Origin of the sequence: Actinomadura gamaensis (assembly GCF_042652125.1) — a bacterium.
In the GTDB taxonomy this organism is placed as follows: Bacteria; Actinomycetota; Actinomycetes; order Streptosporangiales; family Streptosporangiaceae; genus Spirillospora; species Spirillospora gamaensis.
Window position 1 is genome coordinate 198352 of sequence record NZ_JBHSIT010000013.1, and the last position, 56555, is coordinate 254906.

The 56555-nt window shown below is 72.9% G+C and carries 51 protein-coding genes (2 of these 51 only partly in view); 36 read left to right on the forward strand and 15 right to left on the reverse strand.

Annotated features, from left to right (window positions below; genetic code table 11):
• The 7 genes from kdpB to ACFPCY_RS36185 all read left to right on the forward strand — a co-directional run.
• Positions 1-1862, forward strand: the 3' portion of a protein-coding gene (gene kdpB, locus ACFPCY_RS36155; RefSeq protein WP_378263043.1) for a potassium-transporting ATPase subunit KdpB. It extends 352 nt beyond the left edge of the window; only the last 1862 of its 2214 coding nucleotides appear in the window; the start codon falls outside the window, past its left edge; the stop codon is at positions 1860-1862.
• A 1-nt stretch (position 1863) separates the two neighbouring features.
• Positions 1864-2781 carry a potassium-transporting ATPase subunit C gene (locus ACFPCY_RS36160; protein ID WP_378263045.1) on the forward strand — a complete coding sequence of 306 codons (918 nt, stop codon included), beginning with the start codon at positions 1864-1866 and terminating at the stop codon, positions 2779-2781.
• 19 nt (positions 2782-2800) lie between these two features.
• On the forward strand, positions 2801-5566 hold the full coding sequence (locus tag ACFPCY_RS36165; protein ID WP_378263047.1) for an ATP-binding protein: 2766 nt from the start codon (positions 2801-2803) through the stop codon (positions 5564-5566).
• Entirely contained in the window at positions 5563-6240 is a 678-nt protein-coding gene (locus ACFPCY_RS36170; protein WP_378263049.1) for a response regulator, read from the forward strand. The genes ACFPCY_RS36165 and ACFPCY_RS36170 overlap by 4 nt, the downstream gene beginning before the upstream one ends.
• 103 nt (positions 6241-6343) lie before the next feature.
• On the forward strand, positions 6344-6682 hold the full coding sequence (locus ACFPCY_RS36175) for an SdpI family protein (RefSeq protein ID WP_378263051.1): 339 nt from the start codon (positions 6344-6346) through the stop codon (positions 6680-6682).
• A gap of 106 nt (positions 6683-6788) precedes the next feature.
• The gene (locus ACFPCY_RS36180; protein ID WP_378263053.1) at positions 6789-8348 is read left to right on the forward strand and encodes a Na+/H+ antiporter; all 1560 of its coding nucleotides are present in this window, start codon (positions 6789-6791) and stop codon (positions 8346-8348) included.
• Positions 8349-8455: 107 nt separating this feature from the next.
• Positions 8456-10495, forward strand: a complete 2040-nt coding sequence (locus ACFPCY_RS36185) for an APC family permease (protein ID WP_378263055.1) — start codon at positions 8456-8458, stop codon at positions 10493-10495.
• Positions 10496-10576: 81 nt separating this feature from the next.
• On the opposite strand, the gene ACFPCY_RS36190 is transcribed toward ACFPCY_RS36185, so the two are convergent.
• Both ACFPCY_RS36190 and ACFPCY_RS36195 read right to left on the reverse strand, forming a co-directional pair.
• Positions 10577-11548, reverse strand: coding sequence for a L,D-transpeptidase (locus tag ACFPCY_RS36190; protein ID WP_378263057.1), 972 nt, complete (start codon positions 11546-11548; stop codon positions 10577-10579).
• 123 nt (positions 11549-11671) lie between these two features.
• Positions 11672-12433: a VC0807 family protein gene (locus ACFPCY_RS36195; protein ID WP_378263059.1), complete on the reverse strand. Its 762-nt coding sequence runs from the start codon at positions 12431-12433 to the stop codon at positions 11672-11674.
• Between the two features lie 35 nt (positions 12434-12468).
• Between ACFPCY_RS36195 and ACFPCY_RS36200 the strand changes: the two genes are divergently transcribed.
• From ACFPCY_RS36200 to ACFPCY_RS36225, 6 genes are all read left to right on the forward strand, one after another.
• Positions 12469-13320: a PaaX family transcriptional regulator C-terminal domain-containing protein gene (locus ACFPCY_RS36200; protein WP_378263061.1), complete on the forward strand. Its 852-nt coding sequence runs from the start codon at positions 12469-12471 to the stop codon at positions 13318-13320.
• A 34-nt stretch (positions 13321-13354) separates the two neighbouring features.
• Entirely contained in the window at positions 13355-16102 is a 2748-nt protein-coding gene (locus ACFPCY_RS36205) for a sensor histidine kinase (protein ID WP_378263063.1), read from the forward strand.
• Positions 16099-16833, forward strand: a complete 735-nt coding sequence (locus ACFPCY_RS36210) for a response regulator (RefSeq protein ID WP_378263065.1) — start codon at positions 16099-16101, stop codon at positions 16831-16833. Before ACFPCY_RS36205 ends, ACFPCY_RS36210 begins: the two co-directional genes overlap by 4 nt.
• Positions 16834-16944: 111 nt before the next feature.
• Positions 16945-19023 (forward strand): APC family permease, encoded by a 2079-nt coding sequence (locus ACFPCY_RS36215; RefSeq protein WP_378263067.1) that lies wholly within the window; start codon positions 16945-16947, stop codon positions 19021-19023.
• Between the two features lie 10 nt (positions 19024-19033).
• On the forward strand, positions 19034-19444 hold the full coding sequence (locus tag ACFPCY_RS36220) for an OB-fold nucleic acid binding domain-containing protein (protein WP_465251248.1): 411 nt from the start codon (positions 19034-19036) through the stop codon (positions 19442-19444).
• A gap of 1 nt (position 19445) precedes the next feature.
• Positions 19446-20192, forward strand: coding sequence for a DUF3159 domain-containing protein (locus tag ACFPCY_RS36225; protein ID WP_378263069.1), 747 nt, complete (start codon positions 19446-19448; stop codon positions 20190-20192).
• A gap of 168 nt (positions 20193-20360) precedes the next feature.
• On the opposite strand, the gene ACFPCY_RS36230 is transcribed toward ACFPCY_RS36225, so the two are convergent.
• Complete coding sequence (locus ACFPCY_RS36230; protein WP_378263071.1) at positions 20361-20699, reverse strand: hypothetical protein; 339 nt, start codon at positions 20697-20699, stop codon at positions 20361-20363.
• A 358-nt stretch (positions 20700-21057) separates the two neighbouring features.
• Between ACFPCY_RS36230 and ACFPCY_RS36235 the strand changes: the two genes are divergently transcribed.
• Together ACFPCY_RS36235 and ACFPCY_RS36240 are read left to right on the forward strand one after the other, a co-directional pair.
• Complete coding sequence (locus ACFPCY_RS36235) at positions 21058-23025, forward strand: serine/threonine-protein kinase (RefSeq protein WP_378263073.1); 1968 nt, start codon at positions 21058-21060, stop codon at positions 23023-23025.
• Entirely contained in the window at positions 23025-24539 is a 1515-nt protein-coding gene (locus ACFPCY_RS36240) for a hypothetical protein (protein WP_378263075.1), read from the forward strand. Before ACFPCY_RS36235 ends, ACFPCY_RS36240 begins: the two co-directional genes overlap by 1 nt.
• A gap of 150 nt (positions 24540-24689) precedes the next feature.
• Here ACFPCY_RS36240 and ACFPCY_RS36245 read toward each other — a convergent pair whose 3' ends face one another.
• Both ACFPCY_RS36245 and ACFPCY_RS36250 read right to left on the reverse strand, forming a co-directional pair.
• A complete protein-coding gene (locus ACFPCY_RS36245) occupies positions 24690-25349 on the reverse strand; it encodes a potassium channel family protein (RefSeq protein WP_378263077.1) in 660 nt (219 codons plus the stop codon).
• Positions 25349-26014: a potassium channel family protein gene (locus ACFPCY_RS36250; protein WP_378263079.1), complete on the reverse strand. Its 666-nt coding sequence runs from the start codon at positions 26012-26014 to the stop codon at positions 25349-25351. The genes ACFPCY_RS36245 and ACFPCY_RS36250 overlap by 1 nt, the downstream gene beginning before the upstream one ends.
• A gap of 166 nt (positions 26015-26180) precedes the next feature.
• Here ACFPCY_RS36250 and ACFPCY_RS36255 point away from each other — a divergent pair, with 166 nt between their 5' ends.
• From ACFPCY_RS36255 to ACFPCY_RS36285, 7 genes are all read left to right on the forward strand, one after another.
• On the forward strand, positions 26181-28241 hold the full coding sequence (locus ACFPCY_RS36255; RefSeq protein ID WP_378263081.1) for an APC family permease: 2061 nt from the start codon (positions 26181-26183) through the stop codon (positions 28239-28241).
• On the forward strand, positions 28231-29586 hold the full coding sequence (locus ACFPCY_RS36260) for a class I SAM-dependent RNA methyltransferase (protein WP_378263083.1): 1356 nt from the start codon (positions 28231-28233) through the stop codon (positions 29584-29586). The genes ACFPCY_RS36255 and ACFPCY_RS36260 overlap by 11 nt, the downstream gene beginning before the upstream one ends.
• Positions 29587-29832: 246 nt before the next feature.
• Entirely contained in the window at positions 29833-30054 is a 222-nt protein-coding gene (locus ACFPCY_RS36265) for a hypothetical protein (protein ID WP_378263085.1), read from the forward strand.
• Positions 30055-30056: 2 nt separating this feature from the next.
• Entirely contained in the window at positions 30057-30596 is a 540-nt protein-coding gene (locus ACFPCY_RS36270) for a DUF6879 family protein (RefSeq protein WP_378263087.1), read from the forward strand.
• A gap of 9 nt (positions 30597-30605) precedes the next feature.
• Entirely contained in the window at positions 30606-31454 is an 849-nt protein-coding gene (locus ACFPCY_RS36275; RefSeq protein ID WP_378263089.1) for a helix-turn-helix domain-containing protein, read from the forward strand.
• A gap of 124 nt (positions 31455-31578) precedes the next feature.
• A complete protein-coding gene (locus ACFPCY_RS36280) occupies positions 31579-31833 on the forward strand; it encodes a hypothetical protein (RefSeq protein WP_378263091.1) in 255 nt (84 codons plus the stop codon).
• Positions 31834-32052: 219 nt separating this feature from the next.
• Complete coding sequence (locus ACFPCY_RS36285) at positions 32053-32301, forward strand: hypothetical protein (protein WP_378263093.1); 249 nt, start codon at positions 32053-32055, stop codon at positions 32299-32301.
• A 171-nt stretch (positions 32302-32472) separates the two neighbouring features.
• Here the strand turns inward: ACFPCY_RS36285 and ACFPCY_RS36290 are convergent, their stop codons facing one another.
• Positions 32473-32850 (reverse strand): hypothetical protein, encoded by a 378-nt coding sequence (locus ACFPCY_RS36290; RefSeq protein WP_378263095.1) that lies wholly within the window; start codon positions 32848-32850, stop codon positions 32473-32475.
• A gap of 214 nt (positions 32851-33064) precedes the next feature.
• Between ACFPCY_RS36290 and ACFPCY_RS36295 the strand changes: the two genes are divergently transcribed.
• From ACFPCY_RS36295 to ACFPCY_RS36315, 5 genes are all read left to right on the forward strand, one after another.
• A complete protein-coding gene (locus ACFPCY_RS36295) occupies positions 33065-33790 on the forward strand; it encodes a helix-turn-helix domain-containing protein (protein WP_378263097.1) in 726 nt (241 codons plus the stop codon).
• A gap of 831 nt (positions 33791-34621) precedes the next feature.
• Entirely contained in the window at positions 34622-34951 is a 330-nt protein-coding gene (locus tag ACFPCY_RS36300; RefSeq protein ID WP_378263099.1) for a type II toxin-antitoxin system RelE/ParE family toxin, read from the forward strand.
• Positions 34952-34981: 30 nt separating this feature from the next.
• Complete coding sequence (locus ACFPCY_RS36305) at positions 34982-36076, forward strand: HigA family addiction module antitoxin (protein ID WP_378263102.1); 1095 nt, start codon at positions 34982-34984, stop codon at positions 36074-36076.
• A gap of 142 nt (positions 36077-36218) precedes the next feature.
• A complete protein-coding gene (locus tag ACFPCY_RS36310) occupies positions 36219-37139 on the forward strand; it encodes an NADP-dependent oxidoreductase (protein ID WP_378263104.1) in 921 nt (306 codons plus the stop codon).
• A 69-nt stretch (positions 37140-37208) separates the two neighbouring features.
• Entirely contained in the window at positions 37209-37628 is a 420-nt protein-coding gene (locus tag ACFPCY_RS36315; protein ID WP_378263106.1) for a helix-turn-helix domain-containing protein, read from the forward strand.
• Here the strand turns inward: ACFPCY_RS36315 and ACFPCY_RS36320 are convergent.
• Complete coding sequence (locus ACFPCY_RS36320) at positions 37600-38847, reverse strand: serine hydrolase domain-containing protein (protein WP_378263108.1); 1248 nt, start codon at positions 38845-38847, stop codon at positions 37600-37602. The two genes, ACFPCY_RS36315 and ACFPCY_RS36320, sit on opposite strands and share 29 nt — an antisense overlap.
• Entirely contained in the window at positions 38844-39116 is a 273-nt protein-coding gene (locus ACFPCY_RS36325; protein ID WP_378263110.1) for a hypothetical protein, read from the reverse strand. Before ACFPCY_RS36325 ends, ACFPCY_RS36320 begins: the two co-directional genes overlap by 4 nt.
• Before the next feature lie 84 nt (positions 39117-39200).
• Between ACFPCY_RS36325 and ACFPCY_RS36330 the strand changes: the two genes are divergently transcribed.
• Positions 39201-39653, forward strand: a complete 453-nt coding sequence (locus ACFPCY_RS36330; RefSeq protein WP_378263162.1) for a MarR family winged helix-turn-helix transcriptional regulator — start codon at positions 39201-39203, stop codon at positions 39651-39653.
• On the opposite strand, the gene ACFPCY_RS36335 is transcribed toward ACFPCY_RS36330, so the two are convergent.
• Entirely contained in the window at positions 39643-40059 is a 417-nt protein-coding gene (locus ACFPCY_RS36335; protein WP_378263112.1) for an organic hydroperoxide resistance protein, read from the reverse strand. The genes ACFPCY_RS36330 and ACFPCY_RS36335 overlap by 11 nt on opposite strands.
• 87 nt (positions 40060-40146) lie before the next feature.
• On the opposite strand from ACFPCY_RS36335, the gene ACFPCY_RS36340 reads away from it, so the two are divergent.
• Positions 40147-40602: a MarR family winged helix-turn-helix transcriptional regulator gene (locus ACFPCY_RS36340; protein WP_378263115.1), complete on the forward strand. Its 456-nt coding sequence runs from the start codon at positions 40147-40149 to the stop codon at positions 40600-40602.
• Positions 40603-40866: 264 nt separating this feature from the next.
• Here ACFPCY_RS36340 and ACFPCY_RS36345 read toward each other — a convergent pair whose 3' ends face one another.
• Positions 40867-41178, reverse strand: coding sequence for a hypothetical protein (locus ACFPCY_RS36345; RefSeq protein ID WP_378263117.1), 312 nt, complete (start codon positions 41176-41178; stop codon positions 40867-40869).
• 186 nt (positions 41179-41364) lie between these two features.
• Here ACFPCY_RS36345 and ACFPCY_RS36350 point away from each other — a divergent pair, with 186 nt between their 5' ends.
• From ACFPCY_RS36350 to ACFPCY_RS36365, 4 genes are all read left to right on the forward strand, one after another.
• Positions 41365-41766: a helix-turn-helix domain-containing protein gene (locus ACFPCY_RS36350; protein ID WP_378263119.1), complete on the forward strand. Its 402-nt coding sequence runs from the start codon at positions 41365-41367 to the stop codon at positions 41764-41766.
• Positions 41767-41910: 144 nt separating this feature from the next.
• Positions 41911-42147, forward strand: coding sequence for a hypothetical protein (locus tag ACFPCY_RS36355; RefSeq protein WP_378263121.1), 237 nt, complete (start codon positions 41911-41913; stop codon positions 42145-42147).
• Positions 42148-42266: 119 nt separating this feature from the next.
• Positions 42267-43619 (forward strand): hypothetical protein, encoded by a 1353-nt coding sequence (locus tag ACFPCY_RS36360; protein ID WP_378263123.1) that lies wholly within the window; start codon positions 42267-42269, stop codon positions 43617-43619.
• Between the two features lie 76 nt (positions 43620-43695).
• Positions 43696-44622 (forward strand): LLM class F420-dependent oxidoreductase, encoded by a 927-nt coding sequence (locus ACFPCY_RS36365; RefSeq protein WP_378263126.1) that lies wholly within the window; start codon positions 43696-43698, stop codon positions 44620-44622.
• A 144-nt stretch (positions 44623-44766) separates the two neighbouring features.
• Here ACFPCY_RS36365 and ACFPCY_RS36370 read toward each other — a convergent pair whose 3' ends face one another.
• A complete protein-coding gene (locus ACFPCY_RS36370) occupies positions 44767-46485 on the reverse strand; it encodes an MFS transporter (protein WP_378263128.1) in 1719 nt (572 codons plus the stop codon).
• Positions 46486-46760: 275 nt separating this feature from the next.
• On the reverse strand, positions 46761-47627 hold the full coding sequence (locus tag ACFPCY_RS36375) for a TIGR02452 family protein (RefSeq protein ID WP_378263130.1): 867 nt from the start codon (positions 47625-47627) through the stop codon (positions 46761-46763).
• A gap of 118 nt (positions 47628-47745) precedes the next feature.
• On the opposite strand from ACFPCY_RS36375, the gene ACFPCY_RS36380 reads away from it, so the two are divergent.
• From ACFPCY_RS36380 to ACFPCY_RS36390, 3 genes are read left to right on the forward strand one after another with little or no spacing between them, the layout of a single operon-like run.
• Entirely contained in the window at positions 47746-49086 is a 1341-nt protein-coding gene (locus ACFPCY_RS36380) for a DUF3152 domain-containing protein (protein WP_378263132.1), read from the forward strand.
• Between the two features lie 49 nt (positions 49087-49135).
• On the forward strand, positions 49136-50698 hold the full coding sequence (locus tag ACFPCY_RS36385; protein ID WP_378263134.1) for a 3' terminal RNA ribose 2'-O-methyltransferase Hen1: 1563 nt from the start codon (positions 49136-49138) through the stop codon (positions 50696-50698).
• The gene (locus ACFPCY_RS36390; protein WP_378263136.1) at positions 50695-53226 is read left to right on the forward strand and encodes a polynucleotide kinase-phosphatase; all 2532 of its coding nucleotides are present in this window, start codon (positions 50695-50697) and stop codon (positions 53224-53226) included. Before ACFPCY_RS36385 ends, ACFPCY_RS36390 begins: the two co-directional genes overlap by 4 nt.
• A gap of 167 nt (positions 53227-53393) precedes the next feature.
• On the opposite strand, the gene ACFPCY_RS36395 is transcribed toward ACFPCY_RS36390, so the two are convergent.
• The 3 genes in view from ACFPCY_RS36395 to ACFPCY_RS36405 are tightly spaced (at most 50 nt apart) and all read right to left on the reverse strand, a layout consistent with a single transcriptional unit that may run on beyond the window.
• On the reverse strand, positions 53394-53639 hold the full coding sequence (locus ACFPCY_RS36395; protein ID WP_378263138.1) for a TFIIB-type zinc ribbon-containing protein: 246 nt from the start codon (positions 53637-53639) through the stop codon (positions 53394-53396).
• Between the two features lie 50 nt (positions 53640-53689).
• A complete protein-coding gene (locus ACFPCY_RS36400; protein WP_378263140.1) occupies positions 53690-54517 on the reverse strand; it encodes a phosphotransferase family protein in 828 nt (275 codons plus the stop codon).
• Positions 54518-54527: 10 nt separating this feature from the next.
• A protein-coding gene (locus ACFPCY_RS36405) for a PQQ-dependent sugar dehydrogenase (RefSeq protein WP_378263142.1) crosses the window boundary here: on the reverse strand, positions 54528-56555 show its 3' portion. 666 nt of this gene lie beyond the right edge of the window; 2028 of the gene's 2694 nt are visible here — the last part of the coding sequence; its start codon lies beyond the right edge, outside the window; its stop codon occupies positions 54528-54530.

Below are 56555 nucleotides of genomic sequence, written 5' to 3' on the forward strand. Positions count from 1 at the left end.
TCGCGCGCCGCGTGCTCGACTGGGAGCCGGGCCGGACCGACCTGCGCGAGGAGGAGGTCGGCGCGCCGCAGCTCCGGCAGGGCGACGTCGTGGTGGTCGAGGCCGGGCAGATCATCCCCGGGGACGGCGACGTCGTCGAGGGCATCGCCTCGGTGGACGAGTCGGCGATCACCGGCGAGTCCGCGCCGGTGATCCGCGAGTCCGGCGGCGACCGGTCCGCGGTGACCGGCGGCACCAAGGTGCTGTCGGACCGGATCGTCGTGCGGATCACCCAGAAGCCCGGCGAGTCGTTCATCGACAAGATGATCGCCCTGGTGGAGGGCGCGAACCGGCAGAAGACGCCGAACGAGATCGCGCTGAACATCCTGCTCGCGGCGCTGACCGTCATCTTCGTCATGGCCGTCGCGACGCTCCAGCCGATGGCGGTCTTCTCGAAGGCGAACAACCCGGGCGTCGCCGACTCGCTCTCGCTGGACTCCCACGGCGTCACCGGGGTCGTCCTGGTGTCGCTGCTGGTCTGCCTGATCCCGACGACGATCGGCGCGCTGCTGAGCGCGATCGGCATCGCGGGGATGGACCGGCTCGTCCAGCGCAACGTCCTGGCGATGAGCGGGCGCGCCGTCGAGGCGGCGGGCGACGTCAACACGCTGCTGCTCGACAAGACCGGCACGATCACGCTGGGCAACCGGCAGGCGTCGGAGTTCGTCCCCGTCGCGGGCGTGACCGAGGACGAGCTGGCGGGCGCCGCGCAGCTCTCCAGCCTCGCCGACGAGACTCCCGAGGGCCGCTCGGTCGTCGTCCTCGCCAAGGAGCGGTACGGCCTGCGCGAGCGGACGTCCGGCGAGCTGGCCCACGCCGAATGGGTGCCCTTCACCGCCCAGACCCGGATGTCCGGGGTGGATCTGGACGGCCGGCACCTGCGCAAGGGCGCGGCGAGCGCGGTCGCGGACTGGGTGCGCGAGCAGGGCGGCGAGGTCCCGGCCGAGCTGGGACGGATCGTGGACGGCATCTCGGCGTCCGGCGGCACCCCGCTGGTCGTCGGCGAGTCGACCGGCGGCGCCCCGGACGGCGGCACCCCGGACGGCGCCTTGGACGGCGGCCCGCTGGACGGCGGCACGGCCCGCGTGCTCGGCGTCATCCACCTCAAGGACGTCGTCAAGGCCGGCATGCGCGAGCGGTTCGACGAGATGCGCCGGATGGGCATCCGGACCGTCATGATCACCGGCGACAACCCGCTGACCGCCAAGGCGATCGCGGAGGAGGCGGGCGTCGACGACTTCCTCGCCGAGGCCAAGCCCGAGGACAAACTCGCCTTGATCAGGAAGGAGCAGGACGGCGGGCGGCTGGTCGCGATGACCGGCGACGGCACCAACGACGCGCCCGCGCTCGCCCAGGCCGACGTCGGCGTGGCCATGAACACCGGGACCTCGGCCGCCAAGGAGGCCGGGAACATGGTGGACCTGGACTCCGACCCGACCAAGCTCATCGAGATCGTCGAGATCGGCAAGCAGCTGCTCATCACCCGCGGCGCGCTGACGACGTTCTCGATCGCCAACGACATCGCCAAGTACTTCGCCATCATCCCGGCGATGTTCGTGGCGCTGTTCCCGGGCCTGGACGCGCTGAACGTCATGCGGCTGCACAGCCCGCAGAGCGCGATCCTGTCCGCGGTGGTCTTCAACGCGCTGGTCATCATCGCGCTGATCCCGCTGGCCCTGCGCGGCGTGGCCTACCGGCCGAGCAGCGCGTCCAAGCTGCTCAGCCGCAACCTCTACCTGTACGGCGTCGGCGGGATCATCGCGCCCTTCGCCGGCATCAAGGTCATCGACCTCATCATCCAGTTCCTTCCGGGGATGTCCTGACATGCGTATTCCAAGCTGGATCCGGCAGCACCTCGCCGCCGTCCGCGCCCTGCTCGTCCTGACGGTGGTGCTCGGCGTCGCCTACCCGCTCGCGGTCTGGGCCGTCGCCCAGCTCCCGGGCCTGCGGGCGCACGCCGAGGGCTCCTACGTCTCGGCCGGCGGCCGGAAGGTCGGCAGCTCGCTGATCGGGCAGTCGTTCACCGACAAGCAGGGCGTTCCGATCGCGAAGTACTTCCAGAGCCGTCCGTCGGCCGCCGGGGACGGCTACGACCCGACCGCGTCCGGCGCGAGCAACCTCGGCCCGGAGAGCATCGTGGACACCCTGCCCGACCCGAAGCTGGTCGCGGTGGGCAAGACCGACGGCAACGCCAAGACGAGCCTGCTGACCACCGTCTGCGCGCGCAGCGCGGCCGTCGGGAAGCTGGACGGCGTGGACGGCGGCCGTCCGTTCTGCACCAAGGACAGCGCCGTCGGCGCGGTGCTCGCCGTGTTCGGCGACCGCGACCGGCAGGGCCGGGTCCCGCACCCGACCCGCGTCGTCAGCGTGAACGAGGAGGCGGGCGTCGTGAAGGCGCCGTTCGTCGCCACCTACGGCGGCGTGAAGGTCGAGCTGGCGAAGTACGGCGAGGACTACTCCAAGGGCCTGATCGTCCCGGTCCGGGGCGACGCTCCGGCGCGGCCCGCCGTCCCGGCCGACGCGGTCACCGCGTCCGGTTCCGGCCTCGACCCGCACATCTCGCCCGCCTACGCGAAAATCCAGGTCAAGCGGGTCGCCGAGGCCCGGCACGCCGACCCGGCCGCGGTGGCGGGGCTCGTCGCCAAGCACACGACGGGCCGCGACCTCGGCTTCCTCGGCGAGCCGCGGGTGAACGTGCTGGACCTGAACCTCGCGCTCGACCGGCAGTACCCGGTCCGGTAGAGCGCGGACGGGAGTGTCGATGGGGCGGGGTCGCCTGCGCGTCTACCTGGGCGCGGCGCCGGGCGTCGGCAAGACGTTCGCGATGCTGTCGGAGGGCCGGCGGCGGCGGGAACGCGGCACCGACGTGGTGGTCGGGTACGTCGAGACGCACGGCCGGCCCCGCACCGCCGAGCTGCTCGACGGGCTGGAGGTCGTCCCGCGGAAGGCCGTGGAGTACCGGGGGACGAGCTTCACCGAGCTCGACGTCGAGGCCGTCATCGCGCGCCGGCCGCAGGTGGCGCTGGTGGACGAGCTGGCCCACACGAACGTGCCGGGCTCGCGCAACGCCAAGCGCTGGCAGGACGTCCGGGAGATCCTGGACGCCGGGATCGACGTCGTCTCGACCGTGAACGTCCAGCACCTCGACTCGGTCAACGACGTCGTGGAGCAGATCACCGGCGTCCCGCAGCGGGAGACGGTGCCGGACGAGGTGGTGCGCCGCGCCGACCAGGTCGAGCTGGTCGACATGGCCCCGGACGCGCTGCGCCGCCGGATGGCGCACGGCAACATCTACGCGCCGGAGAAGGTCGACGCGGCGCTCGGCAACTACTTCCGCATCGGCAACCTGACCGCGCTGCGCGAGCTGGCGCTGCTGTGGCTCGCCGACAAGGTGGACGAGCAGCTCGACCGGTACCGGGCCGACCACGAGATCCGCCGGACGTGGGAGGCCCGCGAACGCGTGGTCGTGGCCCTGACCGGCGGGCCGGAGGGCGACACGCTCGTCCGCCGGGCGGCGCGCATCGCCGCGCGGACCCGCGGCTCGGACCTGCTCGCCGTGCACGTCGCGCGCAGCGACGGCCTGACCGACGCCGACCCCGCCACGCTCGCCCGGCAGCGGACGCTGGTGGAGAGCCTCGGCGGCAGCTACCACCAGGTCGTCGGCTCGAACGTGCCGGACGCGCTGCTCGACTTCGCGCGCGGCGTGAACGCGACGCAGCTGGTGCTCGGCGCGTCCCGGCGGGGCCGCGTCGCGCAGCTGTTCTCGCGGGGCGTCGGCGTCACGACGACCGCGCAGTCCGGGCCGATCGACGTGCACCTCGTCACGCACGAGGAGGCCAACCAGGGCCGCCGGTGGAAGGCGCTGCGCGGCTCGTGGGGCGTCCCGGCGCGGCGGCGGCGGGCCGGGTTCGCGCTCGCGGCCGTGCTGTTCCCGCTGCTGACGGTCGTCCTGGACCGGCTCCGCGCGGAGTTCTCGCTGACCAGCGACATCCTGCTGTTCCAGGCCGCGGTGGTCGGGGTCGCGCTGTTCGGCGGGTTCTGGCCCGCGCTGTTCGCGGCGGTCGGCGGGTCGCTGCTGCTGAACTACTACTTCACGCCGCCGCTCCACGAGTTCACGATCAGCGAGCCGGAGAACTTCCTGCAGCTCGTCGTGTACGTGATCGTCGGGCTGACGGTCTCGACCGTCGTGGACCTCACCGCCCGCCGGGGCCGGGAGGCCGCCGCCGCCCGCGCGGACGCCGAGGTGCTGTCCACGCTGGCGGGCGACATCCTGCGCGGCGGGGGCGACGGCGTCCGGCCGCTCGCGGCCATCCTGGAACGGCTCCGGGAGACTTTCGGTCTCACCTCGGTGACCCTGCTGGAGCGGTCGGGCGAGGACGACGGCCTCGCCGACCCGCGGAGCTGGACGATCGTCGCGACGGTCGGCGGCGCGCCGTGCACCACGCCGGACGAGGGCGAGTCGGACGTCCTGCTGGACGACGGGTCGCTCGCGCTGGTCCTGCGCGGCCGGACGCTGCCCGCCGAGGACCGCCGCGTCGTGGAGGCGTTCGCCGCGCAGGCCGCGGTCGCGCTGCGGCAGCGGCGGCTCGCCGAGACCGCCGAGCAGGTCCGCCCGCTGGAGGCCGCCGACCGGATGCGGACGGCGCTGCTGAACGCGGTCAGCCACGACCTGCGCACGCCGCTGGCGTCGGCGAAGGCCGCCGTCGAGTCGCTGCGCAGCCCGGACGTCGACTGGTCGGCCGAGGACCGGGACGAGCTGGCCGGCACCGCCGCCGAGTCGCTGGACCGGCTCGACCGGCTGGTCGCGAACCTGCTCGACATGAGCCGGCTGCAGGCGGGCTCGCTCGGGATGTCGCCGCAGCCGGTCGCCGCCGAGGACGCCGTCCCGCGCGCCCTCGCCTACGTCGGGCCGGACGTCCCGGTGGACATCGCCGTCCCGCCCGGCGTCCCCGAGGTGCTCGCCGACCCGGCCCTGCTGGAGCGCGTCCTGGTGAACCTGGTGTCCAACGCCGTCCGGCACAACCCGCCGGGGCACCGGGTGCTGGTCACCGCCAGCGCCCTCGGCGACCGCGTCGAGCTGCGCGTGATCGACCGGGGTCCCGGCATCCCGGCCGAGGACCGCGACCGCGTGTTCGAGCCGTTCCAGCGGCTCGGCGACCGCGACAACCACACCGGCGTCGGGCTCGGCCTCGCGCTCTCGCGCGGGCTCGCCGAGGCGATGGGCGGCTCGATCACGATCGAGGAGACGCCCGGAGGCGGCCTGACCATGGTCCTCACCCTGCCCGCCGCCCGAGCGCGCGGCGAGCGGCCGGACGCCGGGCAGGCGCACGCCGAGCGAGCGCGCGGCGGCCGGGAGGCGGCGCCCGACCCTTCGGCGCCCGACCCTTCGGCGTCCGATTCTGCGGCGTCCGATTCTTCGGCGTCCGATTCTTCGGCCGCCGACCCGCTGATGCTCGACCGGGTCGCGGCGTTCCGCGACCGCCGCGGCGACGGCGGGGATCCGTCGAACGAACGGGGGCAACGATGACGCGCGTCCTGGTGGTGGACGACTCGCCGCAGATCCTGGCGACGCTCCGGCTGAACCTGCGCGCCAGGCACTACGACGTGACCGTGGCGTCCGGCGGCGGGCAGGCCCTCACCCGGGCCGCGGACTGGCATCCCGACCTGGTCATCCTGGACCTCGGCCTGCCCGACCTGGACGGCGTGGAGGTCATCCGCGGGCTGCGCGGCTGGAGCCGCGTCCCGATCATCGTGCTGTCCGGGCGCGCCGGGTCCAAGGACAAGGTGGACGCGCTGGACGCCGGCGCCGACGACTACGTCACCAAGCCCTTCGGCGTGGACGAGCTGCTCGCCCGCATCCGCGCCATCACCCGCCGCGCCCCGCTGGACGAGGAGCACCCGTCCGTCGCCCTCGGCCGCCACACGATCGACCTCGCCCGCAAGACCGTCACCGCCGCCGGCGGCTCCCGGACGCACCTCACCCCGACCGAGTGGGGCATCCTCGAACTGCTCGTCCGCAACCCCGGCAAGCTCGTCCCGCAGCGCCAGCTCCTCGCCGAGGTGTGGGGGCCGAACCACGTCAAGGAGACCCACTACCTGCGCGTCTACCTGGCGTCCCTGCGCCGCAAGCTGGAGGCGGACCCGTCCCGTCCCCGCCATCTGATCACCGAGCCCGGCATGGGCTACCGCTTCGAGCCGTGATCGGCCCGAGCTCCCGTGAGGTCCGAACCGTGGCAGAGTGGAACGCCGAGGTGGAACCGATGCCCGAACCGCGCGGCCGCGCGCCGCGGGCCGGAGGAGAACGATGATCGTCGAGGGTGTCGTGCTGGCCCTGGCCGGGCTGGCGGTGCTCGTGAGCGGTCTGGCGGCGTCGTCCGGACGCCTGCGCCGCAACGCGTTCGTCGGCATCCGGACGCGCACGTCCCTGTCGAGCGACGAGGCCTGGGAGATCGTGCACCGCGCGGGCGGCCCGTGGCTCACCGCGAGCGGCCTGGCCCTGGTGATCGGCGGCGGGGTCGCGGCCCTGGCGCGGTCCGGAACGGTCCAGATGACCGCGATCGTCGTGGGCGCGGTCCTGTGCACCGCGCTCGCGCTCGCCGGGATGCGGGCAGGCCAGGCGGCCTACCGCGACCGCGTTCGATGAGGGCGTGAACAGGCGGTTCGCTGGTACGGTCCCTTAGGGGGTGCCGGGAAGTCTGGTCGGCGATGTGTTCGGCATGTCCGCCGCCAGGGACCGGAGGCTTCCCCCAATGCGCAGCGTCGAGATCGTCCTGGGGCTGGTCGTGCTCGCCACCGTCGTGGCGGTCAGCGCCCGGCGGCTGCGCGTGCCCGCGCCGTCCCTGCTGGTGGTGGCGGGGATCCTCGTCGGGCTGGTGCCGGGGGTGCCCGCCGTCCGGGTGCCGCCGGAGATCGTGAGCCTGGTCGTCCTGCCGCCGCTGGTGTACGCGGCGGGCGAGGAGATGTCCTGGCGGATGCTGCGCGCGGTGTGGCGGCCGGTCGCGCTGCTCGCGGTGGGGCTCGTGCTCGCCTCGGCCGCCGCCGTCGGGGCCGTCGCGGCGGCCGTCACCGGGATGTCCTGGACGATGGCGCTGCTGCTCGGGACCGTCCTCGCCAGCACCGATCCGGTCGCGGTCGCCGCGCTCGGACGGCGGCTGTCGCTGCCGGCGCGGGTGCAGACGCTCGTCCAGGCCGAGAGCCTGTTCAACGACGCGACGTCGCTGCTGCTCTACAAGCTCGCCGTCGCGGCGGCGGTCGCCGGGTCGTTCTCCGCGGGACGCGCCGTGGGCGAGTTCGCGCTGCTCGCGGGCGGTGGCGCGGCGGCCGGGGCGGTCGCCGCGACGGTCGTCGCCCTGATCCGCCGGCGCACCGAGGACCCCGTCCTGGAGACCGTGATCGCGCTGCTCACCCCGTACGCCGCGTACGTGCTCGCCGAGTCCGCGCACGCCTCGGGCGTGACGGCCGTGGTCGTCGCGGCCGTGATGCTCGGCCGCCGGGCCCCGGCGCTCACCAACGCCGGGATCCGGCTCCAGCTCGGCGCGGTCTGGGGCACGGTGATCTTCCTGCTGGAGTCGGTCGTGTTCAGCCTGATCGGGCTGGAGCTGCCGACGCTCGTCCGGGAGCTGCACCGGTCGGCCGAGTCGTACCTGGTGCCCGCGCTGCTGGTCGTCGCGACGCTGGTGGCCGTCCGGGTCGCGTGGGTGTTCCCGCTGTCGGCGCTCCAGGCGTGGCGCGGCGGGCGGCGCCCGTCCTGGGAGGTGCCGGCCGTGGTGTCCTGGGCGGGCGCGCGCGGCGTGGTGCCGCTGGCCGCCGCCCTCGCGATCCCGCTGACGACGGACGCGGGCGGGCCGCTCGGCAGCCGCGACCTGGTCGTGGTGCTCGCCACCTGCGTCATCGCGATCTCGCTGGTCGTGCAGGGGTTCACGCTCGCGCCGCTGGTCCGGGCGGCGCGGCTGGTCGTCCCGGAGTCGCACGGGCGGCGCGAGTTCGCCCTGGCGCGGCTGCGGCTCGCCCAGGCCGCCCGCGCCCGGCTGGAGGAGCTGGCCGACCTGGAGGCCGCGCCGCAGGTGGTGATCGAGCGGCTGCGGGTCGGCGTCCAGGACCGGATCGAGCGCGGCGAGCTGCGGCTGGACGGCGACGCCGAGATCGACGGCGTCCTCGCCGACTACCGGCGGCTCCGCCGGGACCTGATCGCCGCCGAGACCGCCGAGCTGCACCGGCTGCACGACGGCGGCGAGATCGGGGAGGGCACCCTGCGCGAGGTGCAGCGCCTGCTCGACCTGGAGGACACCGCGCTCGACCGCCCGATCTGACCGGGCGCGCCCCCGCCGGGGGCGGATCGGCGGGGCGGATGAGGGTAGCCCGCGGGCGTGCTGGATACTTCCCCGGTTGACCGAACGCGTGACGGGGGTGCGGACGGATGGCCGGGATGGACGCCGGAGCCGAGGCGGCAGGGGCCGGGTCGGCGGGGGCTGAGGCGGCAGGGGCCGCGGCTGCCGGGGCCGGGACGGTCGAGGAGGAGGCGGCGGCGCCGTCGCGCGGCTGGCGCGGCTGGCTGCTGGACGGCCTGACCGAGCACAGCGCCCGCCACCCCGGCCCGCACGGCACGCTCCCCGAGGAGCACGAGGGCCACTCGTGGTGGCGGGTCATGTGCCTGACCGGCGTGGACTACTTCTCCACGCTCGGCTACCAGCCCGGCATCGCGGCGCTGGCCGCCGGGCTGCTGTCCCCGCTGGCGACGATCGTGCTGGTCGCGCTGACCCTGCTCGGCGCGCTGCCGGTGTACCGGCGGGTCGCGGCCGAGTCGCCGCACGGCGAGGGCTCGATCGCCATGCTGGAGCGGCTGCTGCCGTGGTGGGCCGGGAAGGTCTTCGTGCTGGTGCTGCTCGGCTTCGCCTGCACCGACTTCATGATCACGATGACGCTGTCCGCGGCGGACGCCGCGGCGCACGCGGTGGCGAACCCGCTGGCGCCGTCCGCGATGCACGGCCAGAACATGTGGATCACGCTGGTGCTGCTGGCCGCGCTCGGCGCGGTCTTCCTCAAGGGCTTCCGCGAGGCGATCGGGATCGCGGTCGTGCTCGTCGTGCTCTACCTCGGGCTGAACGTCGTCGTGGTGGCGACGGCCGTCGGGCACGTGCTGACCCATCCGGTGAAGATCGGCGACTGGTGGGACGCGGCGCGCGCCGCGCACTCCTCGCCGCTCGCGATGATCGGCGTCGCGCTGCTGGTCTTCCCGAAGCTGGCGCTCGGCATGTCCGGGTTCGAGACCGGCGTCGCGGTGATGCCGCAGGTGCGCGGGGACGCCGGCGACACCTTCGCCAAGCCCGCCGGGCGGATCCGGGGCACCCGGCGGCTGCTCACCACGGCCGCGCTGATCATGAGCGGGTTCCTGATCCTGTCCAGCTTCGCCACGACCGTCCTGATCCCGGCGGACGCCTTCAAGGCGGGCGGCCCGGCGAACGGCCGCGCGCTCGCCTACATCGCGCACGAGTACCTGGGCGGCGGGTTCGGGACCGTCTACGACGTGTCCACGATCGCGATCCTGTGGTTCGCGGGCGCGTCGGCGATGGCCGGGCTGCTCAACCTCGTCCCGCGCTACCTGCCCCGGTACGGCATGGCCCCGGACTGGGCGCGCGCCGTCCGCCCGCTGACGCTGGTGTTCATGGCCGTCGCGTTCCTGGTGACCTGGCTGTTCGACGCGAACGTGGACAAGCAGGGCGGCGCGTACGCGACCGGCGTGCTCGTGCTGATGCTGTCGGCCTCGTTCGCGGCGTGCGTCGCGACCTGGCGGCGCGGGCACCGGGCCGCCTCCGCCGGGTTCGGGCTGATCACCGCGGTGTTCGCCTACACGCTCGGCGCGAACGTGGTCGAGCGCCCGGACGGCCTCAAGATCGCATCGCTGTTCATCGCGGGCATCCTGGTCACCTCGTTCGCCTCCCGCGTGCACCGCGCGTTCGAGCTGCGCACCGGCACCGTCACGCTGGACGCGGAGGCCGAGCGCCTGGTGGACGCCGCCGCCGCGTCCGGCCCGCTGCGGATCGTCGCGAACGAGCCCCAGGCCCGCGACCGCGAGGAGTACGCGCTCAAGGAGTCCACGCAGCGCGACGACATCCCCCTGCCCGAGGACGGCCACCTGCTGTTCCTGGAGGTCACGGTGTCGGACTCGTCCGAGTTCACCGCCGACCTGACCGTGCTGGGGGAGGTGCTGCACGGGTACCGGGTGCTGCGGGTGACGGGCCCGGTCGTGCCGAACACGATCGCCGCCGTCCTCATGGCGCTGCGCGAGCGGACCGGCGTCCCGCCGCACGCCTACTTCAACTGGACCGAGGGCCACCCGCTCGGCCACCTGATCCGCTTCCTGATCTTCGGGGACGGCGAGGTCGCCCCGGTGACCCGCGAGGTGCTGCGCCGCGCCGAGCCCGACCCGGCCCGCCGGCCCAGCGTCCACGTCTCCTGACCCCGCCGCCGGACGGCCCGCGAGCTGCGCCGGACGGGCCGCGTGCGGCGCCGAGTCGCGGCGTCCGCCCGCGCCCTCGGGTCAGCGGGCCGAGCCCGCCTTCCAGCGCGCCCAGGACACCTGCCAGTAGCCGTAGCCGTTGTCCCAGGCCAGCGGGCGGTCCGTGCCCGTGACGATCACGACGTCGCCGCGCAGCGAGCGCCCGTAGAACCACTTCGCGAACTCCGGGGACGCGTTGACGCAGCCGTGGCTGACGTTCGCCCGCCCCTGCGACGCCACCGACCAGGGCGCGGAGTGGACGTACTCGCCGCTCGCCGAGATCTGCACCGCGTACCGGACCTTGAGCTTGTAGTAGCGCGGGTCCTTCCGGTTGGTCACCTTCATCCACGCGGACGTCATGACCACCGGGTCGCCCTTGCCCATCACCAGGTGGACGCCGCTCGTGGTCGTGTAGGCGCGCTTCCCGCCCCGGCCCGCGCTGATCGGCGTCCGCCGGACGACGCGGCCGTCCTCGCTGACGCTCATCCGGTGCGTCCGGGTGTCGACGACGCTGATCCGGGACCGTCCGACGCGGAACGTGCGCGTCACGTTCCGCCCGCCCATCAGCCCGGACGCGTCGCGCAGGCCGGCCGTCCGCGCCTCCAGGGTGATCCGCTCGCCGCCGGGCCAGTAGTGCTGCGGCCGGTACACGACCTGGCGCGCCGAGACCCAGAACCAGCCGCCCGCCACGGGCCGCGACATCCGCACCCGCAGCGCGCGCTCCACGGTCGCGCGCGACGACACCGGACGGCTGAACGTCACGATGATCGGCATCCCGACGCCGACGACCTCGCCCTCGCCCGGTGCCACGGCCGAGACGCGGAACGTCGCGGCGCGCATCTCCTTCAGGTCCGGCGTGGACGGCGGGGAGCCGTCGCCCGCGGGCGCGGCGGCCGGAGTGGCGAACGTGTCGGCGCGGCCGGGGGCGCCGCCGCCGCACGCGCTGAGCGCGGGCGCGGCGGCGGCCAGCACGGCGGCCGCCCGGAAGGACACGGCCAGAGCGCGATGCGGCATGCGGTACCTCGGGGCAGTGCGGGACTGTCGGTGATCACCACCACACGGAAAGTGATGACCCTCGGCAAAATAGACGCTGATCGGATCCCGCACGCCCCGGCGGGCCAAAGTGAGACGTCTCGATTAGATGACGGACGCCGATCCCTGCCCCGCACCCCCGAGCGCGGCGGCTTGCTGCACGCCGCCCTCCCGTGCGGCGACATCCTGCGCAACGTCCTCGCCTGTGGCGGCTTCGCGCGCGGCGGCTTCGCGGGCGGCGCCGCGGGCGCGGCTCTGCTTGCCGACGCGGATCGTCCAGGTCACGAGCGCGGCGACGACGGCCATCGGCATGACGGTGCTCATCAGGACCATGACGCCGGTCGGCAGCAGGTAGGTGAGCGGGATCCGGACGGCGGCCTCCAGCAGGAAGGCGGCGCCCCACACGATGGTCAGCCTGTACTGGGTGCGCCGGAACTCGGCGTGCTGCCAGAGGCCGTTCCACCAGGCGAGCCGCTCGGCCGAGCCGTCGGTGGCGAACTTGCGGCCGAGGTAGAACATGATCGGCTTCGGCAGCGCGAGGCTGCCCAGGTAGGTGAGGCCGAGCAGCCCGGTGATCGCCGAGTCCTTGAGGAAGAACAGCTCGGTGGTGTTGTAGGCGACCGCGCTGAGCGCGCCGAGCAGCATCAGGACGAGCATCATGACGCCGAACTCGTCCACGCGGCGCTTCAGGACGAGGTGGGCGAGGGTGTCCGCGGCGGGCCACAGCGAGATCAGCAGCAGCGCGCGCACCGGGCTCACGCCGTGGCCGGTCAGCAGCGAGTAGCTGGCGAACGGCAGGACCACGTTGAACACGATGGCCGGGACGATGGTCGTGATGGGCGAGCCGCCTTGCCGGGCCCCTGCCATGATCAACTCCAGATGTGTCGGTTAGACTCACGATCGTGAGCCGGAGCGTAACATCACGCAGTTCGCGGGTAAACGTGTCGCGGGGCGCGTACGTGAACCTCGTCCCGTTCCTGTTCGGGCTGGCCGGTACCGAGGCGATGCCCGGCGTCGCCCTCGTCCGGCTCCTGAACGAGGTCGGCGTGGGCGAGGCGGCGGCGCGGTCGCTGCTGGCCCGCATGCGCCGCAACGGGTACCTCGCCACCGAACGCCGGGGGAAGGGCGCCGTCTACGGCCTGAACGGAAGCTTCCTGGCGGCCTTCCGGCGGGCGCGGGACGGCGGGTTCCGCGCGCCGCAGCCGTGGGAGGGGTGGTTCCACGCGGTCTTCTACACCGTCCCGGAGGACCGGCGGGCCTTCCGGGACAAGCTCCGCCGGGCCGCGACCCTGGCCGGGTACGGGCAGATGCAGCCCGGCGTCCTGATCTCCCTCACCGACCTGCGGGCCCGGCTGGACGAGGAGCTCGGCGGCACGCCGCCCGCCGGGACCGTCCGCTACGGACGCGTCGGGCTCGACACCGCCGACGCCGCCGAGATCGCCCGCCGCGCCTGGGAGCTGGACGAGCTGGCCCAGCGCTACCGCGAGCACACCGCCCGCCTCGCCGCCGCCCTCGCCGACAACGCCGCCCTCGCCGACGGCGCCCCGCGCGCGCTGACGGTGCGCGAGTACGTGGACCTGTTCGGGACGGCCCTCACCGACACCCTGCGCGCCCCGCCGCTGCCGCCGGAGCTGCTGCCGCCCGACTGGCCCCTGCCCGCCCTCTTCCAGACCGTCGGACGGGTGTTCGCGACGCTCGGACCGCAGGTCGGGGCGCAGGCGCGGCGCATCGTGGCCGAATCGGAACGCGGCTGACCTCTTTGGTAGATTCCGCTCGGGGGTGGCTGCCATGGGGACGCGGGGCGAGCTCCGCATCTACCTGGGCGCGGCGCCCGGGGTCGGCAAGACCTACGCGATGCTGGGCGAGGCCCGGCGGCGCGCCGGGCGCGGCGCCGACGTCGTCGTCGGCTACGTCGAGACCCACGGGCGCGTCCACACCGCCGAGCAGATCGGCGACCTGGAGACCGTGCCCCGCCGCGCGCTGACCTACCGCGGCTGCGAGTTCACCGAGCTCGACGTGGACGCCGTCATCGCCCGCAGGCCGCAGGTCGCCCTGGTGGACGAGCTGGCCCACACGAACGTGCCGGGTTCGCGCAACGGCAAGCGCTGGCAGGACGTCGAGGAGATCCTGGACGCCGGGATCGACGTGATCTCCACGGTGAACATCCAGCACCTGGAGTCGATGAACGACGTCGTGGAGCGGATCACCGGCGCCCGGCAGCGCGAGACCGTCCCGGACGAGGTGGTCCGCCGCGCCGCGCAGGTCGAGCTGATCGACATGACCCCGGAGGCGCTGCGCCGCCGGATGGCGCACGGCAACGTCTACGCGCCGGAGAAGATCGACGCCGCGCTCGCCAACTACTTCCGGCCCGGCAACCTGACCGCGCTGCGCGAGCTGGCCCTGCTCTGGCTCGCCGACAAGGTGGACGAGGCGCTGGAGCGCTACCGCGACCAGCACGGCATCACCGAGCCGTGGGAGGCCCGCGAGCGGATCGTGGTCGGCCTGACCGGCGGCCCGGAGGGCGACACGCTCATCCGCCGCGCCGCCCGGATCGCCGCCCGCGCCGGTCGCGCCGACCTGCTCGCCGTGCACGTGGCGCGCGCGGACGGCCTCGCGTCCGGCGCGTCCGGACGGGACCTGGCCCGGCAGCGCGCGCTGGTCGAGGGCCTCGGCGGCAGCTACCACCAGGTGCTCGGCGACGACGCCGCCGCGGCGCTGCTGGAGTTCACGCGTGGCGTGAACGCGACGCAGCTCGTGCTCGGGTCCAGCCGCCGCCGGGGCTGGCAGTTCGTGTTCGGGCCGGGCGTGGGCGCGACGGTGGCGCGCGAGTCGTCCGACATCGACGTCCATCTGGTCACGCACGAGCACGTCGGGAAGGGCCGGGGGCTGGTCAGCCTCGCGGGCAGCCCGCTCAGCGTCCGCCGCCGGACGGCAGGGTGGGTGCTCGCGCTGCTCGGCCCGCCCGCCCTGGTCGTCCTGCTGGACCGCGGGGAGCGGCCCGGCCTCGCCACCGACCTGATGCTGTTCCTCGCGCTGACCGTCGTGGTCGCGCTGGCGGGCGGGCTGTGGCCGGCGATCCTGGCGGCGGTGCTCGGCTTCCTGGCCGTGAACTGGTACTTCACCCCGCCGCTGCACACGCTGACCATCGCCGAACCGCGCAACGCGCTCGGCCTGCTGGTGTTCGTCGCGGTCGCCGTCGCGGTGTCGTCGGTCGTGGACCTGGCCGCCCGCCGCACCCGGCAGGCGGCCCGCAGCGGCGCGGAGGCCGAGACGCTGAGCCTGCTCGCCACGTCCGTCCTGCGGGGCGAGAACGCGCTGCCAGCGCTGCTGGAACGCGTCCGGGAGACGTTCGGCGTGCGCGCGGTCGCGCTGCTGGAGCGCACCCCGGACGGCTGGCGGACGCGCGGCGCGGTCGGCGCCGACCCCGCCGCCCACCCGGACGACGCGGAGGTCACCGCCGAGGTCGGCGGCGAGCCCGGCACGCCCACGGCCTCGGCGACGGGCTCGGCGACGGGCTCGGCAGCGGACGGGGCAACGGGGTCGGCAGCGGACGGGGCGACGGGCTCGGCAGGCGGCGGGGTGACGGGCTCGGCCACGGGCCGGGTCATGGGCGGGGCGACGGGCGGGGCGACGGTGCTGGCGCTGTCCGGACGGGTGCTGCCCGCGTCCGACCGGCGGGTGCTGTCGGCGTTCGCCTCGCAGGCCGGGGCCGTCCTGGAGTGGCGGCGGCTCGCCGAGGAGGCGGCCCGCGCGCGGCGGCTGGAGGAGGGCGACGAGATCCGCACCGCGCTGCTCGCCGCCGTCTCGCACGACCTGCGCACGCCGCTCGCCTCGATCAAGGCCGGGGTCAGCAGCCTGCGCGCGACCGACGTCCAGTGGGACCCCGAGGACGAGGCGGAGCTGCTCGCCTCGGTGGAGGAGTCCGCCGACCGCCTGGACGGCCTGATCGGCAACCTGCTGGACATGAGCCGCCTCCAGACCGGCGTCGTGACCCCGATCGTCCGGCCGGTCGCGCTGGACGAGGTGCTGCCGCGGGCGCTGCTGAACGTTCCGCCGGACCGGGTCCGGCTCGACGTGCCCGAGACGCTGCCGCCGGTCGCGGCCGATCCGGGGCTGCTGGAGCGGGCGCTGGCGAACGTGGTCGAGAACGCCGTCCGGCACAGCCGCGAGCCGGTCCTCGTCACGGCGGGGGAGCTGCGGTTCGGCCGCGAGCCCGACCGGGTGGACGTGCGGGTCGTCGATCGCGGCCCCGGCGTCCCGGACGCGGTGAAGGACCGGATGTTCGCGCCGTTCCAGCGGCTCGGCGACGCGCCCAAGGGCAACGGCGTCGGGCTCGGACTCGCCGTCGCGCGCGGCTTCGTGGCCGCGATCGGCGGCACGCTCACCCCCGAGGACACCCCCGGCGGCGGCCTGACCATGGTCTTCGGCCTCCCCCTCGCGCGCGGCGGGCCGGGCATGGGCGAGGATCGTGGACAGGACGGAGATCGTGGCCGGGGCGAAGACGATCGGCAGGACGAGCGAGAGGACAGGACGTGACACGCGTTCTGGTCGTGGACGACGAGCCGCAGATCGTGCGCGCGCTGCGGATCAACCTGAAGGCGCGCGGCTACGAGGTGGACGCCGCGCCCGACGGCCGCGCCGCGCTCGACCTGGCCGCGCGCCGCCACCCGGACGTGATCCTGCTCGACCTCGGGCTGCCCGACCTGGACGGCACGGAGGTGATCAAGGGGCTGCGCGGCTGGCTGAGCGTGCCGATCATCGTGCTGTCCGCGCGCCAGGAGTCCGACGACAAGGTCGAGGCCCTGGACGCCGGGGCCGACGACTACGTCACCAAGCCGTTCGGGATGGCCGAGCTGCTGGCCCGGCTGCGCGCGGCCGTCCGCCGGTCCGCGCCGGTGGAGGAGGCCGCGGTCGTCCGGACCGACGCGTTCAGCGTGGACCTCGCCGCCAAGCGCGTCGAGCGGAACGGCGCGGAGGTCCGGCTCACCCCGACCGAGTGGCACATCCTGGAGCTGCTCGTCCGCAACGCCGGACGGCTCGTCAGCCAGCAGCAGCTCCTCCAGGAGGTGTGGGGGCCGACGTACGCGAAGGAGACCAACTACCTGCGCGTCTACCTGGCCCAGTTGCGCCGCAAGCTGGAGGACGACCCGTCCCGCCCGAAGCACCTGATCACCGCGCCCGGCATCGGCTACCGCTTCGAGGCGCAGGCGCAGGCGCAGGCGCAGGCTCAGGCACAGGCACAGGCACAGGCACAGGCACAGGACTGAGCATCCGGCGCGCTAAGAACGCGTTAAGACGGATCATGAGGGCGTCAAGACGGCGTTAGCGCGTCCGGAATGTGCTGATTTCCGCGCTTAGCGTGCAGTGTGCACATCCCCTTGCTGAGGGCCCCGAAGCGCCTTCTGGTGGGCCGTCCGCTGCGCAACGAGCAGCTCGGCGACACGCTGCTGCCGAAGAAGCTGGCGCTGCCGGTGTTCTGCAGCGACCCCCTGTCGTCCAACGCGTACGCGACCGAGGAGATCCTGCTCGGGCTGGGGCTCGGCGGCGTCGCGCTGCTGCACCTCGCTCCGTGGGTGGCGCTCGCGGTGATCGTCCTGCTCGCCGTGGTCGTCCTGTCGTACCGGCAGACCTGCCACGCCTACCCGGGCGGCGGCGGGGCGTACGCGGTGAGCCGCGCGAACCTCGGCGTGAACGCCTCCCTCGCCGCCGCGAGCGCCCTGCTGGTCGACTACGTGCTGACCGTCGCGGTGTCGGTCGCGGCGGGCGTCGCCAACGTGACCTCGGCGTTCCCCGTGCTCGTCCCGTACGCGGTGCCGATCTCGCTCGCGCTCGTCGCCGTCCTCGCCCTGCTGAACCTCCGCGGCGTCAAGGAGTCCGGGACGATCTTCGCGATCCCGACGTACGGCTTCGTCGTGGTCGTCTACTTCATGATCGTGTGGGGCGCGCTGCGCGTCGTGCTCGGCGAGACCCCGCACGCGGAGTCCGCGCACCTCGGCATCCAGGCCCAGCACGGATCGACCGGCCTGCTCGCCATCGCGCTCGTGCTGCGCGCGTTCTCCCAGGGCTGCACGGCGCTGACGGGCGTCGAGGCGGTGTCCAACGGCGTCCCGAACTTCAAGAAGCCCAAGAGCAGGAACGCCGCCGACACGCTCGCGATCATGGGCGTGCTGACCATCGCGATGTTCGCCGGGATCACCCTGCTCGCCCTGGTCAGCAAGGTGCACATCACCGACGACCCCGCCCGCCTGATCGGCGCGCCCGCCGGCTACGAGCAGAAGACCGTGATCACCCAGGTCGCGGCGGCCGTCTCCGGCGGCGACCACACGCCGCTGTTCTTCCTGGTCGCCGGGTTCACCGCCGCGATCCTGGTGCTGGCCGCGAACACCGCCTACAACGGGTTCCCGATCCTGGCGTCCATCCTCGGCGCGGACGGCTTCCTGCCCCGCCAGTTCTCCCGGCGCGGCGACCGGCTCGTCTACAGCAACGGCATCGTCATCCTCGCGCTGCTCGCCGGGCTGCTGATCTGGGCGTTCGACGCCAGCACCACCCGCCTCATCCAGCTGTACATCATCGGCGTGTTCGTGTCGTTCACGCTGTCCCAGGCGGGCATGGTCCGGCACTGGACGGCCGAGCTCCGCGACGGCCCGCCCGAACGGCGCGGGCACGTCCGCCGCGCCCGCGTGATCAACGCCTTCGGCGCGGTGCTCACCGGCCTCGTCCTGCTGGTGGTGCTCGTCACCAAGTTCACCCACGGCGCGTGGATCGTGGTGATCGCGATGCCGCTGGTGTTCTGGATGATGAAGGCCATCCACCGGCACTACGAGCGGGTCGCGGCCGAGCTGACTCCCGGGGATGACGCGGTCACGCTGCCCAGCCGGATCCACGCCGTCGTCCTGGTCTCCCGGCTGCACACTCCGGCGCTGCGGGCGCTGGCGTTCGCGCGGGCGTCGCGTCCGTCCACGCTGACGGCCGTGACCGTCGCGACGTCGGACGCCGAGGTCGAGACGCTGCGCGCCGAGTGGGCCGACCGCGACATCTCCGTCCCGCTGGTCGTGCTGGACTCCCCGTACCGCGACATCACCGGCCCCGTCCTGGACTACGTGGGACGCCTGCGCCGCAAGTCGCCGCGCGACGTCGTGGCCGTGTTCATCCCCGAGTACGTGGTCGGACGCTGGTGGGAGCAGCTCCTGCACAACCAGAGCGCGCTGCGCCTGAAGGCCCGGCTCCTGTTCCGGCCGGGACTGATGGTGATCAGCGTCCCGTGGCAGCTCGGCTCCGCCGGAACCGACCCCGCGACCGACCCCGCGACCGACCCCGGCCCCGACCCCGGAGCCGAGCCCGGAACCGAGCCCGAGACCGAGCCGGGAGGCGAACCGGGAAGGGGGCCGGGGGGCGACTCTTCCGCCGAGTCCCATTCGCGCGGCCGGACCGGTTCTTTCCCGGTTCGGATGCCTTAGGCTTCGAATCATGGACGAGCGAGCGGCCGGTACGACCTCCACCGCCGGCGGCGGTCAGCGGCCCGGTGGCCTGCGGCGATTCCTGCGGCGCATGGCGTCGAGCAAGGAGGAGCTGGAGGCCGAGGAGCTGCAGCGCTCCACCGGTGCGGAGGGGGCCACCCCCATCACCGCGTGCGCCGTGCGCCAGCGCGCCTGCGTAGCGGGTACGCTACGTACCGTGACTCTTCGACCCCGAGGCGGAGCCCCGGCTCTGGAGGCCGAGCTCTACGACGGCACCGACGTGGTCAACCTCGTCTGGCTCGGCCGCCGCAAGATCGCCGGCATCGACCCCGGCCGGCGGCTGCGCGCCGAGGGCCTGGTGAGCCTCCAGGACGGCCGGAAGGTCATGTTCAACCCTCGCTACGAACTGCGGGGCGCCTGACATGGCCGGTGGTGAGGGCGTGGCGGACGGCGCCGGGAAGGGCGCCGGCAAGGCGGCGGCCGGAGCGGTGGCGTTCGAGACGGTCGAAGAGGTCATCCGCGCGCAGCTCACCAAGGTCTTCGGCGGGCGGCGCGGCGTGCTGGAGGGCGCGGTGCCCACCATCGCGTTCACCGCCGGCTGGATCGTCACCCACGACCTGAAGCCCTCCCTCTACGTCGGCGTCGGGTCGGCGCTGGTGCTGCTCGCGGCCCGGCTCGTCCAGCGGTCGACCCCGCAGTTCGTCCTGAACAGCCTGGTCGGCATCGCGATCGCGGCGTTCTTCGCGCTGCGCTCGGGCAAGGCGCAGGACGCCTTCCTGCCCGGCATGCTCTACTCCGGCGGCGTCAGCCTCGTCATGCTGCTGTCGATCGTGACGCGCTGGCCGTTCGTCGGCTTCATGATCGGCGCGGCGAACCCCGACGACCCGCTCGCCTGGCGCAAGGAGCCCGCCATGGTGCGGGTGTGCACGCGGCTGTCCTGGCTGCTCATGCTGCCCGCCGTGCTGAAGCTGGCCGTCCAGATCCCGCTGTACCTGTCCGGGCAGGTCGTCGCGCTCGGCGTGGCGAAGATCGTGCTCGGCTGGCCCGCGTACGTCGCGGCGCTGGGCCTGGCGCTGCTGATGCTCATGCGCACCAGCACCCCCCTGCAGAACGCGGGTGCCCCTCGCTCCGACGCACCGGCGGTCGCCCCGGAGCCCTCGGAAAGCTGACCGGATCGCGCCGTCAAGGTCGCGTTAAGACCCCGCGAATCCGCCCTTTTCCGGACTTACGATCCTCGCGTTGATCCCGGAGCCAGATCGGCCCCGGTGGAGTCGAGGTCGGTGACGGCGCGAGATGCGGTGCCTGAGGTCCGGTTGCTCCGGGAGCATCGAGGACGGCTACTGCGATGTGTGCGGGTTCCCGCCGGACGCGAGCGCCCCGGCGCCCGCGGCGGCGTCCGGAGCCCACGCGAACATCGCAACCCCCGGCGGGACGTCCGCCAACGCCCGCGCGAGCACGCCCGCGGGCGGCGCCAGCGGCGGCCCTGCACATGGCGCGACCAGCGGAAACGGCTCGCCCCCGCTCAGCCTGCTCAGCTCGTCCGCCCGCCTTCCGGACGAGGTGGCGGCGCGCACCCTGAGCGGCCGCGTCGCCTCCCGCCGCGCCGCCGCGAACACGCCGTCCACCTCCCGCAGCGCCACCCCCGCGCCCGGCACCGGCGTCCGCGGGTCCGGCACCGGCGGCCCGTCTGGCACTGGCGCCGGCGGGTCCGGCAACGGCGCCCCCGCCTCCGGCACCGGCGCCGGCGGGTCTGGCAACCGCGCCCTCGCGTCCGGCACCGGCGTCCGCGGGTCTAGCACCGGCGCTCGCGCGTCTGGGAGCGGCGTCCCGTCCGGCAACGGCGTACGCGCGGCGGGCAACGGCGTTCGCGGGTCTGGCAACGGCGCGTTCGTGACGGGTCACGGCGGAGGTGCGACGGAGGGGTCGCGGGCGGGGCGGGGGACGCAGGGGTCCCGCGGATCGAGGGGGTCGCGCGGGTCGCGGGGGAGCGGCGGGTCGTCGGGGCGCGGGCAGCTCGGCGCCGGGCTGGTCGAGATGCCCACCGTGCCGGAGCGCGACCCCGCCACCGCGATCATGGCGGATCCGTCGGTGCCCGAGCACAAGCGGCGCTGCGGGAACTGCGACGCGCCGGTCGGGCGGGGCCGCAACGGGATGCCCGGACGGTCCGAGGGCTACTGCCCCAAGTGCGGCACGCGCTTCTCGTTCACGCCGAAGCTCGGCCCGGGGGACGTGGTCGCCGGCCAGTACGAGGTGCTGGGCTGCCTGGCGCACGGCGGCCTCGGCTGGATCTACCTCGCCAAGGACCACAACGTCTCGGACCGCTGGGTCGTGCTGAAGGGCCTGCTCGACACCGGCGACCGGGACGCGATGGAGGCGGCGGTCGCCGAGCGGCGGTTCCTCGCCGAGGTCGAGCACCCCAACGTCGTCAAGATCTACAACTTCGTGCGGCACGGCGACGCCGGGTACATCGTCATGGAGTACGTCGGCGGGGAGTCGCTGAAGGACCTGGTCCTGGAGCGGCGCGGCGCGGGCGATCCGCTGACGCCGGCGCAGGTGATGGCCTACGGCCTGGAGGTGCTGCGCGCCCTCGGCCACCTGCACGACCGGGGCCTGGTCTACTGCGACTTCAAGCCCGACAACGCGATCCAGACCGAGGAGCAGCTGAAGCTGGTGGACCTCGGCGGCGTCCGGCGGCTGGACGACGACGAGGGCGCGGTCTACGGGACGGTCGGCTACCAGGCGCCCGAGATCGCCGACGAGGGCCCGTCGGTGGCGTCCGACCTGTACACGGTCGCGCGGGCGATGGCCGTGATGAGCTTCGAGTTCTCCGGCTACACCGGCGTCCACCGGTTCGGCCTGCCGCCCGCCGAGGACGTGCCGGTGCTCGCCGCCCACCCGTCCTTCGACCGGCTGTTGCGGCGCGCGGCCCATCCGGACCCCGGCGAGCGGTTCTGGTCGGCGGGCGAGATGTCCGAGCAGCTCACCGGGGTGCTGCGGGAGACCCTCGCGGTGGCGGACGGGCGCCCCCGACCCGCCGTCTCCACGCTGTTCGGGCCGGAGACGCGGGTGGTGGGCGCGCGGATGGGCCGGCCGCCCACGTTCCGGGAGGCCGCCTCGGCGCTGCCGGTGCCGCTGGTCGACCCGGACGACCCCGGCGCGCGGCGCGTGGCGGCGCTCGCCGCGTCCGCGCCCGAGCAGGTCGTCGAGGCGCTGGACGGGGTCCCGGGCCGCTCCGTCGAGGAGACGTTCCGGCTGGTCCGGGCGCTGATCGACCGGCGCGACGGCGAGCGCGCGCGGGAACTGCTCCTGACCCTGGACGAGTCGGACTGGCGCGCGCACTGGTTCTGGGGCGTCGCCGCGCTCGCCGAGGGCGACGGGGCCGCCGCGCTCGGCGAGTTCGGCCGGGTCTACGACCTGCTGCCCGGCGAGCCGGCGGTGAAGCTGGCCATGGCGTTCGCGGCCGAGGCGCTCGGCGACGCGGCCGGCGCCGTCCACTTCCACCGGACGGTCTGGCGCACCGACCACGCCTACGAGAACGCCGTGTTCGGCCTGGCGCGGACGCTGGTCGCGGAGGGCGGGGACCGGGCCGCGGTGGAGGCGCTGGACGAGGTGCCCGCCTCGTCCGGACGGTACCTGGACGCGCAGGTCGCCGCGATCGTCGTGACCGTCCGGGGGTGGGCGCCCGGAGCCGACCCGGCCCGCTGGCGCGCGACCCGCTCGGAGCTCCTCGCCGCCGCCGAGCGGGCCGAGTCGCTCGACCTGCCCGAGGAGCGCGGCGGGCGCGTGGTCGCCCTGCTGCTGGAGGCGCTGATCGCCGAGCTCGCGGAGAACGGCTCGCCGCCGGGGGACCGGAGCGTCCTCGGCGTGCCGTACCGGGAGAGGGCGCTGCGGGCGGCGCTCGAAGGCGTGTACCGGGACCTCGCGCGGCTGTCCACCGCGCGGACCCGGCGGCGCGCCTACGTGGATCGTGCCAACACCATTCGACCGAGGACGGCGTTCTGATGGCCCGGACCCAGGCTGCTCTTCTCCCGGCGGACGAGGACGGCATCCGGCTGCCCGTCCGCGACACGGCGACCCGGTACGCCCGGTACGACCCGCGCGGCTGGCCCACCCCGGACCGCGTGCGGTTCCTGGCCGTCCTGGTCGCGGTGCTGGCCGTGCTGTTCGCGGCGCTGGCGGCCCGGCGGGCGTCCGGCGGCGAGGCGGGCTTCCGCGAGATCGGGCGCGAGGCGGGCCCGCAGGTCGTCGCCTCGTCCGACCTGTACCTGGCGCTGAACGACATGGACGCCCAGCTCGCGAACGTCCTGCTCATCGGGGACGGCAAGGGCCTCAGCGTCACCCGGGACCAGGCGCTCGGCACGTTCGAGCAGCGCCGCGCGCAGGCCGACAGGGACCTCCAGCAGGCGTCCGCGCTCGCGGGCCGCGACGGCGACGCCGCGCTGGGACTGCGCCGGGCGCTGGACGGCCTCGGCCGCTACGAGTCGCTCGCCGCCCAGGCGATCCTGCTGGACGGCCAGCACCCGCATCCCGCCGCGCGGCCCCCGGCGGCGGCCCTCGCGCTCTACCGGCAGGCCACCCAGGCCATGAGGTCGGACGTCCTGCCCGCCGCCGAGAAGCTCCGCGACGCCAACGCCGAGCGCATCGAGACGTCCTACAAGCACCGGCGCTCGGCGCTGGCCGGCGGCGCGGAGGAGACCCTCGCGCTCGGTCTCGCCACGGTCGCCGTGCTGGCCGGCCTCCAGCTCTACCTTGTCCGCCGCACCCGGCGGTCCGCCCAGCCGGCGCTGCTGGCCGCCACGGCCGTCGCGCTGGTCACGGCGGTGATCGCGGCGGCGACGCTCGACTCGGCCGCCGGGCACCTGCGCGTCGCGAAGAAGGACGCCTTCGACTCGGTCCTCGCCCTCACCCGCGCCCGCGCGATCGGCTGGGAGACCAACGCCGACGAGTCCCGGGGGATCGTCGATCCCGGACAGTGGAAGGCCTACCAGGACGACTTCTACCTTCGCGCGGGCCAGCTCGCCGAGGTCTTCGGGTCGGAGCCGCTCGCCGGTACCGAACCGCTGAGCTACGAGGACGCCCTCGCCGGGATCGTCCGGAGATACCAGGGCATGGACACGCTCAGCGAGCGACGGATCCGGCTCGGCGGCCTCCTCGGGGCCGAGTTCGCCAACATCACCTTCCCCGGCGAGCGGGACGCGGCGGAGAAGGCGCTGTACGCGTGGCAGGCGTACCAGGCCGACGACGTCGGGCTGCGCGCCATGTACGCCAGCGGCGACCTTCAGAAGACCGTGCAGTTCGACACCTCGCCCGCCCCGGCCGACTCCAACGGCGCCTTCAACGCCTTCGACCAGGCCATGGCCCGGGTCATCGCGATCAACCAGGCGCAGTTCGAGGCGCACGTCCGGCGCGGCGGGGACGACCTGGCCGGCTGGACGGCCGTCCCGCCGCTCGCCGCCCTGGTGATCATCGGCCTGGTCTGGCTGGGCGTCCGCCCCCGCCTGTCCGAATACCGCTGACCGGCCACCGCCCTGGGCCACCGCCCCGGGCACCCGCCCTGGGCATCGTCCGGCATCGCCCCCGGGCGAACGAACGGGTCCCACCACCCCCGGGCGAACGAACGGGTCCCGCCGCGCCCGAGAGGACGCGGCGGGACCCGTGGCAGAGGATCAGCGGGCGTTGAGGAGCTCGGCGAGCTCGTCCTCGACGTCCTGGGACGCGACGAACATCAGCTCGTCGCCGGGTTCGAGGGTGTCGTCCGCGCTCGGGACCAGCACCCGGCCCTCGCGCAGGATCGCGACCAGGGCGGTGTCGCGCGGCCAGGTCACCGAGCCGACCCGCTCGCCGCCGAGCGGCGCGTCCTCGGGCAGGGTCAGCTCGACCAGGTTCGCCTCGCCCTGCCGGAAGGTCATCAGCCGGACCAGGTCGCCGACGCTGACGGCCTCCTCGACCAGCGCGGACAGCAGGCGCGGCGTGGACACCGCCACGTCCACGCCCCAGGACTCGTTGAACAGCCACTCGTTCTTCGGGTGGTTGATCCGGGCGACCACGCGCGGCACGCCGTACTCGGTCTTGGCGAGCAGCGACACGACGAGGTTGACCTTGTCGTCCCCGGACGAGGCGACCACGACCTGGCAGCGCTCCAGCGCCGCGTCGTCCAGCGCGGCGATCTCGCAGGCGTCGGCGAGCAGCCACTCGGCGCGCGGCACCATCTCCACCTTGATCGCGCGCGGGTTCTTGTCGATCAGCAGGACCTCGTGCCCGTTCTCCAGCAGCTCCTGCGCGATGGACCGGCCGACGGCCCCGGCCCCGGCGATGGCGACCCGCATCAGTGCTCCTCTTCGCTGCGCACCGCGACCGCGGCGTTGATCCGTTCCAGGTCCTCCGCCCGCGCGATGGCGTGCACGATGTCGCCGTCCTGGATGACGGTGTCGGGGCCGGGCACCAGGGCCTCGCCCATCCGGTTCAGGAACGCCACCCGGGTGCCCGCCGCGCCCTCCAGCGCGGCGACCTTCTCGCCGACCCAGGACGCCCCGGTCTCCAGCTCGGCGAGCACGACCGTGCCGGTCGGGTCGCGCCAGAGCGGCTCGGCGCCCTCGGGCAGCAGCCGGCGCAGGATCTGGTCGGCCGTCCACCGGACGGTCGCGACCGTCGGGATGCCGAGCCGCTGGTACACCTCGGCGCGGCGCGGGTCGTAGATCCGCGCGACGACGTTGTCGACGCCGAAGGTCTCGCGCGCCACCCGGGCGGAGATGATGTTGGAGTTGTCGCCGCTGGACACCGCGACGAACGCGGACGCCTGGTCGATGCCCGCCTCGGTCAGCGTGTCGCGGTCGAAGCCGAAGCCGGTGACCCGGCGCCCGCGGAAGCCGCCGCGCAGCCGCCGGAACGCCTCGGGGTTCTGGTCGATGATGGCCACCGAGTGGCCTTTGTCCTCCAGGATGTGGGCGAGGGTCGAACCGACCCGCCCGCAGCCCATGATCACGATATGCACGGCCGTTCCTTCTCCGGAGCCCGAGGTTTCCGATGATCCTTGCCGGGCTGCAAAACTACACAGCCGCCCAGGCGCTTACTACCCAACCCCACGTCACGGAACTGCGCGCGCCGAGCGCGCGGGCGCATGGAGATCTCGTCAACGGGTCAGGCTAGAGTCTCGTTCCGTGTCGAAGGCTCCGGACCTCGTGAAGCGCCTGCTGCTGGGACGCGCCCTGCGCAGCGCCCAGCAGCACGAGCAGCTCCTCCCCAAACGGATCGCGCTGCCCGTCTTCGCCAGTGACGCCCTGTCGTCGGTGGCCTACGCGCCGCAGGAGATCCTGCTCGCGCTCGGCGTCGGCGGCCTGGCGATGTACCACTACACCCCGTGGGTGGCCGCGGCCGTGGTGGTGATTCTACTCACCGTGGTGGCGTCCTACCGCCAGAACGTCCGGGCCTACCAGAGCGGCGGCGGCGACTTCGAGGTCGCGACCACCAACCTCGGCGACAACTGGGGCGTGGTCGTGGCGAGCGCGCTGCTCGTCGACTACGTCCTGACGGTGGCGGTGTCGGTGTCGTCCGGGGTGGAGAACCTCGGCGCGCTGCTGAAGTTCCTCCAGCCGCACGAGGTGGCCGTCGCGATCGGCATCGTGGTGCTGCTGACCGTCGCGAACCTGCGCGGGCTGAAGGAGGCGGGCGTCGCGTTCGCGATCCCGACCTACCTGTTCATGTTCGCGATCATCTCGATGCTGCTGTACGGGATGGTCCGGCTCGGGCTCGGCACGACGCTGAAGGCCGAGACCGCCCACTACAAGATCGTCGGCAAGGAGGCCGGGGTAGGCGGGGCCGCCCTGATCTTCCTGCTGCTGCGCGCGTTCTCGTCCGGCTGTGCGGCGCTCACCGGCGTCGAGGCGATCTCCAACGGCGTCCCGGCGTTCAAGAAGCCCAAGGGCGAGAACGCCGCCAAGACGCTGCTGGCGCTCGGCCTGGTCGCGATGACGATGTTCGGCGGCGTCACCGCGTTCGCCTACTCGACCAAGGCCAAGTTCGCCGAGCCGAGCCAGGGCAGCACGCTGATCGACCCGGCCACCGGCAAGGTCGTGCACGACGCCGACCCGGTGATCGCGCAGGTCGCGCACACCGTGTTCTCCAACTTCACGCCGGGCTTCGCGCTGGTCACCACGATGACCGCGCTGATCCTGTTCCTGGCCGCCAACACCGCCTTCAACGGCTTCCCGGTGCTCGGCTCGGTGCTCGCGCAGAACCGCTACCTGCCCCGCCAGTTCCACACCCGCGGCGACCGGCTCGCGTTCTCCAACGGCATCATCATCCTCGCCACCCTGGCGGGCCTGCTGATCTACGCCTACGACGCGTCGGTGAGCAAGCTGATCCCGCTGTACACGGTCGGCGTGTTCGTGTCGTTCACGGTCAGCCAGATCGGCATGGTCCGGCACTGGAACCGGCTGCTGGCCGCCGAGCCGGACGCCGCGCAGCGCCGCCGGATGCGGACGTCCCGGGCGATCAACGCGTTCGGCGCGACGCTCACCGGGATCGTCCTGGTCGTGGTGCTGGTCACCAAGTTCATGCTCGGCGCCTACATCGTCTGCATCGCGATGCCGGTGCTGTTCCTGCTGATGAAGGCGATCCGCAAGCACTACGACCGGGTCGCCGCCGAGCTGGAGCCGACCGGCGAGGACGTGGCGCTGCCCGCCCGCAACCACGCGATCGTCCTGGTCTCCAAGATCCACAAGCCGACCCTGCGCGCCCTGGCCTACGCCCGCGCGACCCGCCCGTCCACGCTGGAGGCCGTCACGGTCGCGGTGGACGCCGAGGAGGCGCGGCGGCTCCAGGAGGAGTGGGACGCGCTCGACGTGCCCGTCCCGCTGAAGATCCTCGACTCCCCGTACCGGGAGATCACCCGGCCCGTCCTGGACTACGTCAAAAGCGTCCGGCGCAAGTCGCCGCGGGACGTGGTGACCGTGTTCATCCCCGAGTACGTCGTCGGCCACTGGTGGGAGCACCTGCTCCACAACCAGAGCGCGCTGCGCCTCAAGGGCCGCCTCCTGTTCCAGCCGGGCGTCATGGTGACGAGCGTCGCATGGCAGCTCCAGTCGTCCGACCGGCTCAAGGGACGCGCCGAGCCCGCCTTCGGATCGGCCTACCGCCGCCCGACCGGGACCGGCGGGGACGGCCGGGAGCGGGACGGGGCGTCCGCCGGTGGCGGTATCGTTTCGGAACGTGACAGCTGATCTCGGACCCCGTGAAGGCGACCTCCTGGAACTGGAGGTCGGCAACGTCGCCAACGGCGGCTTCTGCGTGGCCAGGCACGACGGCCGCGTGGTCTTCGTCCGGCACGCGCTCCCCGGCGAGCGGGTCCGGGCGCGGGTCACCGAGGCCACCAAGCGCTTCCTGCGCGCCGACGCGGTGGACGTCCTCACCGCCTCGCCCGACCGCGTCGAGGCGCCGTGCCCGTTCGCCGGCCCCGGCCGCTGCGGCGGCTGCGACTGGCAGCACGCCTCGCTACCCGCCCAGCGGCGTCTGAAGGCCGCCGTCGTCGAGGAGCAGCTCGCCCGCGTCGCCGGGATCACCCGCACCGTCCTGGTCGAAGAAGTGCCCTACCCGTTCGCCGGCGAGGACGTGACGCCCCGGCCCGGCCTCGGCTGGCGCACCCGCGTCCAGTTCGCGGTCGAGAACGGCACCGTCGGCCTGCGCAAGCACCGCTCGCACGACATCGAGCCGATCGACGAGTGCCTGATCGCGCACCCGGGCGTCGAGATCATGGGCATCGAGACCAAGCGCTGGCAGGGCGCGAACACCGTCGAGGGCATCACCTCGGCCGCCACCGGCGACCGCCTCGTCGCCGTCCGCGGGCCGAACCCGCGCAAGATCCGCGTCCCGCGCCTGGAGGTCCCGGTCCGCCTGCTGCGCGGCAAGCCGGAGCAGGGCGCCACCCAGCCCTACGTCCGCGAAGAGGTCCAGGGCCGCATGTTCCAGGTGTCCGGCTCGGGCTTCTGGCAGGTCCACCCGGGCGCCGCGCAGACCCTCGCCGCCGCCGTGATCGACGCGCTGGAGCCCAAGCCCGGCGAGATCGCCCTCGACCTCTACTGCGGCGTCGGCCTGTTCGCCGCCTTCCTCGGCGAGCGCGTCGGCCGCGACGGCCTCGTCGTCGGCGTCGAGTCCGACGGTCAGGCCGTCCGGGACGCCAAGTTCAACCTCCGCGACCTCCCGCAGGTCTCGGTCGAGCGCGGCCCGGTCGAGGAGGTCATCGCCGACCTGGAGTTCGGCCGCTCCGACGACGCATCCGCCCGGACGCAGAACAAGCGCGCCACCGGCCACCGCCGCGGCGCCCGCATGCGCGGCGCGGACGTCGTCGTCCTCGACCCGCCCCGCGCGGGCGCGGGCCGCGCCGTCGTCGACCGCGTCGCCGCCCTCGCCGGCCGCAAGATCGCCTACGTCTCCTGCGACCCGGCCACCCTGGCCCGCGACCTCGCCTACTTCTCCGAGCGCGGCTGGACGCTGGAGTCCCTCCGCGCCTTCGACGCCTTCCCCATGACCCAGCACGTAGAGTGCCTCGCGGTCCTGGTCAGGGGCTAGATCACGGGGGTAGGAGCACGCGGGCGCGGAGGTCAAGACGTGCCTGAAGCGCTCGGCCGCCGGGGCCGCGGCCATCTCGTGGCACGGCTGGACGCTGGACTTCTCCGACTCGACGACGGCCGAGAACGCCGAGTCGTGGTCGAGTAACCGCCATGTGGCGCTCACGGCAGTTGACGCTCGTCCCGCTCCCTTGAAGGCTGCGCAGGGTGAGCAAGTCGTAGCAAGCCGCTGGAGAGGGCGACGACCATGCGACTACGGTTCCTCGGGACGGACTCCGATCAGGGCGGGTGTCCCGCGATGTACGCGACCGATCGCGGCACGTACGTCGTCCAAGGCAAGATCGTCGCGGACGCGGCGGCGATCGGCGACGTCCGCGACCTCGCCGGGGACGAGACCATCGTGGAGATCGAGCCCTCGCTCGTGAGGCACCTGATCGAGCACTACACCGCCCACCACGCGAAGGGGTGACCGTGGCCGACCTGCTGACCGGCGACGACTTCGGCGCGATCTTCACCACCGTCCGCCGCTCGGCGTTCCGGCTGGAGACCAGGGACCGTTACGACGTGCCGTCCGAGCACGAGCGCGTGCGGCGGTTCCTGGCCGGAGACCCCGACGAGGACTACCTGCTCGCCGCCCATGACTGGGGAGCGATGACACGCGCCGCGGCCGCCGAGGGACGGCCGTTCCGGCGGGTCCGCGTCGTCACGGTGCCGCTCGGCGACTACTCGCAGTATGCGGCGTGGTCCGCGCAGGGCAACCTCGCCGCGGGTGAGGAGATCCGCTACCTCGAACGGGACCAGGCCGAGGCACTGGGCCTGCCGGTCCGGCCGCCGCATGACGCCTGGCTGCTCGATGACGAACGGGTCGCCGTCCTCCACTTCGACGACGAGGACCACCTGCTCGGCGCGGAGATGCTCACCGACCCGGCCGCGGTCGAGCAGCACCGGGCATGGCGCGACACCGCCTGGAAGGCGTCCGTCAGCCGGGACGAGTTCCTGCGGAGTCTGTGACCGCCGGTCATGTCCACGTCTCCCCAGCAGGCGCGCGAGGCGCTCGGCGTGCGGCTGCGCGAGCTGCGGCAAGACGCCGGGCTCGCGCAGCGGCGCCTCGCCGAGCAGGCCGGATGGCACGAGGCGAAGGTCTCGAAGATCGAACACGGCAAGCAGACGCCCAGCGAGGACGACATCCGGGCATGGTGCCGCCTCGTCGGCGCCGACGACCACGTTCCGGACCTGATCGCGACCGTCCGGAACATCTCCAGCTCCTACCGGGAGTGGCGGCGCGAGTGGCGCGCCGGCGCGCACCGGAGGCAGCAGACGATCGCGGCACAGGAGTTCGAGACCACGCTGTTCCGGATCTTCGAGCCGATCGTCATCCCCGGCCTCCTCCAGACCCGCGAGTACGCCGCGCAGCGGTTCCGGGACAACATCGCCTTCCACAACACGGGCGGCGACGTCGAGACCGCCGTTCAGGCCCGCATGGACCGGCAGGCCGTCCTCCACCGCGGCGACCGCGACCGCCGGTTCCACATGGTCGTGTGCGAGGTCGCGTTGACGATCGGCCTCGCCGCCGACGACGTCATGGCGGCGCAGATGGAACGGCTCCTGACGTTGTCGATCCTGCCGCGCCTCAGCCTCGGCATCATCCCCACCCGCGCCCGTCACCGACGGGCCCCGCACACGGGGTTCTGGGTGTTCGACGAGCGTCTCGTCCTGGTGGAGACCGCGGCGGCCGAGCTGGCGATCACGCAGCCGCGGGAGATCGGCGTGTACGTCCAAGAGTTCGATTGGCTCGCCGCGTCGGCCGTGTACGGGGCAGAGGCGCGCGAGCTGATCTCCGGGGCAATCCGGACGCTTCGAGCAAGCTGAAGCAAGTTCCTGGTCAGCGCGGCGGGCGTACGGCCACTGTGGAGGCGTTCACGCCGAACGGCCCCGGTCCGCTGCGGGAACAGCGGGTGATCCGGGGCCTTGATCGGACGCGGAGGTCCGACCCATGAGCGATCGCAGGGCTGCTCCGAGCGATGTGGGACCTGCTCCGACGGAACGGTCCGATCTCCGCGACCTCGAACGCGACTTTCCCGACTGGTCGATCATCGTCTCCAGCACGGGACGGTACTGGGCCACGCGCGGCCCGCGTCCCGGGGAGCAGGTGCGGCACGGCGCGTCGGCGGCGGACGCCGACACCCCCGATGAGCTGCGCGCCCGGCTGGCTGAGATCTCCGCCGACGAAGAGGGTCGGTGGCTGTGAACGCGGGCGCGGCGGAACTCGTAGCGCGGTCACCCGCCGCGCCCGCCCGGCGTCGTGTGGCCGCAGGAGAGGCCGGGCTCACGCTCGGTTCCGGCCGCACGGCTCGACGCGGCACGGGAGGCAATTCCGCCCCTCTTCGTGCCGTGCCGCCCGGTCGCCGTATCCGCGTCGGCGGCCGGGCGGCGTTCAGAGGATCGGGCTGGCAGCAGGGCCGCCGCGATGTGTAGCCGCCGCCGGGACGACCTGCCCGACCCGGAGGCGCTCCCCGACCCTGCCCTGCTCACCCCCGCCCAGCGGCTCGCCCTCCAGCTCTGGGCGTACAACAAGTTCCTCGACGCGATCGTCACCGAGTCCCAGCGCGCCTTCGGCCGGGCGGAGGATCCGGAAGCCGTCCGCGTCTACGGCGACATCGTGGAGCGCGCCGGCGCGCGCCGCCGCGAGTATGAGCGCGACACAAAGACTGCATAGGGAGGTGAAGGCGCGGTGAGGTTCGAGGACGCCGGTGACTGGTCGGCTGCGCCGCCGACGTCGCCCGCAGACCACGAACACCACGTATTCAGACCTGATGCCTGACCTGGTGTCGAGGCGTTTTCGACGCCTTCCCCATGACCCGGCACGTGGAGTGCCTCGCGGTCCTGGTCAGGGGCTAGCGCAGGACGCCTCCGACGCGCTGACCGGACGCCAGTGCCTGGTCTTGGGAGCGGTGAACCGCACCCGCAGGCACCGGCCGTCCGCGTCGGCGGCGGCCGCCGTCCCGGTGACCCGCCGCTGGAAGGACTCGCCGCCCGCCTCGCACACCACGTGCGTCGCGATCAGATGGGTCAGGCTGACGCACGCCACGGCGGTCGCGACGGTCGCGCTCGTCCGGTGCCCCGCGATCTTGTGGGTCTCGGCGCGGCTCAGCGTGATCTCGCACGACCCGCCCCCGCAGCGCCCGTCCCCGCCGGCCCGGCAGTCGGCGGCCGCCGTCCCGACCAGGCACAGCGCCCCGGCGAAGAGAACGATCACGCGGCGCATGCGCCCACCCCCGTCCGATCCGCTCACCCCCGACGGTAGGCCGGGCCCCCGCGCGACCCAAGGTCCGGATGTGGCCCCCGAGGATCTCACCACCACCCCGCACCCTCACATCCCCTTCGGCGTGACGACGCTCGTCGCGTCGGCCTCCTCATCGCAGTTCGCCGTGACCGTGTGCCCCGTCCGCGTAGCGTGAAGGGAGAATTCGGGAGGAGCCATGCCGGACGGCGTCGGACGGCGGATCGCGCGGGCGCGCAAGCTTCGCGGGTTCACGCAGCAGCAGCTCGCGGATCGCGTTCCGTGCTCGAAGAGCCTGATCGCGCAGGTGGAGCGCGGGCACAAGCCCGCGTCGCAGGCGCTCGTCTCCGGGGTCGCGCGGGCGCTGCGCGTCGGCGTCGGAGACCTGACGGGGCAGCCCTACCGAGGCGAGACCGCGCGCGAAGATCTCGTGCACGCCTGCGTCCCCGATCTGCGCCGCTCCCTGCTCACCTGGGACCTTCCGGACGACGAGGTCCGCCCCCGCCCGCTCTCCGAACTCGAAGCCCCCCCACCGTCCACTAACACTCGGTGGACGAGGGCAAGCTGGCCGCCAATCGTGGGCTTCACGTGGCCCTCCTCGCCGACATCGGCCGCGGTTTGCCCCGCGATCGCATGTCCCGTACGGCCGCGTTCCACTGGCCCCACTGCGCCGAATCCCGCGCGTCCCAGTGGATCCGCAAGTACCAGCCCCTTCGCGAGGCCGTCTCCGTCCTCCTCGAACAGTCGCGCACCGCTGCCCCGAGCCGCGAAATCCGCGGCCCGGCCGCTGGTGGGCGACACCGCGTCCCGGACCCGGGCAGGTCGTCCAGGAGGGCACATCGGTCCCGGAGGCCGACACGTCCGAAGGCCGACACGTCCGAAGGTCTCCGCGCCGGTTGGGCGGGCCAGCTTCGGCGGTGAGTGACCCGCTGGCCGCCCCCGCCGACGAACTCGTCACGACCTGCCTGCGCGTGAAGTTGCTGCTCAGCCCCTCCCGGACGAGACGACCGAAGTCCTTCTGGTGACCAACCCGGCCATACCGGGCATCGGCGAGACCGTCCGCTGGGACGGGGGTTACCTTGATTCCTCCGGCGCGGCTCGGAGGCTGCGTGAACACGGCAGTCGCGCCCTCTCCGTGTCGGAGCAGACACCCGACCACTTCAACTTCACGGTGCGCGAGGCCCGTCGCATGCTCGTGGGGCCGAACAGCATCGCCCGATGGGCGTCAGCACTTTCGCCACCTGGCTCGGCACCCTGAGTTTCACACGACTGTGAAACTTCACTCTCGTACCCTTCACCGAGACTTGTTCGCGTGACTGGCGAGACCTGCAAGGAGACCCGGCCGGCGCCGCGTCGCGAGTTCCCGGGCTGGACGATCACTCAGGCGCGCACGACATCGGCCGTCGGTGGGCGACGCTGGCAAAGACCTGGACGGTTCGTCCGGGAAGGCGGGTCGATGGCCGAGCCCGATACGTCATAGGCGAGCGACGGTTGCTGAAGTCGATGTTCGGCGAGGCGTGCTCCGCTGTCCGACTTCGCGGACGCGTTCGCGTCGTCCAGGCCGAGTCGGACTTGAGCGCCTCCGACCAGGTTCGGCCACCTGTCATGTGTTTGTCGGGTTTGCCGTGAAGCGATGCAGGTCACGCAGCAGACTCGATTCGGCCACGCACGATCTTGATCAGGTTGTGGCAAAGTTCTTCCCCGTAACGGGGGTCAGCGTTTACCTACTTGGTAAATACTCAAAGGGGGATCGGGATTGGAGGTGCGGTATGGCGATCCGGACCTGCGTGCCCTCTGCGAGTCCGACCGGGACCTGCGCAGGAAGTACGGCTCTGAGTGCGCCAAGAAGATCAGGACGCGGCTTCAGGCCCTGCGCGTCGCCGACAGCATCGACGACCTCATGCAGATGCCAGGTCACTGCCACCCGCTCAAGGGGGATTACTACGAGGACTGCTACGCCTTCCGCCTGCACGGGGCCATGCGCCTGATCTTCCGGCCCATGACCGACGAGGAGCGAGCGGCGGAGGGGATCCCCGACGTCCAGACGGCACTAGTCGTTGAGATCATCAACTACCACTGCGGCTGACCGCACCACGCGTAGGGAGGAGTGAGGGCGATGACGAAGCGGACCTACCCTGAGGTCGAACCGGACTATGCGGTACCGCCAGGCGAGACCATCCGTGAGTTCCTGGACGAACTGGGGATGACGCAGCGCCAGCTCGCCGCCCGCCTCGGTCTCTCCCCCAAACACGTCAACCAGTTGATCCAGGGACTCGTGCCGCTCTCGCCGGACGTGGCTGCCCGGTTGGAGCTGGTCACCGGGATGTCGGCGCGACTGTGGAACCGTATCGAGGCCGACTATCGGACGGCACTCACGCGTCAGCGCCAGCGCCAGGACTTTGCCGAGCTGAACGCCTGGGTCAAGGACGAGATGCCCGTCGCCGAACTGGTGAAGCGCGGCGTTCTGCCCCCTGAGCCCAAGGACCTGACGAGCAGAGCGCAGCAGTTGCTGTCATTCTTCGGCGTCGCTCAGCTGCAGACCTACAGGGAGATCTACGAAGAGTCCGCAGTGCAGTTCCGGCAGACCAGGACCTTCAAGGCCAGCCCTGGGGCGGTCGCGGCCTGGATTCGACTGGGGGAGCTCAAGGCGCAGGACGTTAGCTGCCAGCCCTATGACCGGGAAGGCCTGGAAGCCGCACTCCCTCGGTTGCGCAGTCTGACGCTGCAGCCGCCGAAGGTGTTCCTCAAGGTCGCTCAGGATATCTGCGCAGCGCATGGCATCGCCGCCGTCATCGTCCCAGAGATCACTGGAGCCCGTGCTTCGGGTGCGACCAAGTGGCTCGGCCCGGACAAGGCGATGGTCATGCTCAGCGGGCGCTACAAGACGGACGATCAGCTCTGGTTCACATTCTTCCATGAGCTCTGCCATGTGATCCGGCACGGCAAGGGCGTGTGGATCGAGAACGGCAAAGATCATAAGGATCCGCAGGAGCAAGAGGCTGACTCCTTCGCGCGTGATCTCCTGATCCCTCCTGCGAAGGCGCCACTCTTGCGAGCGCTGAAGACGCTCGAACAGATCAAACGATTCGCGCAGGGAATCGACGTGGCGCCAGGCATCGTCGTCGGCAGGATGCAGCACGAGGGCATCTTGAACTACAGGCATGGCAACAAGCTCAAGCGGGACATCGACCTGGCCGAGATTCGGGACTGAACGGAGGCTCGGCGCCGCGTCGCGGAGTCTCGAAGCCCTCCCCATGTCTCTTCGCAAGCCCTGTCGGCGGCCCGGTGGGGTTTGACCTCAAGGCTTGTTGAGGTTTTAGCGTGGTGATCACTTGAGGATGAAGGAGATCATCGTGCGGGTTGTGGGATTCAGTGAGCCGGGCGGGCCGGACGTGCTGCGGATTCTGGAGGTGGCGACGCCGGAGGCCGGGCCGGGGGAGGTTCGGGTCCGGGTGAAGGCGGCCGGGGTGCAGCCGTTCGATCTCGCGGTGCGGGAGGGGTGGACGCCCGGGTACCTCGACTCGCCGCCGCCCTACCCGCGGGTGCCGGGGAACGAGTTCGCCGGCGTGGTCGACCAGGTGGGGGACGGCGTTTCGGGCTTCGCGGTCGGGGACGAGGTGATGGGCAACTCGGTCCTCGGGTCGTACTCGGAGTTCGTCGTGGCGCCGGTCGCGAACGTCACGCCGAAGCCGGCGCGGATGCCGTGGGAGGTCGCCGGGGCGTTTCCCGCTGCGGTGATGACGCCGCACATCGCGCTGGAAGACCTGCGGGTGGGGGAGGGGGACACCCTGCTCGTCCACGCGGCGGCCGGCGGGGTCGGGGCGGTCGCGGTGCAGCTCGCGGAGATCGCCGGCGCGACCGTGATCGGGACGGCGAGCGAGGAGAACCACGAGTACCTGCGGTCGCTGGGCGCGATCCCGGTCCGCTACGGGGACGGGCTGGCCGACCGGGTGCGGGAGGTCGCGCCCGGCGGGGTGGACGCGGCGATCGACGGCGCGGGCGGGCACGCCCTCGAGGTCTCGCTGGAGCTCGTCAAGGACCGGGACCGGATCCTCACGCTGGTCGAGCACGCGCGGGCCGAGGAGCTGGGCGTCCGGTTGACGTCGGCGGCGAAGCGGTCGATCGCGCGGGTCGCCGAGGCCGCGCGGCACTACGAGGACGGACGGCTCGACCTGGCCCTCAAGGGCGTCCACCCCTGGGGGCGGGCCGCGGACGCGCACCGCCAGGTCGCCACCGGGCACGGACGCGGCAAGGTCGTCCTGGTCATGGACTGATTACCGTGATCTTCCCTATCCCGCTCCGTTCCGCGGTAGTTTGGGGAGCGATAGGGAAGGTTGGGGATCATGACGGACGAGCTGTACTCCGTCGACCGGGTGGCCGAGATGCTCGGCCTGCACGTCAAGACCGTCCGGAACTACGTGCGCACCGGCCGCCTCAAGGCCACCCGGATCGGCAAGCAGTACCGGATCACGAGCCGGGACCTGGACGCGTTCACCGGCGCGACCGAGATCGTGCCGGACGAGCCGCCCGAGCGGCGCGCGCAGGTGTCGAGCGTCGTCCGCCTCGACGCCGTCCGCCCCGAGGAGGCCCGCCGCATCGCCGCGTTCGTGACCGGCGCCGCCGGGTCGCGGGAGGGACGGCCGCTGCTCGTCCAGACGTCCTACGAGGAGGCCCGGTCCGTGCTGACCCTCGTGTTCGTAAGTGATCTCGACCGCACCGCCGACCTCCTGAAGGTCATCCCGCCGCTGCTGAGGCGACCGTGACGCCGCTGGACCGCGCCGCGCGCACGACCGCCGCGACCAGCCCCGCGTTCTCCCCCGCCCCGCCTCCGCCGCCCACCGCGAACCTCCGCCGGACGTAGCTGTAGGCGATCCCGGACGCCGGGTCGGCGAACGCCTGGGATCCGGTCGCGCCGCTGTGCCCGAACGCGTCGGTCCCCAATTCCGGGTACCGCCGCGCCTGCGCCTCGAAACCGAGCGCGAAATGGTCGTGCTCGAAGGTCACGAGGTCCGTCCCCGCGCCCGCGCGCGGGGACGCGAACTCGGCGATCGTCTCCGCCGTGAGCAGCGGCGATCCCGAGGCCCGGGGGCTGATGGCGGCGGCGTACATGCCCGCGACGCCCCGGGCGTGCCCGACGCCGCCGGACGAGGTCGGGCCGAGCGCGCGTGTGGCGCGCGTGTTCGCGAAGGCGACCAGGAACTCGCCGACGTCGTCCACGTCCGGGGAGTTCGCGTTGAACGCGATGCCGGTGAGGCTGTCGGCGGCCACCTTCCCGGCGGCCCGGGCTGCCGGAAGCACCGGGAGGAACCGGGATTCTTCCGACTCCGGAAGCCCCAGGTGGAAGTCCAGATCGTGCGGCGCCCGGATCCGCTCCTCGAAATGCTCCTGGATCGTCCGGCCCGTGACGCGCCGGACGACCTCGCCGGTCAGCGCGCCGATCACGAACGCGTGGTATCCGTACGCCGTGCCCGGCTCCCAGAACGGCCGCTGACCGGCCAGCCGCGCCGCGATCAGTCGGTCATCCGCCAGCTCGGCGGCGCCGAACCCGCCGTCCGCGCCGACCAGCCCGGCCCGGTGGCCGAGCAGGTCGCGCAGGGTGAGGCGGTCCTTGCCGTGCGCGGCGAACTCCGGCCAGACCTCGGCGACGCGCCGGTCGAGCTCCAGCGTGCCGTCCTGGACGAGCAGGGCGACGACCAGGTGCGCGGCGCCCTTCGCGGTCGAGAACAGGCCCGTGATCGCGTGCTCCCCGGCGGGCGAGGCCCACAGGTCCACCACTTTCCGGCCGTTCTGGAACACGGCCAGCTGGGCGTCCGGATCGCCGTCCGGTCCGTTCACGGCCGCCGCGAACGCCGCGCGGACGCCCTCGAACCCGTCCGCCGTGAACCCGTGCGCCCGACCCGCCGCGAGCCCGTGCGCCGCGAGCCCGTGCGCCGCGAGCCCGTGCGCCGTGAACGCGTGCGCCGTGAACGCGTGCGCGCTCATCGCGCCTCTCCCTGCTCGTCGCTCACCAGGCCGTCGATCGCCGCGAAGAACTCCTCGATACCCGGACGGTTCGGGCCCTTCGCCCGCGACGCCCGGAAGTCCTCGGCGCTCCGCCATTCCACGATGTCCAGCCACTCGTTCCCGGGCAGCTCGACCAGCCGCGCGCCGAGAAAACCCTCGCGGTCGGCCTGGAAGTCCGCCAGCATCGCCGGGCGCGCCGCCAGCAGCCGCGCCCTGTCGCGCGCCGTGAACCGGGTCAGTTCGATCATCGGATCCCGCCTCCTTCGACGGGACGAGACGGTATAGTCACCTCCAGAGATAGTCAATATCAGTGACAATAACTGGAGGTGACCATGCGGCGCGGTGAGCGCAAGCGCACGGACCCGGACCTCGGCATCCTCACGACCAGGCTGTTCTTCGGCATCCAGCGCGAGCTGTTCGCGACCCTCGCCGAGCAGGGCTACGGCGACCTGCGCGCCCAGCACGGCGCCGTCCTCGCCCACCTGGACGAGGACGGCACCCGCGCGACCGACCTCGCCCACCGCTCCGGCCAGCACAAGCAGGTGATCGGCAAGCTCGTGGACGAGCTGGAGGCCCTCGGCTACGTCGAGCGCCGCCCCGACCCGTCCGACCGCCGCGCCAAGCTGGTCGTCCCGACCGGGCGCGGCCTCGCCCAGATGCGCGACTCGGACGCCGTCCTCGCCGCCATCGAGGCCCGCCACGCCGAGGCCGTCGGCCGGGACGCCTACGCCGGCTTCAAGCGCACCCTGCGAGCCGTCGCCGAGGCGGGAACCGCTACTCGATGACGATCTCGAACGGGATGTTGCCGCGCGTCGCCTTCGAGTAAGGGCAGGCCGCGTGCGTCTGCTCGACGAGCCGCTCGCCGACCTCGCCTTCGAGGTGCTCGGGGAGCTCGACGTGCATGACGACGCCGATGCCGAACCCGCCGTCGGACGGGTCCTTCCCGATGCTCACCTCGGCGGTGACCGAGACGTCCTCGATGTCGAGCTTCATGGCGCGGGCGACGTTGCCCATCGCGCTCGCGAAGCAGGCGGCGTAGCCCGCCGCGAAGAGCTGCTCGGGGTTGGTGCCCTTGCCGTCCCCGCCGAGCGCGGGCGGGAAGGCGAGCGCCAGGTCGATCTGGCCGTCCGAGCTGACGGCGCGGCCCTCGCGTCCGTTGGCGGTGGCGACGGCGGTGTACAGCGCGTCCATGATCGGACTCCTCTCGGTGTGTGTCCGGTCCTACTGTACACAACTTGATTGTGCACAATTGAATCGGCCGAGAGGTACCCTGGTCACATGACGCCCGACGACCGCGCCGACGACCTCCTCCGGCTCGACCGGCAGATCTGCTTCTCGCTGCACGCCGCGACCCGCGCGTTCAACGGCGTCTACCGGACCGTCCTGAAGGACCTCGGCCTCACCTACCCCCAGTACCTGGTCATGCTGACCCTCTGGGAGCACGGCGAGCTCCCCGTCAAGGACATCGGCGACCGCCTCCGCCTTGACTCCGGCACCCTGTCACCCCTGCTCAAGCGCCTGGAGACCGCCGGCTACGCCACCCGCCGCCGCAGCGAGCAGGACGAGCGCTCCGTCATCGTCAGCCTGACCCCGGACGGCTGCTCCCTGCGCGACCGGGCCGCCGACATCCCCCTCCGCATCGCCCACGCCGCCGGCCTGACCCTCGACCAGCTCCAAACCCTTCGCTCCCTCCTGACCACGGTGACCGAAAACCTCGACGAAGCCGCCCTCTGACGCCTCGCTCACGGCATCCGGACGACCCCGCGGAAGTTTTGAGTGGCGCCGTTCAGTCGGCGGGTTCTCCCGGGTCCGCGAAAGGAAGGTCGAGCAGGCGAAGGTGTGCTGCTCGACCGGGGCGTCGTGCCAGGAGAATGGGCCGGACCCGGGCGGCCGGGAAGGGGGAAGAGGATCCTCCGGTCGGCGCGGGTGTGGGGTGCAACGGGCTCTCGGGGCCCGGAGGACCCGCGCCGGCCGGAGGGGACCGCGGGGGACGGGCGGTCAGCGGGCCAGGAAGGCCGTGACGACGGTGGCCAGGACGGCCGCCGCCGCGGTGATCAGGGACAGCAGGGCGACGGTGTGGCGGAAGCGGGTGTCGAGACTGCCCCTGGTGACCTGTTCGCGTTCGGCCGCGGTGAGCCGGTCGTCCAGGTCCTGGAGCTGGCGGGCGAACTCGTCGGCGCGGCGGTCGTGCAGATCGTCGCGCTGGTAGAGCAGGGCGATCCTGCCCTCCAGCCCGGTGATCCGGACCTCCGTGCCGCGGCGCAGCTCCGCCAGGGCCAGTTCGGCGGTGATGGGTCCTTCCTCGGTCAACGGCTTCAGCCTCTCGTCGATGATCGGGCGCCGCGCCGGTGACCGGGAGGTCCCGTTCCGCGGACCCGTGCTTCCACCATAGGAACGTTCCGGCAAAGTGACAAGGGTATGTCTGGTAATAACCGGAAATAGTGAGGTAGGAAATTTTCCACTCCCGATTGCTGGATGTTCCTTACTGTTTCCGCCATGCTGGAGGGCATGGGAAGCGGTCCCGATCGGGAGCGGGTCGCCAAGTACGTGGTGGCGCGGCGCGGCGCGCTCGGGCTCACACAGGAGGCGCTCGCCGAACGCGCGGGTGTGACGGTCAAGACCGTCTACAACCTGGAGGCGGGCGGACGCTGGCCGCAGGCGCGCACCCGCGCCGCGATCGAGGCGGCGCTGCTCTGGCGGTCCGGCGACCTCGCGCTGGTCGGGGACGGCGGCGAGCCCGAGGAGGCCGAGCGGAACGAGCCGCGCGGCGACCAGGCCGTCCGCGAGCTCGCCGAGCTGGACGCCTACTTCGCCGACCTGCGCGCCGGTGACGCCGACAAGCGCCGCATGGCGATCGCCTTCCTGCGCGCCCTCTACGGCGAACCCGACGGCCGCTGAAACTTTCTCGTACTGACCGGTTGTTGCGGCCTTGACACAGGGGCACACTAGGGGTGCCGGACCGGGTCAGACGGCCCGGCGGGCGCCGCCTCGCCGCCGCGCCCCGGGATCCCCGCTCCCGTCGGATGAGGAAGTGGCCAAGCGATGCTCGCCCTCGCGATCGCCGCCGGCGCCGGAGTGGTCGGCGCGCTCGCACTCGTCCTCGCGCTGGAGGCCGTCCGGCTGGCGCGCCAGATCCGCGCCGGGCAGTGCAAGCTCGCCCACCAGGTCGAACTCCAGACCCGCGTCATGGCCGCCGCCGCCCGCCTGGCCGCTGCCGCGGCCGCCGACTCGCGCCCGCCCGACTCGCGCGGACGCCCGGACGGATCTCCCCCGCGTTGACGCCACCCCGTAATCACTCGGCGTGACGACACAGGTGTCCGAAGCTAGGAGATCGGCTCCGACCCGGCTACAACGGAACCGATCGCGAAGCTTTCCGGCCAGGTCACGGGGGACCCTCAATGATCCACAAGGGAGCCGGGCGGATCGGCGTCCGCGGCCTCGCCATGCTGTCGGCGGCCCCGCTGCTCGGCGTCGTCCCGCTGCTCGCCCCGCAGGACGCGAAGGCCGACGGGCCGGTGAACGTCGGCGAGCGCGAGCATCACGGGCCACCTCCGGTGACGCCGTCGCTTCCGGCGCGTCCGGCGGGACGTCCGCAGGCGGTGGAGCCCGCGGGCCTGACGATCGAGACGTCCGACCCGTCGATGCCAGTCCTGCCCGGACGCACCTACACCTGGCCGTTCGCGGTGACGAACACGAGCCGCACCAGAACGGACCCGGCGATGCTACGAGCGCCGCTGTCATGCCTGCTGCCCGCTGCCCCGGGGGCCACCGGGAGCGCCGACCGCGCGGACTGCGCGCTCGCGACCACGAGCACGCCGGACCTGAACCTCGGCTACGACGGCGCCACCGCCCGGACGCGGGTCCTGCGCGCTCCGGCGCTTCGAACAGCGGCCGTGCCCAGCCACAAGGCCACCGAAGCCGCGCGCCCGTACAAGCGTCCCAACCACGAGACGCGCCCCAAGGCCCCGCTGCCGCAGGTCGAGCACCCCCGGCCACCACGTCCTGCACCGCACACCCACCAAGTCCCGACCTCCGGCCACGCGCCGACCTCCGCGCACGCCCCGGCCTCCGCGCACGCGCCGACCTCCGCGCACGCGCCCACCGCGCATGCCCCGAGCGCCGCGCATGCCCCGAGCGCCGCGCATGCGCCGCGTGCCGACGCGCCGCGCGACCACGCGCTGAACACCGCGCACGCGCCGAGGACCGCCCACGCGCCCACCGCTGCGCATGCGCCTCGCCCCCACGCACCGAGCACTGGGCAGGCCCCGAGCGCTCCGCAAGTGCCGGGTGCTGGGCGTGCGCTGAGTGATGCGCACGCGCCGAGCGCTGCGCATGCGCCGGGTGCTGGCCGTGCGCCGAGCGCCGCACATGTGCCCAGTTCGCACGCGCCGAGCTTGGCGCAAGCGCCGAGCACTGCGCAGGCACCGAGTACTGGGCAGGCGCCCAGCTCGCACGCGACGCGTGCTGGGCAGGCGCCCAGCTCTCCCGTGTCGAGCGCTGGGCACCCGGAAAACGCCGCGCGTGCGTCGGGTGCTCACGTGCCGAGGGCGGGGCATGCGTCGAGTGGCTATGCGTCGAGTGCGGCGCAGGTGTTGCGCGCGGTGGGGGCTCGGTTCGGCGGGATGCGGATGCTCCTGCGGCCTGGCGATTCGACCGATCTCATCGTGGACGCGTCGTTCGGCCTGCTCGTGAGTGGCCTCGTCCTCGCGTATGTGGGCCGCCGCCGGCGCGTGATCCGGTCTCGGGACTGACCCCACCGCAGGGCCGGAGGGGTGGGGTGCGACCCCGCGTGTGCGAGACCGGGGCGGGGCGTATCAGGATAGGAGCATGCGTCTTCGGATCTTCACCGAGCCCCAGCAGGGGGCGAGCTATGAGACATTGCTGGCCGTGGCGAAGGCCACGGAGGACCTGGGCTTCGACGCCTTCTTCCGGTCCGACCACTACCTGAAGATGGGGGACGTGTCGGGCCTTCCCGGGCCGTCCGACGCCTGGATCACCCTGGCGGGGCTGGCCCGCGAGACGAGCCGGATCCGCCTCGGGACGCTGGTGACCGCGGCGACGTTCCGGTACCCCGGCCCGCTCGCGATCTCGGTCGCGCAGGTGGACCAGATGAGCGGCGGACGCGTCGACTTCGGCATCGGCACCGGCTGGTTCGGGGAGGAGCACACCGCCTACGGCATCCCGTTCCCGAGCCTCGGCGAGCGGTTCGAGCGGCTGGAGGAGCAGCTCCAGATCATCACCGGCCTGTGGCGGACGCCCGAGGGCGAGACCTTCGACTTCGAGGGCCGGCACTACACGCTCAAGGACTCTCCGGCGCTGCCGAAGCCCGCCCGTCCGGACGGCCCGCCGGTGCTCGTCGGCGGCGTCGGGGCGAAGCGGACGCCGCGCCTCGCCGCGCAGTACGCCGACGAGTACAACGTCCCGTTCCACAAGGTGGACGACACGGCCGCCGCGTTCGGCCGGGTCCGCGCCGCGAGCGAGGCGCAGGACCGGACGCGTCCGATGGTGTACTCGGCCGCGCAGGTCGTGTGCTGCGGGCGGGACGAGGCGGAGATCAAGCGCCGCGCCGACGCGATCGGCCGCGACGTGGACGAGCTGCGCGAGAACGGCCTGTGCGGCACGCCCGCCGAGATCGTGGAGAAGCTCGGGCGGTTCGCCGAGATCGGCACCGAGTGCGTCTACCTCCAGGTGCTCGACCTCAACGACCTCAACCACCTGGAACTGCTGGCGTTCGAGGTGCTCAACAAGCTCTGACCGGAAACGCGGGTTCCCGTGGCCCGCGCGATGCTCGCGGGCCACGGGACTCCCGGACGACCGTCCAAACGGCGGACGCTCGCCGCCAGACGGTGATCGTCCCGCCGGGCGCCCGACCGCGTCGCCGGGCGCGCGACCGTGTTGTCAGGCGGTGGCGGTGCCGTCGTCTTCGCGCGCTCGCGGCGGGAGCAGGAAGGCGATCAGGAAGGTCAGCAGGAGGAGCCCGGCCACGATCCCCAGCGTGATCTTCATGGCCGCGCCGAAGCCGGTCTTCGCGGAGTGCAGGCCGGACGCCTGCACGACCTGGACGATCTTTCCCGCCGACTGCGGGTGCGCGCCGGCGGCCGTCCGCACGTCGGACTCCAGCCGGACGCACGACGCCGGGTTCTTCGCCTGGTCCTTCGCGGTGGCCCGGTCGTGCCCGCAGGCGCGCAGCCCGGCCGTGATCCGGTCCTGCTCGGACGCGGCGATCCCGGCGGACGCGAGGCTCGTGCGCAGCGCGGGCGCGTCCCGGTCGGACGCGGTCGCGACGTGTCCGCCGAGCAGTCCGAAGAACACGGTGCCGAGGACGGCCGCGCCGAGCGCCGCGCCGAGCTGCTGGATCGCCGACAGCGTCCCGCCCGCCGACCCGGTCTCGTGCGGTTCGACCGCGGCGAGCACGATGTCGAAGAACGGGGCCATCAGCAGGCCCATGCCGAAGCCGGTGACGACGAGCGCGGGCGCGAGCTGCCACGGGCTGACGCCGACGCCGGCGAGCTGGAGGGTGAGCACGAGCCCGGCCACCCCGGCGGCCATGACGATCGCGCCGGCCTGGAGGGCCGTCCGGCCGTGCTTCTGCATCGCCATCGCGACGGGGAACCCGAGGACCGTGCCCGCCGACCAGGGGATCTGCGACAGGCCGGCCTTGAGCGGCGAGTAGCCGAGCCCGATCTGGAGGTAGAGCGAGTAGGTCAGCGAGAACCCGATCATCCCCGCGAAGAAGACCAGGCCCACGGCGAGCCCGCTGGAGAAGCCGCGCTTGGTGAACAGCGACGGGGTGATCAGCGGGTCGCCGCCGCGCCGCTGCCGGCGCAGCTCGTGCCGGGCGAACACGGTGAACACCACGCCGGACCCGGCCATCATGACGAACATCCAGGCGGGCCAGTCGAGCTCGCGGCCCTGGACGAGCGGGTAGACGATCAGTCCGGCGCCGAGCGCGGCGAGCAGCGCGCCGACCAGGTCGAGGCGGGACCCGTGGCCGTCGTGCCCGGGCGGCAGGAAGAACAGGCCGAGGACGACCGCGGCCACCCCGAGCGGCAGGTTGATCAGGAAGATCATCCGCCAGCCGGTGCCGAACAGGTCGGCGTCGATGAGCCAGCCCGCGAGCACCGGACCGGCGACCGAGGACAGGCCCATGACCGGACCGAACGCGCTGAACGCCCTGGTCATCTCGTCCGGCGCGAACATCCGCCGCATCATGCCGAGGCCCTGCGGGATCATCATCGCGCCCGCCAGGCCCTGGAGCACCCGCGCGCCGACCAGCATGCCGGGGGAGACGGCGACGCCGCAAAGCAGCGAGCCGAGCGTGAACCCGGCCGCGCCGATGAGGAACATCCGCTTGCGTCCGTAGAGGTCGCCGAGACGTCCGCCGGTGAGCAGGCCGATCGCCATCGCGAGCGTGTACCCGGCGGCGAGCCACTGGATCGTGGCTGCCGACCCGCCGAGGTCGCCGCGGATGGTCGGCGCGGCGATCGTGGTGACCAGCGAGTCCAGCATGTCCATGATCTCGCCGAGCAGGATCACCGCGAGCGCGGCCCAGCGCCAGCGGAACAGCGCGGGTTCGGCGCCCGGCGGACGGGTCTCCCCGGCAGTGGTTTCGATCATCACGGCCCCCAAGGGACGAGGAACAATGTTCGTGGAAGCAAACGCCGTTCATCCAAGGAACGACGTTCGTGATAAGTACGATGTTCGTACGGTGAGACGGCAGGCCCCGGCCGGGAAAACCTCTCTCGTGTAGAGAAGATATATCTCGTTCGCCCGAAGTCAAGATGTATCGCGAAATTCGTGCCCGTCTCCGCGCATGCGAAAGCGCCGCGGTCCCGGCGGCGAACTTCCGGGACGGCGGCGCTTCAGGCGGCGTCCAATGGGTCTCTGAGCTGCTAGAACTCCTCGAAGGCGCGCTGGAACGGGGCGAGGCGGGGCGCGCCGGGCGCGGTGTCGTAGATGGCCAGGACGACCGTCTCGAACCGCCGCGCGAACGGACCGCCGTCCGGACGGAGCGCGTCCGCGAACGCCTCAGCCACCTCGGACGGGTCGTTCCGGAACACGCCGCATCCCCACGCGCCGAGGACGATCCGCCGATGTCCCTGCGCGAAGGCGGCCGCCAGCACCTTGAGCGCCCGCCGCCGCAGCACCTCGGGCAGCCGCGCGAGCTTGTCGGCGTCCTTCGTCGCGCCCCGGTTCGGTGCGGGCGAGGTGAGGAACGCGACGGAGTACGGCTCCTCCAGCAGCGCGCCCGCGTCCGTGCGGAACACCGGCACGCCGGGGGAGTAGATCATGTGGTCGGTGTAGAGCGGGTCGCGCAGCTCGCGGTGCACCTCGTAGTACTCGCGTGCCGCGCGCAGCGACGCGTACAGTCCCGAAGCGCGCGCGAGCCCCTCCTCCTGCGCGTGCGCGCCGTTGAGGAACCCGCCGCCCGGATTCTTCGCCGACGCGAAGTTCAACGCCAGCACCTCACCGGCCTCCGCGCCGTCGCTCGCGCCGTTCTGGGTGGTGAGGCGGAGCGCGGCCTGGAGGGTGGTCTCGGTCGTCACCTCGACGCGCGTCGCCTCGGCGTCGGGCGGGACGGGAGGCAGGGCGTCCAGCAGCGCGGTCAGTTCGGCGGGACGGTACAGGACGGTTCCGTCCACGCAAGCGCGCAGCTTCGCGCTCAGTTCCACCTCGCGCCCGGACGGCGCGCGGTAACCTCCTCGTTCGAGGATCTCGACGGTCTGCCGGGCCTGGGCCCGCCTCGGTTCTCTGCTCATCGGGTCGGATGATTTCGGACATCGCCCGCGGCCCGCCAGCCATTTTCGGGTTTCGCCGACCCGCCGATCAGGCCAAAAGGATCGATTCCGGTCGGGTTTCTGGCATGCTTGCACCGTCATGGAGCCCCCTCGCCCCCGCCGGGGACGGCGCGATCCGTACCCGCCGCAGAACCCGTACGGCCAGCAGCCCTACGAGCAGTCGCCGTATGGTCCGCGGTACGACGAGCCTCGGTATGACGAGTCTCGGAACGAGCAGTACCCGCCGCAGCAACCCCAGCAGCCGCCGCACCAACCCCAGCAGCCTCAGCAGCAGCCGCACCAGCCTCAGCAGCAGCCGCCGCACCAGCAGCTCCCACCGCAGCGGCACGCTCAAGGATCACCCCAGCCCCAGGCCCAGCAGCCGTACCAGCCGCAGCATCGGCAGTCGCAGCCAGGCCAACCCCAGCCGCCCCGGCCCCAAGCCCAGCCGCAGCACGCGCAGCCGCCTCACGACGACTACCACGCGGCGCCGGTGCCGGAGGCTCCGCCCGCCGACGGGTTCTTCGGGGACGACCCGCCGGGCGGCGGACCGCTCGCCTCCGGTCCCGACGGGCTGTTCGACCCGACCGGACGCGTCGGAAGGCCCGTCCTGGACGAGCGGCTCTCCGCCGATTTGGACCGTGACTTCGCCGGCGCCGACCGCGGTCGCACGGCCACCTACGTCCTCGGCATCGGCGCGCTCGTCCTGATCGCCGGGACGGGCATCGCCGCGATGGTCGGCGCGACCACGCTGTCCGGCGGCAAGCCGCCCAAGCCGCAGCTGGAGCCGCAGGTCGTCCCGTCGATGGGGGCGAAACCGGGCGACGTCCCGCCGGACCCGCCGACCGTCCAGCCCGCGCGTCCGCCGTTCATCCCGGACCACGGCACGGGCAGGTTCGCCCGCGCCGAGGGGGAGACCGCGACGGTCGGGCGCGGCAAGCTCCGGCGCTACGCGGTCGAGGTCGAGGGCGGGACGAAGCAGAGCGCCACGACGTTCGCGCACTACGTCGACAAGATCCTCACCGATTCGCGCGGCTGGACGGCGGGCGGGAAGTACTCGTTCAAACGCGTCGGTACCGGGCAGCAGGCCGACTTCGTGATCCGCCTCGCGTCCCCGGAGACCACCGACAAGCTGTGCGCGACGCACGGGGTCATGACGGCCGGGCGCGGCAACTGCTCCTCCGACAAGGAGGTCGTCGTGAACCTCAAGCGGTGGCTGCTGACGACCACCTACTACCAGGGGCAGACCGGCTCCTACCGCGCGCAGATGGTGAACTACGAGGTCGGCCGCGTCCTGCACTATCCCCGGATGTCCTGCCCGGGCACCGACAAGCCCGCGCCCGTGATGATGCAGCAGCTCGCGGGCCTGGACGGATGCCGCCCGAACGCGTGGCCGTACAGCCGCGCGGGCCACTTCGTCTCCGGCCCCGAGGCCCCCTGACGCAAGTATTGGCTGGTCGCTTCGGGACGTCTCGGGCATCCTTGGGCGGGTGCTCCTGACGATCTCGACCACCCGAGCGCCCGCGACCGACCTGGGCTTCCTGCTGCACAAGCATCCCGACAAGGTGCAGCGGTTCGAGCAGGCGTCCGGTGTCGCGCACGTGTTCTACCCGGAGGCGGACGAGACGCGCTGCACCGCGGCGCTGCTGCTGGAGGTCGATCCGGTCAAGCTCGTGCGCACGCGCGGTAAGAGCAGCCCGGACTTCGCCCTCGGCCAGTACGTGAACGACCGTCCGTACGCGGCGTCGTCGTTGCTGGCGTCCGCGATGGCGGGCGTGTTCCGCACCGCGATGCGCGGACGCTGCGACGCCCGCCCCGAGCTGCCGGCCGTCCCGCTCCCGCTGGAGATCAAGCTTCCCGCGCTGCCGTGCCGGGGCGGCCCCGAACGGGCCGAACGCTACTTCGCGCCGCTCGGCTGGCGCGTCGAGGCCGTCCCGGCGCCGCTCGACGAGTCCTTCCCGAGCTGGGGCGACTCGCGGTACGTGAGCCTCACGCTGACCGGCGAGCTGCGGCTCGCCGACGCGCTGAACCAGCTCTACGTCCTGCTGCCCGTGCTGGACGAGTCGAAGCACTACTGGATCGCGCCGGACGAGGTGGACAAGCTCATCCGCGCCGGGGAGGGCTGGCTCGCCGCGCACCCGGACCGCTCCGGGATCACGCGCCGCTACCTGGCCAACCGCCGTCCGCTCGTGCGGGCCGCGCTCGGCCGCCTCGCCGACTCCGACGACGCGCCCGAGGACGCCCTCGACCGCACGTCCCTCGACGAGGAGCCGGCCCCGGACGAGACCGCCGCGCCGGCCCCGGACGAGACCGCCGCGTCGCCGCAGGAAGAGATCGCCGCGCCGGTGCAGGAAGGGATCGCCGCGCCGGCGCAGGAGGAGACCGCCGCGCCGGTGCAGGAGGAGACCGCCGCGCCGGTGCGGGAGGCGGACGCGAAGCCGTCCCTCGCGGAGCAGCGCGTGGAGGCCGTCCTCGCCGCGCTGCACGAGCAGGACGCGAGCACGGTTCTCGACCTCGGCTGCGGCACCGGGAAGCTGCTCGCGCGCCTCAAGCGCGACCGGGCGTTCACGAAGGTCACCGGCGCGGACGTGTCGTACCGCGCGATCGAGATGGTCCGCCGTCGCGGCATCCCGGACGACCCGGACGACCCGCGCCGTCCGGCCCGCGTGACGGTGTTCCAGTCGGCGCTGACGTACGCCGACCGGCGGTTCGAGGGCTACGACGCGGCCGTGCTGATGGAGGTCGTCGAGCACGTCGATCCACCGCGCCTCGCGGCCGTCGAGGGCGTGGTGTTCGGTGCGGCGCGTCCGGCGTCGGTCGTCGTGACGACGCCGAACGCCGAGTACAACGTCCGCTACGAGGGGCTCGCGGACGGCGCGATGCGCCATCCCGACCACCGCTTCGAGTGGACGCGCGCCGAGTTCGCGTCGTGGGCCGGGCGGGTGGCCGCCGCGCACGGCTACGGCGTCCGGTACGTCCCCGTCGGCGACCTCGACCCCGAGGTCGGCGCTCCGACCCAGATGGCCGTCTTCACGAAGGAGGGCGCGCGATGACCGAGATCAGGCTGCCCGAGATGGGGCTGGTCGTGCTCGTCGGCGTGTCCGGTTCGGGCAAGTCGCACTTCGCGCGCCGCCACTTCAGGGAGACGCAGGTCGTGTCGTCCGACCGCTGCCGCGCGATGGTGGCCGACGACGAGAACGACCAGTCCGCGACCGGCGACGCGTTCGCGCTGCTGCACCACATCGTCCGGACGCGGCTGCGGCGCGGCCTGCTGACCGTCGTGGACGCGACGAACGTGCAGGCCGGCCCGCGCCGGCAGCTCCTCCAGATCGCGAAGGAGTGCGACGTCCTGTCGGTGGCGATCGTCCTGGACGTCCCGGAGAGCGTCGCCGTCGCGCGGAACGCGGCGCGCGCCGACCGCGACCTGCCGGACCACGTCGTGCCGAGGCAGCGGCGCGAGCTGCGGCGCGGCCTGCGCTCGCTCCAGGGACGCGAGTTCAAGCGCGCCTACGTCCTGAACGGCGTCGAGGAGATCGACGCGGCGACGGTCGTCTACGAGAAGGCGTGGCCGGACAAGCGCGAGCTGACCGGCCCGTTCGACATCGTCGGCGACGTCCACGGCTGCCGTGCCGAGCTGGAGGAACTCCTCGGCGAACTCGGCTACGCCATCGAGCGCGACGGGAGCGGACGCGCCGTCGGCGCCCGCCACCCCGAGGGCCGCACGGCCGTCTTCGTCGGCGACCTGGTCGACCGCGGCCCGGACACCCCGGGCGTCCTGCGCCTGGTCATGGGCATGGTCGAGGCCGGGACGGCCCTGTGCGTGTCGGGGAACCACGAGCAGAAGCTCGTGCGCGCGCTCAACGGCCGCAAGGTGAAGGTCGCGCACGGCCTCGCCGAGTCGCTGGAGCAGCTCGCGCGCGAGCCGGACGACTTCCGCGAGCGCGCGCGCACGTTCATGGACGGTCTCATCAGCCACTACGTCCTGGACGGCGGGAAACTCGTCGTCGCGCACGCCGGGCTGAAGGAGGAGTACCAGGGACGCGCGTCCGGACGTGTCCGCTCGTTCGCGCTGTACGGCGACACCACCGGCGAGACCGACGAGTACGGGCTTCCCGTCCGCTACCCGTGGGCGCGCGACTACCGGGGCAAGGCGATGGTCGTCTACGGCCACACGCCCGTCCCGAACGCGGAGTGGCTCAACAACACCATCTGCCTGGACACGGGCGTGGTGTTCGGCGGCAAGCTGACCGCGCTGCGCTACCCGGAGAAGCAGCTCGTCCAGACGCGCGCGCACGAGGTCTGGTACGAACCGACGCGTCCGCTGAAGGACGAGTCGAGCGACCACGGCCTGCTCCGCATCGAGGACGTGATGGGCGCGCACGGCGTCGAGACCGCGTTGATGGGACGCGTCGCCGTCCGCGAGGAGAACGCGCTCGCCGCGCTTGAGGTGATGAGCCGGTTCGCGGTCGATCCGCGCTGGCTGGTGTACCTCCCTCCGACGATGGCTCCGGCGGACGCGTCGTCCCTGGACGGCTATCTGGAGCACCCGGCGGAGGCTTTCGCCGCATACCGCGCCCTAGGACTGGAGAGGGTGATCTGCGAGGAGAAGCACATGGGCTCCCGCGCGATCGCCGTCGTCGCGCGCGACAAGGCCACGGCCGAGACGCGGTTCCGCATGGACGACGGCACGTCCGGCGCTCTCTACACCCGCACCGGACGGTCGTTCTTCAAGGACGCGGCGCGCACCGACGCCGTCCTCGCGCGCGTGCGCGACGCGATCGGCGAAGCGGGCCTCTGGGACGAGCTGAACACCGGCTGGCTCGTCCTGGACTGCGAGCTGCTGCCGTGGTCGGCGAAGGCGATGGACCTGATCCGCACGCAGTACGCCTCGACCGCCGCCGCCGCGCGGGCCGCGCTCCCGGCCGCGTCCACGGCTCTCGCGCAGGCGCACGCGCGCGGGCTGGACGTCGCGGACCTCCGCGAACGCACCGAGCACCGGGCCGTGAACGCCGCGCGCTTCCGCGACGCCTTCGCCCGCTACTGCTGGGACGTCGAGAGCGTCGGCGACCTCCGCATCGCGCCGTTCCAGCTCCTGGCCGCCGAAGGGGAGACGCTCGCGACGACCCGCGACCACGAATGGCACATGGCCATGGCCGACCGGCTCACCGCGGCCGACGGGTCCGGGCTCGTCCGGGGCACCGCGACCCGCGTCGTGGACCTCGCCGACCCCGCGTCCGAGGCGGACGCGACGTCCTGGTGGGAGAAGCTCACCGCCGACGGCGGCGAGGGGATGGTCGTCAAGCCGCTCGGTCCGCTCCCCGAGGACCGCAAGGTGCAGCCGGGCCTGAAGGTCCGGGGACGTGAGTACCTGCGGATCATCTACGGCCCCGACTACACCGACCACCTCGACCGGATGCGCGCCCGCTCGACGGGCCGCAAGCGCTCGCTCGCGATGCGCGAGCACGCGCTCGGCCTCACGGCCCTCGACCGGCTCACCGCCGGGGAGCCGCTGTGGCGCGTCCACCAGGCCGTGTTCGCCGTTCTGGCCCTGGAGTCCGAACCGGTGGACCCGCGCCTCTGACGACGGCGCACGCGACGACGAGCACGCGACGACGGCGCACACGACGCGCGCACACGACGCGCGCACGCGAGGCGCGCACGAGAACGGCCCGCCGCCTCGTCTTCTGAGGCGCGGGCCGTCTTCGTGCGGCTTTCCAGGCGGTGTCGCCCAGGTCGTGAAGAGTTCGCTCAGGTCGTGAAGAGGGCGTGGAAGAGGCCGCCGTGGTGGCCGTGATGTCCGTGGTGGCCGTGGTGTCCGCCGTGGTGGCCCCAGGCGGGCGGCGGCGGGGCGGCGTGGTACCCGGCCTCCATGCGGCCGAGGGCCTCCAGCTCGCCGTAGTCGAGGAAGACGCCGCGGCAGTTGTCGCACTGCTCGATTTGGACGCCGCTGCGGTTGTACGTGTGCATGTAGCCGTGGCACTTGGGGCAGTGCATCGCCTATGTCGTCCTTCCGGTCCTGAGGCTCAGGTAAGCAAAAGGTAAATCTAAGGTAGTTCCGGCAGCTCCGCGATTCTGACGCACGCACCCACGAGTCCGGTTTCCTCCGGTCCGAGATCCCGGTCCTCCTCGGCCGCCATCCGGACGGACGTCGCGGCGATCTGGACGACGAGCGCGCGGGACGGGACGTCCAGCACCGTCCATTCCGAACCCTCGTCCGGCGGCACGGCCACGCCGCCCGCCTCGCGGTACGCGTGCAGGAAGCGTCCCCAGGCGTCGGGCGCCAGGATGCCCGCCGCGAAGAGCGCGGCGAGACGCGCGAGGTCCCATGCGGGATCGCCGCGTCCGATGTCCTCCACATCGATCATTCGCCACGTGCCGCCTTCGCCCGCGCGCACGAGCTGCCCCAAGTGGAAGTCGCCGTGCAGCAGCCGCTCGTCCCGCACTTCGGGGACGGGCCCGTCCCCGCGCACCCACGCGGGGAGAACGGCGAAGGCGCGGCGTACGGCGTCGGCCGCTTCGCCGTTGCCCAGGCGCGACACCGCGCGGGCCACCCGCGCGGGACGTCCGAAAGGCGGCGTGTCCGCGGGCACGGGGACGGCGTGGAGCGCGGCGAGCAGGCGCGCCGCGTCCTCCCACGGCGGGTCGTACGGGTCCACCGGCGTCCCGTACCGCTCCAGCGTGACCGTCCGGCCCTCGACGTCGAGCGGCGGGCCTAGCGGCGCGCAGAACAGCGCGGGCAGGGACGCGGCGATCTCGACGCGCCGGGCGAACTCCGGCCCGACCGCCCGGCCGGGACGGTGCGCCTTCGCGACGACGTCCCCGGACCGGACGACCAGCACACCATTGCGGTCATAGATGACTTGCGCGGACACCACGCAAGTATCACCTGTTGTAGACCTCCATCTCCCACAGCGAGTAGCCGTAGGCCGTCGCCCGCTTCGTCCCGTACATCCGGACGTACCGCGCCTGGACGGGCGTGAACGGGACGAAGTCCGACCCGCCGTTCCCGTTCGTCCGCGCCTGGACGGTCGTCCACGAGCGCCCGTCCTTGGAGACCTGGATCTGGAACGTCTTCGCGTACGCCGACTCCCAGCGCAGGATCACGTACCCGACCTGCCGCACCGAGCCGAGGTCCACCCGCAGCCACTGCGGGTCGGCCCGCTTGCTGGACCAGCGCGTCGTCCGGCTCCCGTCGTCCGCGCGCCACGCCTGGAACGGCGACCGCTCGAAACTCGACGCCGCCGCCGGACGCTTCAGCGCCAGGTTCGTCTTCAGCCGGTACGTCGCGGTCAGCGTCCGGTCCGTCCCGACGACGACGTTGTGCGCGGAGCCGCCCCTGTCCGACCAGCCGGCGAACTCGTACGTGCGCCCGCCGACGATCTGCGTCTTCGTCGGAGCCGCCACCGAGACCGTCGATCCCTTGATCACCGTCCCGGTGAACGGCGCGGTCGCGGTCCGCTGCCCCTGCGTCAGCGGAATCCCCGGTGGACTGCTCTTCAGCGTCAGCTTCGCGGTCTTCGGATGCAGCTCGACGCTCTTCACGTCCGACAAGCCGGACGAGTCGGTCGCGGTCAGCCGCAGCTCCAGCCAGGACGGGTACTCGTGGTCGGGCGCGACGAACGACCCGGACGGCCCGTCCTGCCGGGTGATCTCGTGCGTGTGGCAGTTGCTCGGGCAGTGGTGCATGATGATCTGCCAGCTCAGCGCCTTGCCGGTGAGGGTGCCGTCCTCAACGTCGGTCCCCGTCCCGGAGAAGGCGATCCGGTCGCCGACCTGCCAGGCCAGCCCGGACGCGGGCGCCGTGATCCTCGCGACCGGCGGGGTGGACCCGGCGGTGATCTCCAGCGTCGCCGTGTCGGTCGCGCCGCGCGCGTCGGTCACCCGCAACCCGACCCGGTACCTGCCCGCCTTCTCGTAGGTGAACGACGGCTCGGCGTCGCGCGAGTCGCCGTAGTTCCCGTCGCCGTCCAGGTCCCAGTCGTAGGAGAGCGGCAGGTCACCGTCGGTGTCGGACGACGAGGACGCGTCGAACCGCACGGTCAGCGGCACTTTCCCGCTCACCACGTCCGACTTGACCGCCGCGACCGGCGGGTTGTTCGTCCCCTCGTACACCCACCGGACGACGCGTCCGCCGATCACGTCCACCCCGAACAGGTCGCCGTCCGGGCCGGGCTCCAGATCGACGATCGCGCCGGGGGACGGGTCGAACGTCTCGATCGCCTTCGGGTCGGGCAGGCCGTCCGCGCCCGCCTTCATCGCCCACACGCACCGGCGCGCGTAGTCGGCGAAGAACAGCGCGCCCCGGTACCTCTGCGGGTACACACTCCCGCTGTAGAACGCCGTGCCGCTGACGGCCGAACTGCCCGTCCCGCACGCCTCGCCGGGCACGACCTTGTCGCTGTGCTTGTACGCGAAATACGGCGTGACCACGGCGGACGCGCCCGCGCCGTACAGCTTCTGGCACATGGTCAATCCGGCGGCCTCGTAACCGACGTTGTGCCCCGCCCCCTCGTAACAGGGCCAGCCGTAATTCGGGACCTTCCCGCCCGCATCCGGGATCCGGTCGATCTCCTCCCACGTGCTGAGGCCGACGTCGCCCGCCCACACCTCGCTCGTGCCCGGCCGGATCGTGAACCGGTACGGGTTCCGGAAGCCGTGCGCGATGATCCGCTTGGCGTTCTCGTCGCCCGTCGTCGCGGGATTGCCGGGCGCGGCCGCACCGGTGTCCGGGTTGATGCGAATGATCGAGCCGTCCAGGCCGGTCGGGTCGTCCGGAGTGGTGACGTCTTGCGCGCGGAGGGAGCCGCCCTCCGCGGCCGGGGGCGTCAGGTTCGTGCCCGCCTTTCCGGGCGGGTCCCCGCAGGGGTTCTTGGTCTGTCCGTAGTCGGCGTAGGTGTAGCTCGCGCCGTC

Bases quoted from the DNA above. Each gene is read 5' to 3' on its own strand.
- ACFPCY_RS36175 (WP_378263051.1), top strand. From the start codon at position 6,344: ATGATCGTCGAGGGTGTCGTGCTGGCCCTGGCCGGGCTGGCGGTGCTC.
- ACFPCY_RS36225 (WP_378263069.1), top strand. From the start codon at position 19,446: ATGGCCGGTGGTGAGGGCGTGGCGGACGGCGCCGGGAAGGGCGCCGGC.
- ACFPCY_RS36335 (WP_378263112.1), bottom strand. From the start codon at position 40,059: ATGGACGCGCTGTACACCGCCGTCGCCACCGCCAACGGACGCGAGGGC.
- ACFPCY_RS36185 (WP_378263055.1), top strand. From the start codon at position 8,456: ATGGCCGGGATGGACGCCGGAGCCGAGGCGGCAGGGGCCGGGTCGGCG.
- ACFPCY_RS36340 (WP_378263115.1), top strand. From the start codon at position 40,147: ATGACGCCCGACGACCGCGCCGACGACCTCCTCCGGCTCGACCGGCAG.
- ACFPCY_RS36330 (WP_378263162.1), top strand. From the start codon at position 39,201: ATGCGGCGCGGTGAGCGCAAGCGCACGGACCCGGACCTCGGCATCCTC.
- ACFPCY_RS36325 (WP_378263110.1), bottom strand. From the start codon at position 39,116: ATGATCGAACTGACCCGGTTCACGGCGCGCGACAGGGCGCGGCTGCTG.
- ACFPCY_RS36320 (WP_378263108.1), bottom strand. From the start codon at position 38,847: ATGAGCGCGCACGCGTTCACGGCGCACGCGTTCACGGCGCACGGGCTC.
- ACFPCY_RS36160 (WP_378263045.1), top strand. From the start codon at position 1,864: ATGCGTATTCCAAGCTGGATCCGGCAGCACCTCGCCGCCGTCCGCGCC.
- ACFPCY_RS36315 (WP_378263106.1), top strand. From the start codon at position 37,209: ATGACGGACGAGCTGTACTCCGTCGACCGGGTGGCCGAGATGCTCGGC.
- ACFPCY_RS36295 (WP_378263097.1), top strand. From the start codon at position 33,065: ATGCCGGACGGCGTCGGACGGCGGATCGCGCGGGCGCGCAAGCTTCGC.
- ACFPCY_RS36190 (WP_378263057.1), bottom strand. From the start codon at position 11,548: ATGCCGCATCGCGCTCTGGCCGTGTCCTTCCGGGCGGCCGCCGTGCTG.
- ACFPCY_RS36205 (WP_378263063.1), top strand. From the start codon at position 13,355: ATGGGGACGCGGGGCGAGCTCCGCATCTACCTGGGCGCGGCGCCCGGG.
- ACFPCY_RS36275 (WP_378263089.1), top strand. From the start codon at position 30,606: ATGTCCACGTCTCCCCAGCAGGCGCGCGAGGCGCTCGGCGTGCGGCTG.
- ACFPCY_RS36170 (WP_378263049.1), top strand. From the start codon at position 5,563: ATGACGCGCGTCCTGGTGGTGGACGACTCGCCGCAGATCCTGGCGACG.
- ACFPCY_RS36180 (WP_378263053.1), top strand. From the start codon at position 6,789: ATGCGCAGCGTCGAGATCGTCCTGGGGCTGGTCGTGCTCGCCACCGTC.
- ACFPCY_RS36380 (WP_378263132.1), top strand. From the start codon at position 47,746: ATGGAGCCCCCTCGCCCCCGCCGGGGACGGCGCGATCCGTACCCGCCG.
- ACFPCY_RS36240 (WP_378263075.1), top strand. From the start codon at position 23,025: ATGGCCCGGACCCAGGCTGCTCTTCTCCCGGCGGACGAGGACGGCATC.
- ACFPCY_RS36350 (WP_378263119.1), top strand. From the start codon at position 41,365: ATGCTGGAGGGCATGGGAAGCGGTCCCGATCGGGAGCGGGTCGCCAAG.
- ACFPCY_RS36365 (WP_378263126.1), top strand. From the start codon at position 43,696: ATGCGTCTTCGGATCTTCACCGAGCCCCAGCAGGGGGCGAGCTATGAG.
- ACFPCY_RS36195 (WP_378263059.1), bottom strand. From the start codon at position 12,433: ATGGCAGGGGCCCGGCAAGGCGGCTCGCCCATCACGACCATCGTCCCG.
- ACFPCY_RS36280 (WP_378263091.1), top strand. From the start codon at position 31,579: ATGAGCGATCGCAGGGCTGCTCCGAGCGATGTGGGACCTGCTCCGACG.
- ACFPCY_RS36360 (WP_378263123.1), top strand. From the start codon at position 42,267: ATGATCCACAAGGGAGCCGGGCGGATCGGCGTCCGCGGCCTCGCCATG.
- ACFPCY_RS36375 (WP_378263130.1), bottom strand. From the start codon at position 47,627: ATGAGCAGAGAACCGAGGCGGGCCCAGGCCCGGCAGACCGTCGAGATC.
- ACFPCY_RS36265 (WP_378263085.1), top strand. From the start codon at position 29,833: ATGCGACTACGGTTCCTCGGGACGGACTCCGATCAGGGCGGGTGTCCC.
- ACFPCY_RS36285 (WP_378263093.1), top strand. From the start codon at position 32,053: ATGTGTAGCCGCCGCCGGGACGACCTGCCCGACCCGGAGGCGCTCCCC.
- ACFPCY_RS36290 (WP_378263095.1), bottom strand. From the start codon at position 32,850: ATGCGCCGCGTGATCGTTCTCTTCGCCGGGGCGCTGTGCCTGGTCGGG.
- ACFPCY_RS36220 (WP_465251248.1), top strand. From the start codon at position 19,034: ATGGACGAGCGAGCGGCCGGTACGACCTCCACCGCCGGCGGCGGTCAG.
- ACFPCY_RS36395 (WP_378263138.1), bottom strand. From the start codon at position 53,639: ATGCACTGCCCCAAGTGCCACGGCTACATGCACACGTACAACCGCAGC.
- ACFPCY_RS36165 (WP_378263047.1), top strand. From the start codon at position 2,801: ATGGGGCGGGGTCGCCTGCGCGTCTACCTGGGCGCGGCGCCGGGCGTC.
- ACFPCY_RS36245 (WP_378263077.1), bottom strand. From the start codon at position 25,349: ATGCGGGTCGCCATCGCCGGGGCCGGGGCCGTCGGCCGGTCCATCGCG.
- ACFPCY_RS36390 (WP_378263136.1), top strand. From the start codon at position 50,695: ATGACCGAGATCAGGCTGCCCGAGATGGGGCTGGTCGTGCTCGTCGGC.
- ACFPCY_RS36305 (WP_378263102.1), top strand. From the start codon at position 34,982: ATGACGAAGCGGACCTACCCTGAGGTCGAACCGGACTATGCGGTACCG.
- ACFPCY_RS36235 (WP_378263073.1), top strand. From the start codon at position 21,058: ATGCCCACCGTGCCGGAGCGCGACCCCGCCACCGCGATCATGGCGGAT.
- ACFPCY_RS36355 (WP_378263121.1), top strand. From the start codon at position 41,911: ATGCTCGCCCTCGCGATCGCCGCCGGCGCCGGAGTGGTCGGCGCGCTC.
- ACFPCY_RS36370 (WP_378263128.1), bottom strand. From the start codon at position 46,485: ATGATCGAAACCACTGCCGGGGAGACCCGTCCGCCGGGCGCCGAACCC.